The 57,671-nt window shown below is 38.0% G+C and carries 33 protein-coding genes and 1 tRNA gene; 11 read left to right on the top strand and 23 right to left on the bottom strand.

What is annotated here, in order from left to right:
* Nucleotides 1–98 precede the first annotated feature (98 nt).
* Nucleotides 99–710, bottom strand: a complete 612-nt coding sequence (locus AC1RJ8_RS10265; RefSeq protein ID WP_492953725.1) for a GIN domain-containing protein — start codon at nt 708–710, stop codon at nt 99–101.
* A gap of 372 nt (nt 711–1,082) precedes the next feature.
* Here AC1RJ8_RS10265 and AC1RJ8_RS10270 point away from each other — a divergent pair, with 372 nt between their 5' ends.
* The 6 genes from AC1RJ8_RS10270 to AC1RJ8_RS10295 all read left to right on the top strand — a co-directional run bounded on the left by AC1RJ8_RS10270 (nt 1,083) and on the right by AC1RJ8_RS10295 (nt 14,510).
* Entirely contained in the window at nt 1,083–1,940 is an 858-nt protein-coding gene (locus tag AC1RJ8_RS10270) for a COG1470 family protein (RefSeq protein ID WP_492953726.1), read from the top strand.
* Nucleotides 1,941–1,967: 27 nt separating this feature from the next.
* Entirely contained in the window at nt 1,968–2,981 is a 1,014-nt protein-coding gene (locus AC1RJ8_RS10275) for an ABC transporter ATP-binding protein (protein WP_492953727.1), read from the top strand.
* A complete protein-coding gene (locus tag AC1RJ8_RS10280; RefSeq protein WP_492953728.1) occupies nt 2,926–3,954 on the top strand; it encodes an ABC transporter permease in 1,029 nt (342 codons plus the stop codon). The genes AC1RJ8_RS10275 and AC1RJ8_RS10280 overlap by 56 nt, the downstream gene beginning before the upstream one ends.
* A gap of 544 nt (nt 3,955–4,498) precedes the next feature.
* On the top strand, nt 4,499–9,355 hold the full coding sequence (locus AC1RJ8_RS10285; protein ID WP_492953729.1) for a hypothetical protein: 4,857 nt from the start codon (nt 4,499–4,501) through the stop codon (nt 9,353–9,355).
* A gap of 4 nt (nt 9,356–9,359) precedes the next feature.
* Nucleotides 9,360–13,964, top strand: coding sequence for a hypothetical protein (locus AC1RJ8_RS10290; RefSeq protein ID WP_492953730.1), 4,605 nt, complete (start codon nt 9,360–9,362; stop codon nt 13,962–13,964).
* A 75-nt stretch (nt 13,965–14,039) separates the two neighbouring features.
* The gene (locus AC1RJ8_RS10295; RefSeq protein WP_492953731.1) at nt 14,040–14,510 is read left to right on the top strand and encodes a M23 family metallopeptidase; all 471 of its coding nucleotides are present in this window, start codon (nt 14,040–14,042) and stop codon (nt 14,508–14,510) included.
* A 328-nt stretch (nt 14,511–14,838) separates the two neighbouring features.
* On the opposite strand, the gene AC1RJ8_RS10300 is transcribed toward AC1RJ8_RS10295, so the two are convergent.
* From AC1RJ8_RS10300 to AC1RJ8_RS10320, 5 genes are all read right to left on the bottom strand, one after another.
* On the bottom strand, nt 14,839–15,450 hold the full coding sequence (locus AC1RJ8_RS10300) for a GIN domain-containing protein (protein ID WP_492953732.1): 612 nt from the start codon (nt 15,448–15,450) through the stop codon (nt 14,839–14,841).
* A gap of 814 nt (nt 15,451–16,264) precedes the next feature.
* Nucleotides 16,265–17,128, bottom strand: a complete 864-nt coding sequence (locus AC1RJ8_RS10305) for a thiopeptide-type bacteriocin biosynthesis protein (protein ID WP_492953733.1) — start codon at nt 17,126–17,128, stop codon at nt 16,265–16,267.
* On the bottom strand, nt 17,112–19,280 hold the full coding sequence (locus AC1RJ8_RS10310) for a lantibiotic dehydratase family protein (RefSeq protein ID WP_492953734.1): 2,169 nt from the start codon (nt 19,278–19,280) through the stop codon (nt 17,112–17,114). Before AC1RJ8_RS10310 ends, AC1RJ8_RS10305 begins: the two co-directional genes overlap by 17 nt.
* 9 nt (nt 19,281–19,289) lie before the next feature.
* Nucleotides 19,290–20,477 carry a lanthionine synthetase LanC family protein gene (locus AC1RJ8_RS10315; protein WP_492953735.1) on the bottom strand — a complete coding sequence of 396 codons (1,188 nt, stop codon included), beginning with the start codon at nt 20,475–20,477 and terminating at the stop codon, nt 19,290–19,292.
* 122 nt (nt 20,478–20,599) lie between these two features.
* The gene (locus tag AC1RJ8_RS10320) at nt 20,600–20,926 is read right to left on the bottom strand and encodes a hypothetical protein (RefSeq protein WP_492953736.1); all 327 of its coding nucleotides are present in this window, start codon (nt 20,924–20,926) and stop codon (nt 20,600–20,602) included.
* A 173-nt stretch (nt 20,927–21,099) separates the two neighbouring features.
* On the opposite strand from AC1RJ8_RS10320, the gene AC1RJ8_RS10325 reads away from it, so the two are divergent.
* Together AC1RJ8_RS10325 and AC1RJ8_RS10330 are read left to right on the top strand one after the other, a co-directional pair.
* A complete protein-coding gene (locus tag AC1RJ8_RS10325) occupies nt 21,100–23,304 on the top strand; it encodes a peptidase domain-containing ABC transporter (protein ID WP_492953737.1) in 2,205 nt (734 codons plus the stop codon).
* Nucleotides 23,305–23,352: 48 nt separating this feature from the next.
* Nucleotides 23,353–24,693, top strand: a complete 1,341-nt coding sequence (locus AC1RJ8_RS10330) for an HlyD family secretion protein (protein ID WP_492953738.1) — start codon at nt 23,353–23,355, stop codon at nt 24,691–24,693.
* Nucleotides 24,694–24,863: 170 nt separating this feature from the next.
* Here the strand turns inward: AC1RJ8_RS10330 and AC1RJ8_RS10335 are convergent.
* Nucleotides 24,864–24,935: transfer RNA gene (locus AC1RJ8_RS10335), tRNA-Arg, on the bottom strand.
* Nucleotides 24,936–25,127: 192 nt separating this feature from the next.
* On the bottom strand, nt 25,128–27,236 hold the full coding sequence (gene metG / locus AC1RJ8_RS10340; protein WP_492953739.1) for a methionine--tRNA ligase: 2,109 nt from the start codon (nt 27,234–27,236) through the stop codon (nt 25,128–25,130).
* Nucleotides 27,237–27,276: 40 nt separating this feature from the next.
* Here metG and AC1RJ8_RS10345 point away from each other — a divergent pair, with 40 nt between their 5' ends.
* Complete coding sequence (locus tag AC1RJ8_RS10345) at nt 27,277–28,176, top strand: S66 peptidase family protein (protein WP_492953937.1); 900 nt, start codon at nt 27,277–27,279, stop codon at nt 28,174–28,176.
* A 1-nt stretch (nt 28,177) separates the two neighbouring features.
* Entirely contained in the window at nt 28,178–28,585 is a 408-nt protein-coding gene (locus AC1RJ8_RS10350; RefSeq protein WP_492953740.1) for a DoxX family protein, read from the top strand.
* Between the two features lie 63 nt (nt 28,586–28,648).
* Here AC1RJ8_RS10350 and AC1RJ8_RS10355 read toward each other — a convergent pair whose 3' ends face one another.
* The 11 genes from AC1RJ8_RS10355 to AC1RJ8_RS10405 form a co-directional block, all read right to left on the bottom strand.
* Nucleotides 28,649–29,098 (bottom strand): hypothetical protein, encoded by a 450-nt coding sequence (locus AC1RJ8_RS10355; RefSeq protein WP_492953741.1) that lies wholly within the window; start codon nt 29,096–29,098, stop codon nt 28,649–28,651.
* Between the two features lie 8 nt (nt 29,099–29,106).
* Nucleotides 29,107–30,582, bottom strand: a complete 1,476-nt coding sequence (locus tag AC1RJ8_RS10360) for a SusD/RagB family nutrient-binding outer membrane lipoprotein (RefSeq protein ID WP_492953742.1) — start codon at nt 30,580–30,582, stop codon at nt 29,107–29,109.
* A 17-nt stretch (nt 30,583–30,599) separates the two neighbouring features.
* Entirely contained in the window at nt 30,600–33,728 is a 3,129-nt protein-coding gene (locus AC1RJ8_RS10365; protein ID WP_492953743.1) for a SusC/RagA family TonB-linked outer membrane protein, read from the bottom strand.
* A gap of 490 nt (nt 33,729–34,218) precedes the next feature.
* A complete protein-coding gene (locus AC1RJ8_RS10370) occupies nt 34,219–34,752 on the bottom strand; it encodes a hypothetical protein (protein WP_492953744.1) in 534 nt (177 codons plus the stop codon).
* Between the two features lie 8 nt (nt 34,753–34,760).
* Nucleotides 34,761–36,248 (bottom strand): RagB/SusD family nutrient uptake outer membrane protein, encoded by a 1,488-nt coding sequence (locus tag AC1RJ8_RS10375; protein ID WP_492953745.1) that lies wholly within the window; start codon nt 36,246–36,248, stop codon nt 34,761–34,763.
* Nucleotides 36,249–36,258: 10 nt separating this feature from the next.
* On the bottom strand, nt 36,259–39,255 hold the full coding sequence (locus AC1RJ8_RS10380) for a SusC/RagA family TonB-linked outer membrane protein (protein ID WP_492953746.1): 2,997 nt from the start codon (nt 39,253–39,255) through the stop codon (nt 36,259–36,261).
* 764 nt (nt 39,256–40,019) lie between these two features.
* Entirely contained in the window at nt 40,020–40,679 is a 660-nt protein-coding gene (locus tag AC1RJ8_RS10385) for a hypothetical protein (RefSeq protein WP_492953747.1), read from the bottom strand.
* Nucleotides 40,680–41,001: 322 nt separating this feature from the next.
* Nucleotides 41,002–41,961: a DUF1735 domain-containing protein gene (locus AC1RJ8_RS10390; RefSeq protein WP_492953748.1), complete on the bottom strand. Its 960-nt coding sequence runs from the start codon at nt 41,959–41,961 to the stop codon at nt 41,002–41,004.
* Between the two features lie 24 nt (nt 41,962–41,985).
* Nucleotides 41,986–43,422 (bottom strand): SusD/RagB family nutrient-binding outer membrane lipoprotein, encoded by a 1,437-nt coding sequence (locus tag AC1RJ8_RS10395; protein ID WP_492953749.1) that lies wholly within the window; start codon nt 43,420–43,422, stop codon nt 41,986–41,988.
* Nucleotides 43,423–43,446: 24 nt separating this feature from the next.
* Nucleotides 43,447–46,716, bottom strand: a complete 3,270-nt coding sequence (locus AC1RJ8_RS10400) for a SusC/RagA family TonB-linked outer membrane protein (RefSeq protein ID WP_492953750.1) — start codon at nt 46,714–46,716, stop codon at nt 43,447–43,449.
* A 412-nt stretch (nt 46,717–47,128) separates the two neighbouring features.
* The gene (locus tag AC1RJ8_RS10405) at nt 47,129–49,624 is read right to left on the bottom strand and encodes a M14 family metallopeptidase (protein WP_492953751.1); all 2,496 of its coding nucleotides are present in this window, start codon (nt 49,622–49,624) and stop codon (nt 47,129–47,131) included.
* An 84-nt stretch (nt 49,625–49,708) separates the two neighbouring features.
* Between AC1RJ8_RS10405 and AC1RJ8_RS10410 the strand changes: the two genes are divergently transcribed.
* Nucleotides 49,709–51,010 carry a UDP-N-acetylmuramoyl-tripeptide--D-alanyl-D-alanine ligase gene (locus tag AC1RJ8_RS10410; RefSeq protein WP_492953752.1) on the top strand — a complete coding sequence of 434 codons (1,302 nt, stop codon included), beginning with the start codon at nt 49,709–49,711 and terminating at the stop codon, nt 51,008–51,010.
* Between the two features lie 101 nt (nt 51,011–51,111).
* On the opposite strand, the gene AC1RJ8_RS10415 is transcribed toward AC1RJ8_RS10410, so the two are convergent.
* From AC1RJ8_RS10415 to AC1RJ8_RS10430, 4 genes are all read right to left on the bottom strand, one after another.
* Nucleotides 51,112–53,970 carry a TonB-dependent receptor gene (locus AC1RJ8_RS10415; RefSeq protein ID WP_492953753.1) on the bottom strand — a complete coding sequence of 953 codons (2,859 nt, stop codon included), beginning with the start codon at nt 53,968–53,970 and terminating at the stop codon, nt 51,112–51,114.
* A gap of 155 nt (nt 53,971–54,125) precedes the next feature.
* Nucleotides 54,126–54,617: a gliding motility lipoprotein GldH gene (locus AC1RJ8_RS10420; protein ID WP_492953754.1), complete on the bottom strand. Its 492-nt coding sequence runs from the start codon at nt 54,615–54,617 to the stop codon at nt 54,126–54,128.
* Entirely contained in the window at nt 54,586–56,106 is a 1,521-nt protein-coding gene (ricT, locus tag AC1RJ8_RS10425) for a regulatory iron-sulfur-containing complex subunit RicT (RefSeq protein WP_492953755.1), read from the bottom strand. The genes AC1RJ8_RS10420 and ricT overlap by 32 nt, the downstream gene beginning before the upstream one ends.
* Before the next feature lies 1 nt (nt 56,107).
* Nucleotides 56,108–57,256 carry a DNA polymerase III subunit gene (locus AC1RJ8_RS10430; protein WP_492953756.1) on the bottom strand — a complete coding sequence of 383 codons (1,149 nt, stop codon included), beginning with the start codon at nt 57,254–57,256 and terminating at the stop codon, nt 56,108–56,110.
* Nucleotides 57,257–57,671 lie beyond the last annotated feature (415 nt).

Here is a 57,671-nt window from a genome sequence, read left to right on the forward strand (position 1 = left end):
TTTTTGTAATCCTCCACAGCCAGTTATTACTTTTAGTGTGTTTTGGCTGTGGATTTATGAGGAATATGCTCCCCTTTTACTACTATTAATCTAAGTTGTTATTTCGCTAAATTCATTGCATTTTGTTCTGCTTCCATGATGGCCTGAGAAGCATACGATAAAGATTTAAGACTGGCAAAATCAGCCAGTTTTACATTTTTCATGTTGCTTGCAATCATTGTACTTTCACCGGCAGTACCGTTTAATTTCAATACCGCATCTTCCTTAACGATGGTATATAAACTGCCTGCTGTAGTTTTAATTTTTGCTGTAGCGCTCTGGTTCAGAAATAACTGAAGGTATTTTGCATCAATATTATTGCTGGTTACCACAACCGACTGTCCATAAGCTTCAATTCTTTCCAAATCTTTTACGGTAATGTTTAACGTTACCTGGCTGGTTTCCTCTGAATTGATGAATAAGGTTTTTCCATCGGTTGATACAGAAGTTTTTGTAGCATCGTAATTGCTGGTACCTTCTACATTTTGTTTATCACCTTGTGTTAAGATCAGCTTCACGTTACCACTTACCCAGATCCTGCTGAATTTTGATAATGAAACAGTTTTGGTTTCTGCTTTAACTGGCTCAGCAGCAAAAGTTGCCATGGCTGATGAAGTAAATACTACTGCTGTTAATGCTACTGCGAATAAGGTTTTTGCTAAAGTTTTCATATCGTTTATATTTTAGGTTTTTGTTATTGTTTTGTTATTAAGACGCAGCTGCCCATCAAACGTTTCAGGCAAAAACCCGGTATTATACCAGTGTTGGTAACCGCTATACCAACGCCTGTAATTTCTAGACGAACGGTTGTTCATCATCAACGGTTTGAGCTAATCGTTTTCGGGAAAACCGTATAAACTCAAAGCGCAGCCTTTGTAACCCGCGTAATGCCGAAAATCGCTGGCCTGCCTTAACCCGCCAATTGTTAAAAAATGTTAAAGGAATTTGAAAATATTATTTTGTTGTTTTTTTTTGAACCTCCATCAGATAAACAAACAGGAAAGCATTTTTTAGAGCAATTATTTATTTTTTGATTTTAGATCATGTTATCAGCATTACCATTTAACCGTTTTCGCTTATCGGGAAGATTTGCGCTTTTTTTCATCATCTTTTTTGCGCCATCACTGGCCACTATTGCCCAACCCTTAAACGAAGCCAAGGCTGGCCCATCAGCCTTTACGGCAAAGCTGATCAATATTGAGGCGGCCACGAATGAAGTTTTTAGGTACAGTACCACCCTGCATAATGGAACCAAAAAGCAGGCTATTTACGAGCTGAAGGCAGCACTGCCGGAGGGGTGGGTAGTGAGTTACAAAGTAGAGGGCAGCCAGGTTACCTCGCTCAATATGGATGCGGGCAAAAGCCAGGAAATTGCAGTGGAGATTAATGCCAGTGCAAATGCATCACCTAAAAAATACAATATCCCTCTTAAAGCCGTTTCGGCCGATGATACCCTTTTACTTAAGCTCGAAGCAGTAGTAAAAGGCTCGTATGGCGTAACCATGAGTACACCGAGCGGAAGGCTTAGTGAAGAGGTGAGCTCGGGCGGGCATAAAGATATCCAGCTGGAGGTTAAAAACTCCGGCACACTGGCCCTGAACGAGCTGGAGCTGAGCAGCCAGCTGCCGAGCGGCTGGGAAGTGCGTTTCGAGCCAGCCAAGATCAGTAAACTTGAGGCCGGAAAAAGCGTAGCCGTTACCGCCTTTCTAAAAGTGCCCGATAAAACCATAGCCGGAGATTATGCGGCAACTTTTAGCCTTTCGGGTGCCAATGCGAACACGCAGCTGGCGTTCCGCATGTTTGTTAAAACGTCATTGCTTTCTGGCTGGATCGGTATCCTGGTGATTGTGCTCGCCATTGGCAGTGTATACTACCTTATACGCAGGTACGGCAGAAGATAATCCATTCTTTAACAGCACAAAAATAAGATGGAACCTATTATACAACTCAGGAACCTAAGCAAACGCTATGGTACCTTTAAGGCGGTTGACGAACTGAACCTGGACGTGTACCGGGGTGAGATTTTTGGATTGCTCGGGCCAAACGGCGCGGGCAAAACCACCTCCATATTAATGATGCTTGGGCTAACCGACCCTTATAGCGGTACTGCCCGTGTTTGCGGATATGATGCCACCAAAAACCCTATTGCAGTAAAGCAGAAGGTGGGCTATATGCCCGATAGTGTGGGCTTTTATAACCACATGACGGCCCTCGAAAATTTAATTTATTTAGGCAGGCTGAACAACCTGGACGAAAGTACATTAAAAGACCGGGCCAAAGCTGTACTTAATGTAGTGGGGCTTGCCGGCAGCATGGATAAAAAAGCCGGCATTTTTTCGCGTGGCATGAAACAGCGGCTGGGCCTGGCCGATGTATTGATCAAAAACCCCGAGGTAATTATTCTCGATGAGCCAACACTCGGCATAGACCCTGCAGGGGTAAAAGAATTTTTAAGCCTGATTAAAACCCTGAGCGAGCAGCAGGGGCTAACCGTTTTGCTCTCTTCGCACCACCTGCACCATGTACAACAGGTATGCGACCGTGTGGGCATATTTGTTGGCGGGAAACTGTTGGCCCAGGGCGATATTGCCTCGCTTTCTGCGAACCTTTTTGGCAAAGAAGGTGCGGTTACCACCATTAAAACAGCGCAGTTAATTGAGCAGCCATGGCCATTGGAAGCTGAAATGGGGCAATGGGAGGCGGTTACAGCTATCGGCATTTCTGGCGATACGCTGGAGTTTATCACCCAGCATGATATTACCCCTAGCATTGTTAAGCATTTAGTGGAAAAGGGTTACGGCATTTTACAGGTAAGCCGTAAGGAGTATGGCCTGGATGAGATCTATCAGAAATATTTTGAAAGTAGTTTTAATGAAAATCTAAATCATGGAAAATCAAGCGGTATCTTCAAGCGCGCTTTCTTCGGGCAGAACAAAAAATAAGAAATATACAGGCTCATTTCAGCCAAACAGCGCCTTTGGCGTAATCATCCGAAAAGAGATTGCCGATCACATCAGGAGCTGGCGCTTTTTGGTACTGCTTGGTTTGGTGCTTTTAACCTTTGTGGCTTCTTTATATGTGTCGGTAAGCAATATCAGAACGGCCTTTACCAATACAAACGATCCAGACCATGCCTTTATGTACCTAAAGCTGCTTACATCAACAGATAATGCCATGCCGCCTTTCCATGTGCTGCTCAGTTTTCTTGCACCGCTGCTTGGCATTAGCATGGGCTTTGATGCCATTAATTCGGAGCAGAACAACGGCACTTTAACCCGGCTTTTGGCACAGCCGATTTACAGGGATAACCTGTTGCTGGCTAAATTTAGCAGTGCGATAATGATAGTAGGCATGCTTTTTCTTTCGCTCACCCTACTGATGATCGGCGGCGGGCTGGTGTTAACAGGCGTTAGGTTGGAAGCACAGGAACTGATCAGAATATTGGGTTTTGTTTTTGTAACCCTTCTTTACGTGGCTTTCTATTTAAGTTTATCGATCCTGCTTTCTATTGTTTTTAGGCAGCCGGCAACTGCTGCACTGAGCGCCCTGGGGCTGTGGCTGTTCTTTACTGTTTTTTATCCGATTATCGTTAACCTGGTTATAAGGGCCTTTTTACCCGACCCGGCCTACCTTACGCAGGCGCAGGTAATGGGCTACAATGAATTTATCTTGGATATTATGCGGATTGCACCCAACCAGCTTTATACCGATGCAGCCACCACATTATTGATGCCATCGATACGGAGCCTGGGGCCCATGAGTATGGAGCAAATGGCAGGTGCCATTCCCAGTCCGCTGCCGGTAAAAGAAAGCCTGATGATTGTATGGCCCCAGTTAAGCGGGATGATTGCCGCCAGTACAGGTTGTTTTGCCATTGCTTATTACCTTTTTATGCGCAGGGAAATTAGAAGTTAAAGCTACTTTACTGTGAATGACGTATGCTGTAAATAGGATTTTGCCCCCTGCATTAAGATGGCAGTGCAGTTGCCTCGCAAAGCGTTTCGACTACTTGTCCCGATTCATCGAGAAGCTCAACTTGACAAGTCAGAATGGAATCACAACAATGAGGTTAAATTTTTCTGCTTACGGGTACGAAAAACGCAAAAGGGATAAGTCTTTTTCAAAAATTGGAGCGCAGGCTAAGCGAATCAAAAAACGTTGATGCCAGTTATTTCATGCAGGTGCTCACCTTAATGGCAGAGCGTCTGCTGTTATCCTCAAAAAATTCATTCTTCTGTGATATGATAAGTTGGCAGGGCAAATAAATACCTAGTTTTAGGTATTTGCTTGCCCTGCTTTAATAATTAACTTGAAAGCAAATAAACAAATGACATGGACCGAGACAAAAAACATGCAACTGAAAGCAAAGAAGTACATGTTTACTTCCGGGCCATGAATTACTGCTAAGTACCAAACAACAAACTTTCATTAATGCGTATTTATATTAATACTCTCAGTTATGAAGCAAATTTCAAGGCGCACGTTTCTTGTACAAACAGGTACAGTGGCCGCACTTTATCCTATGGTGGGCATGCTCGAAGGCTGCGCACAAACTGAAAGAAATAGTAGGCTTCTTACCAGGGGTATCCACATCAACCAAGAGAACGGACTTAATTTAAGTATGTATCTCTTTAACCTTGAGTTTGATGGCAATCATTTAGTGCCAACAGCAGAAAATGCTTTTATTGTTATACAGATTCCGCCCCAAAGTCTCCACGAAAAGTATTTTAGCCAGCCAACTCCAAATACTGCACCCAATAAGCAACAAGAAGCTAAATTATCCGGACACTCATTTTTAGCTTTTGAGCTTTGGCCAGATTGGAAAGGAAAACCGAAGAAAAGAAAAATCAAGTACCGTACTGCTGAGCTAATGGATTGGGAAAATCAGCGTACTTTTAAACTTTTAAGCACATTTGATCAAAGTGGTAATTTTCAGTCATTTGCTTCACCAGCTGCTGTAGATCAAGCTTTCATTAAACCTAGTCTTGAAAAGACGCTCATTCAAATAGATCATTACAAGGGCATAATTACCAAATTATTAGGTGATGATACCAGACATTTGAGTTTTTTTGAACTTCCTGCAGGTTTATTGCTTGCTCCGCACAAGAACAATAAAGATATCGCCATCACGATAACGCAAAATGATTATCAGCTATCCGATCAGACTTTTTTGGTTTATCCCAAGAATCAATCTCCAATCAAACGCCGGGTTTTGGAGAGGGGAAATCTAGAAATGCGGTTTATTCAAAAAATTGATGGTATCACCCCAATTACAGTACCTCCAGCACTCAGAGCGATTGGTCTTTTTAGTGATGCGAAATTTAAAATTCCCAATCCAGATGATCCCTGTGCTTGCGTAACCGCAGGAATACCAGACGATAAATATTTGCCATCGCTACTGGATGAGGTTGAGTTGTTGTTTTTAAATCAACAGCGCAACGCAGAAGAGCGCTTCGATATCAAAGCAAAAGGTCCGTTCCTACTAGGTGCTTCGGGTGCAACCTTAAAATTTTCTTATAAAAATCATAACCTTGATGGAATTGATCCAAGTATTTCATTAGCAGAATACGAGCATCATTTTCAAGAAGGTAGAGATAATTTTATAAAAGTGTCAAGGATAGGGGTTATTGCACCCACCGCTCAAAAAGCATTACATGTTAAAATTGCCGAACGAAAGGAAATTGGAGGGGTTTGTTTCATTGATTACAAGGAATTTGTTGAAATTATTGAAACCGATAAGTCATTTCCTTCGCCCTCAAATAAACCACGAGCAAATTTCAAGTATACTGCCCCAAAAGAGATTCCTGGAATGCCAAAGCTTGAACATTATGATAACCAGGTCTATTTCAGTAGGATTACAACCAGGTTTAAGCGAACTCCTCCGATCAAAGTGGTACAGGATTGCACCAACAATTTTTGGGTGTACACTGAACGTTCTTCCGGCACAAATGCTGATTTAATGCAGCTCGAATTTGACTATTACGATCAGAATGGGAAAAAAACCGACAAAGCGGTAAAACATCCGATTTTCTTTATGAGAAGAGATTTTTTCTGTAGTAAAGATCTGTCATCGCTATTGACATCAGATATGGTAAAATTTGATGATGGTGTAAAGTTGAGGATGAATTTGCAGGACCAGTTGATAGCCTTTACGCCAGATGATCCTACGCTAGATGCCCAAAATAGTGGGGTGGATAACAAGATCAACCAACTAAAAGCCGAGTACAGCGATTACTATTTTACCGTAGCCAACCCAATACCAGGCGTAAAAAATGTGTTTGACCGGGCCGATTTTGTGATTTATCCACAAATATCACGCGCGAAGGTTTACATAGACCATTACCAACAGTATAGTCAAACCCCATTGCCATCGCTGGTTAAATTTAATAAAGCATACCTTTCTAATTTTTTTGAGGTTAATGGAAACCCAGCAAAAGTTATTTTAGAACAATGTCCAGATTTCATGGCTGGTAAGATCAAAAATTTTGCGGGTGGTGCTGACACCGGTCTTGAAACTATTACTTCCTTAAATAGTGGTTACCAAGGAATTAAAGAAGTTTTTAATGAAGCTGGTGATCGTACAGGAGGAATGATCAATCCTGGGATCAAGAATAAATTGATTGCATTTGGGGAAGAGGGACTTACCTATCCAGAAGATATCAATGAACAGTGGAAGCCAAAAAACCCAATAGCTAAAGATGCTTCCGTTGACAAAGTTTTAAAAGCTATAGATATTTTTAGTACGGATGCAGAAATTGTTGGCGTCAGCCTCATCAGTATTTTAGGTGAAATTTCTGATGCCGGGGGGACACCTGCTTTTGCCGCTGATAAGCTTTTGGCGCAGATTGAAAATTTTGAAGCTTATATTAAACAACTTACCAATATTCCAATCATATTGGAAGCCATTGCAAAAGTTGAAGCGGTTAGCAAAGAAATTATCAGGCTAAAAAATATTTACGATACAAGTAAAACTAAGCTGGTTGAGCTAAACACAAGACTAAATGCAGCCAAAAATGATTTTTTAGCACTAATTCCTGATGTAAATAAAATTAAAACTGCGGGCAAACTAGCTTTTGAAAAAGAGCGGTTAAATGCATTCGACTATCTTAATGCAGAACTGGCTAAGGCCAAACAAACTGTTATAGATGAAGTTGTTCGGGAGATTTACAATCTCCGGCCTAATTTTGACGGTTTTAAAACATATATTACCACGCATGGGGTTGCCTTTGAAGGCAAATTAAAAGCGCTAATTGCTAAATTACCCGATTCGGAAGAGGAGCTTAAAGCCCGTTTAGCACTCATAGATTCGAAAGTTTTTACAGATATTGATACTGCGGTTGCACAGTTTAAAAAACCGCTTGCTGATATTAAAAGCGGCGGGGTTGATTTACTGATCGGTGTAAGTTTTGAAACCTATTTTTCAAAAACAGATCTATCTGAAGGTGTTTTGTTGCTACAGGAAAAATACAATAAGCTATTGGCCAGGTATACTGCAGGAGAAGTAGCGTTGAAAGCAGAGGTAAATGCACGGCGGGCCCAATTAACTAAACTTCAGGATTCAATTCGAAATTCATTGTATGAAAAGGTCAAAACCATCCTTCTTTGTTACAATGAGCTGATTAAGGGTATCACAGATGAGGCAGAAAAGGCTGCCGCGGAGCAATTTTTTAGCATACTCAGGTTGTTAAATAAAGCCTCTTTTTCTTACTACGTAGACAGGTATGAAGAGATGAAGCGCGACTTTGCCGATCTGGAAAATACCACGCTATCGGAATTAAAGAAAGTATTGAAACAAGCGGAGTATTTGGCGATCAAAAAGGCAAAGGAAAGAGAAGCCAAATTACAGCAGTACATAGGACTTATAGTTGATCCAAAAGCGGGGCTCCAAACCTTAAATGCAGCCTGGGACAGTGTTGGCAATATTGAGAAAAGTGTTACTGAAGAAATTGAAAAGGCGATAACAGACGAAATCAAAGCAATAAATTTATTTGGTGCCGCTCAAAAAGCACAGTTGATACAATCCCTTAAAACCGAATTTGATAGCGCAGTTTTAGCCCTAACCACCAATCTCAAAGCTTATGAGGCTTTATTGGTAAACAGGGCTAAAAACGTAGTTGAACAGATCGAAAAGGAAATGTATGCAAGGCTTGAAGGAATAACTGATATCAGTAGAATAAGAGCACTTAAAGCGGAGTTCGAGCGGATCAAAAAAATCTTAACTACACCTAAAACTGAAGAATTTAAATATCTGTGGGAGACTGGCAATTTTAAAACTGCCAACATGGGCATTCTTCAATTTAATCCGCAGTCTAACCCGCCAACTAAGCTCAAAGCTGATGTAAAAACAGTTGTACATATCAATCCATTAAATTTTCCCAATGTTATCGACAGGATTGAAACATATGCGGAGAATTCTTTAACGAACTTCAGTCTTACCTTTTTAAGTGCGTTGACTGTAGATTTTGCCCATCTCAAGTTTGTAACAGGCTCATCGGTCAAGACTAAAATGAATGTGAGCATAAGGGATGTGAAGTTTGATGGAGCATTATCTTTTGTACAAAAATTAGAAGAGCTGATGGGAGGGCTTGGAGATGGTTTTAGTATCATGATCCGCCCAACCAACGTAGCTATTGGCTACACCTCTCCAGTGTTTAGCATTTCTACACCTGGTTTTATGTTCTCCAATATTTCCATTAGTGTTATCCTGCAGATATTTTTCGATCGCAAACCAATGGAGCTAACTTTTATGTTGGCAAAACCTGAAGCTAAAGCAACAATCGCAGCGGGAATTTATGGAGGTGGATTTTATTGCGCACTAACCGCCCAGCCAAAAAATGGGTTAAAATCTATAGAAATGGCGATTGAGATGGGAGCCCTTGTTGGAATTCAAATGGGGCCAATTAAAGGAGAAGTTAGGTTTATGATTGGGCTGTTTTTTAGAAAGGATGATACAGGCGTAATTCTGGAAGGCTACTTTGTTGCCGAAGGGGTATTGAGTGTTTGGATTATCAGTGCTTCTGCTAAGCTATATATGTACGTAAGAAGCCACAATAGCTATGTAACAGGGGGCTGCAAGGTGACCTATTCTGCCAAACTTGGCTTTGTAAGAAAATCTTTTACAGGTTCCTATTCGAAAAAATTGGCTGGCGCTGAAAGTAAACGCAGTAGCAATGAACGCAGTGCATTGTCTAGCCTGGTTAAAACGCTGAGAGAAACTGAAAACGATCTTTTCGATTATAGTTTCCTGGAAGATGAGTATCAAGCTTTGACATCAAGTGAATGGGCAAAATTTAATCACACATTTTACAGACATTAAAAACATGGGTACAACGATATTTAACACTTTCATTATTCCAGGGGAAGTTAAAGATGGGAAATTTCAACTCTCACTATGTTTTGAACTGAATACGGATCATGATGTATTAACTGGCAAACAAACTAACGAAAAAGAGATTACAAGGTGGAAAGAAACTGTTCTTCAATTCCCTGAATTGGCCAGATTTATGCATAAAAATGGCCAGCTGATCTTTAAACAGGCAAAAGGCAAGGATATTCCGCTAATTGCAAGAAAACAGCTTGATGTTAACACGGCAAAGGATGCAGCAAAACTCTGGGCCGAATTTTTAGGTTACAATGAAGTAGCAAAGGATAGTTTCGTTCCTAGAAAGAAGGAAGTTGACCCGTTAAGGGTAGGTACAGCTAGTACGGATACACTTAGGGTTTTGCCGAGCCAACCATTGCCGTTGGTCATTGCTGCTTACCCTACAATTGCCCCAATAACCGAGGCGATGAAGAAGAACTTTTTAGCTTCGAAGGCAAATTTTCCAGAAAATGTAGATCGGGTAATGAACGGCATCGAATCGCACCCGCTTTTGGCGAGTTCAAAAATATTACCTAAATCGGTAATGGAGGGTATTGGAGCTGCATATCAGGCAGATATTGGCGCGAACGAGCTAAGGTTTATAGAACTGGGCAAAGCGGCAGATCTTTATAAGCATAATCAGATTACTAACTTGGCTCCCGAAGCACTGGCCAAGCTATCACCTGAAAATCAAAAAGCAATGCGGCTAATGATTGGTTTCCAGCGCATTGCAGCCACTATAATAAACGAACCTATTTATATTAAAGAAGCGGTACATAAACTTGGTGGGAATTTGGGGGTTCGTAGGTTTCTAACTACCCTTGTTGATTTTGAAATTCCAATATCAGAGTTTAACTCTAATGAACTAAGTGTAGAATTATCTTCAGCTAACAATACAAGCCCGTTCCATAAGTTAATTAACGATAATATAGACTTTCAATATAGAACAAAAATTGTAAAAGAACCTGGCCTTAATGCAATTCTACCAGCACCGATAGATGCCAAATACCAAAAATTTTATGCTGGTGCACTTGTAAAACTAGCAGATAAAGCTAGGATTGTTACACACGAATCAGAGAGTGTGGTACGTAATTATGCCCAGGCAAAGGACAGCATAAGGCAAAATCCTACGCTCGCAAACCTGAAGTTAGATTCGGCAACGTTTTTAAAATCGAAGGCAGCAATTGATCCTGATCTAAAATCTACTGAAAAAGTGGCTATCCAATCCAGTCAGATCATATTGAATACGCTTAATAAAGCAGCTGCAAAATTGAATAACCGCGTGGTTAACATACAGACCAAAGGACATCAGCTGGTTGTAACAGATGAAGAGTGGTTAAAATATGATCCAAATCAAACAACCAGACCAGCTACTGACATTTATGAGCACGATATATTAAATGGATTTGTTATTTATCAGCGTATTAAAGAGGATGGTAAGATTGTTTCAAACTGGCATTCTTTAAGCAGGGTTAAAGAATATTTTGGAGAAGCCTCAAAACTAAATAAGGTTTTTGAAAAAACCGATCTTGCAATCAATACCGACTCTTTTATAAATAGTTTAGTAGTAGACCCGGCTACAAATGATCCTCAACTGCAAGGTATTAATACCGGATTTCTATTTCATTTCGATGGTACAACCGTTAGCAGCCGAAATCCTTTAAAACATTATGAAAAGGAGCATGATGATGAACAAACCCAAAAAGATGAAGAAGTATTAGCCTTTGCAGAAAAAGTAAATGTCGCGCCACCAGAAAGAACCGCTTTGGTTATGGCAAATAAGAAGCTGATAGCTGAAGATTATTTTCCTTTTAAAAAGAAGGTAAATGCAAAGTATGTGTTAGCAAGAGACTTCATTTTCAAGTCGCAAAGCGAGGAGAAAACAGTGCCAAACCTAAAGTTTAGTGAAACAAGGACTTATGAATATGTAATGGCCATGCAGTACATAAATGGCTATTCACCCGTGGATGAGAATTGGCTTATTGAGCATACTACATCGCTAAATGGATATATTTCTGAACCCGCAAAATTCTTGCGCCACGAGCATATCAAAGATGTCATTGTTTCAATGAATGAAGATATTTTCCATCTTGGCACAAAAAAAACTAAACTACAGTATACCGGAGAAACGGTAAACGATCTGGTAATCCGTAAAGGAACGCTGCTTAACAATGACGAATGTATCCGTTTATTATCTCCACCACCCGTGCCTACCTTTCAAACCTATTTATGGTATGACTTTGAAAATAATGATCCCTTCGCCAAAAGTAGAAATCTTTCCTCTTTAGCACTATTCCCTTTTTATAACAAATATCAATGCGAATTAAAACCGGGCGATGAATTAAAAGGCAAAACCTGTAAACAGAACTGTGGCGCCTATTGTGGTGGAACTGCTCAACCTCCGGTTTACTCGGGTAAATTAAATTATCTGCCTGATCCTATCGTAAACGGCTTTAATTTTAAATTCTATTATGATAAAGATTGTACTCAGCGCGCCGATAACACGATTTATCCTGACACATTTTGCGAACTTAAAAAAGGTTTTTATCCTCAATTACAGCCTTGGACGGTTAAGCTGGTACGATCGAAACCTAAAGCAGCCTTTGTTGCCAAGGATTTAAAAACACAGGTGTTAACGATCTATGTACCTGAAGGAAAACAAATTTTCGCAGAATGCAGACCAACCTATAATAAAGATTTTGCTTGTTTTGAGCAAGCGCCAGTTCTGCTCAAAACTTTACAAGAGGAAATGGAAGGTGATATGACTGTAAATCCACTTCATTGCGGTGTAATCGTATTAAGTTTCACATCAGCTCTTCAGAAGCCACTTTTCGACCCAGAAATTTTGGATATAAGTTTTACCAAGTTCAAGAAAGGCACACCCAACCGCGCTGTAAATTCGGTAATAGCAAAAGTAGAGTTGAATTTTGAACACCTGAACCATTGGGGAGAGTTACAGGTTCAAGGTACACAACCAACAGGAGAGTTGGAATTATATGGCCTTTGGGATGATTATAGCTTAAATAAGCGTCAGGCTCAAAAAAGCATAGCGGAAAAGAAAAGCGAGGCGGCTACCGGAGGCTTTGTGTTTTTGGGTAAATATGAGTTCAAAAATCCTGAAGATGCTTCTTCGCCCCATCCGAGTAAAATAGGAGCTGATGAGATTGCTTCAAGCAACCTTAAAAACACCATAGTTTTCGAGTTTGAGCCCTCATTTCCGATACATTATTTCACGCCATCAGTTTTCAAGGTTCGCAATACTTCGAAATACATTTCGTATTTCGAAGATATTAATGCCATTGAGACGAACCAGATTGATAAAGCGTATTTTGGCCGGTGGTCAAAGGAAACAATTAAACCTGCAGCGGTTTTTAACCCTATCAGCTATTCGAAACCAGGTTTAGAAAACAAAGCGTGGGCTGGATATCTGTTCAATAATCTAAAACCAGAGATTCCTGTGGTAGAAAAGATTATACCCTTAATCGTTAGGGATGACCAAAAACTTACAGTAAGTTATTATGAGCGCTATCGGATTTACTATCATAACTCATTGATGGGGAAAGATGGCCGTTTGGGAATATTAATCAATGACGGCAAGTCTATTTATCAAGAACAATTGAAGGGCTATGTAAGCCATGCTGGAATAGATTCCGTAATGGACAATTTTGACGATCGTTTAGCCCTTTCTAACCATCAACTCGGCAGAGCGAATTTTAATGTTGACGCTAATATTTTAGAAGAACGTTATATTGAAAAATTTGATCCGAAGTTCGATGACTTTTATGCTTCTAAGGCAGAAATAATAGGACTGATCAGTTATACTCCTGATTATGATGCTAGTCAGGGGCTTTGGTATATCGATATTGAATTAAAGATCAATAATAAAGCGAAATTAGACCTTCACAGCCCTTTTGTACAATTTGGATTAGTTAATTATCAGCCGCGATCGGCGAACTATGCAATGCAAAGTGGGAGTGTGAATGATAACGCATCAGCTTATGCCGAAGATTTACGGGTATCCGATCCGGTAAAGGCTGATTTCTTCGCTATCAGGCCAAGAAGGAATTTCAAAAATCCATTTGTACTCTTCAAGCATAAGTCTGTTGATAGATTCTCTCTTTCCGGAGCCATTAGCAGCCTATATTTTAAAGATAATACTGCCAAAAAAGAGCTTAAATCTGAATTTGTGCTTTGTGTTCAAGAAGAAGGGAATAGCGACTTTTGGGAAGTTATTCCTTCTAAACTGTTTAAAAAGCAATATAAATTAGATGGAACAGATGTGGGAAGCGTAGCACAAGAAACCGAACTTCGTTACCATCCATTGTTAACTGGCCTGGATAAATTTCCGTTATCTTATACCGATCAGCGCTTTGAGGTGCAATTTGGTATCTGGTTTGAAAAAGTGCTGTTTGGGAAGCATAGAATTGTGATTTATGAAATTGAATGCCATAATAATTTAAAGTTAGCAGATCTGCCTCCACTACTGGTAAGTGGAGAAATTCAACATGTTTATGGCGTTAATGTTATCAATAACTATATTTTTTGGAGAGACGCTTCGGTTTAGCAGCGGTGCCAGGCACCAGAGTTGCTTTTATTTAATTGAGAGAAGAAACAGCAATAACCTTAAAAAACCATATATATGAAAAAAAGAAAAAAAGATGCTGTCCATAAAACTGGAGGAGGTTTTACAGCAGCCAAGGTTGGTTTAACCAAAATTACAGCCAAATTTGGAGAAGATAGGGATGGCTGCCCGCACAAGGGAACCGACTTTGGGAGTGGTGGTGTAGAAAAAGATTTTAAGGCCGGGGTAAGCGGTAAAGTAGTAGCTCCTATCGGTGGTGATTGGGGCACCATTACCATTAAGCCAGATCATGATTCAACAGTTACACTTCAGTACCTTCACTGTTCAAGTATTGCAGTAAAGGAAAAAGATAAGGTAACCAAAGATACCATATTGGGCAAAACCGGCAAAAAGGCGCCGGCAGGAACAAATATTACAGGTATCCATTTGCATCTTCAGGTATATAAAAATGAAGATCCTGCCGAAGCATGTTGGAACACTCCTGGCCGAAATTTTATTGATCCTGAAACTTGGGATACTGGCAGCTAAGCAACTATAAAGAGGCTGCGTATTTACACCGCCCTCAAAAAGTTAGACACTTATTTGGGGGCATTTTTATGAAAAAAGTTTTGAATTACTTAGTTAATGATCAAAAGCATATGCCGCGATGTTAATGCTCTTTTTATTCCAGTAAGCCAAAAGGTATATTCTAATTGAAGGAAAAACATTGTTTCTCATTACCTTAAGAATTTGACAGAAAGCGGTCAAATAATTGGTCTGTGCACTATGGAACCGATCCGAGAGAACCACATCAGTTTCGATAAATAACAAAAAAGCTGCCCGTTTGGGCAGCTTTAACTTATCTGATTTATATTCTCTATTTTGATAAAACCATTGCATTTTGTTCCGCTTCCATGATTGCTTGAGAAGCATGCGATGCTGATTTAAGACTGGCAAAGTCAGCTAATTTTACATTTTTCATGTTGCTTGCAATCATTGTACTTTCACCAGCAGTACCATTTAATTTTAATACCGCATCTTCCTTAACGATAGTATATAAACTGCCTGCTGTTGTTTTGATTTTCGCTGTAGCACTTTGGCTCAAAAATAACTGAAGGTATTTAACCTCGAAATTATTGCTGGTAACCACAACCGATTGTCCATAAGCTTCAATTCTTTCTAAATCTTTTACGGTAATGTTAAGTGTTACCTGACTTGTTTCCTCTGAATTGATGAATAAGGTTTTTCCATCAGTTGATACTGAGGTTTTTGTAGCGTCATAATTGCTGGTACCCTCTACGTTTTGTTTATCACCTTGTGTTAAGATCAGCTTCACGTTACCACTTACCCAGATCCTGTTGAACTTTGATAAAAAAGAAGTTTTTATTTCTGATTTAACTGGTTCAGCGGCAAAATTTGCCATGGCTGATGAAGTAAATACTACTGCTATTAATGCTGCTGCGAATATTGTTTTTGCTAGAGTTTTCATATCTTTTAGGTTTTGCTATTGTTTGTTATTAAGACGCAGCGATACATCAAACGTTGCAGGCAAAAACCCTGTATTATACCAGCACTAATAACCACTAGACCAACACCTGTAATTTCTAGACGAACTCTTTTCAACTATCTATACTAACCGGTATTAAATTCAGAGTTTGTGGTCATACTCGTCCTTCGCTGTCTGCTTTATTTTAAAAATATCGCGATGTTCATTTTAATAGTTTGTTCATGAAACATAAACAAAGTAATTTTTTGAATGCTCATAATTATACCCCATAGAGTATAATTATGAGCATTCCATTATCAACATTTGTAAAAACGCAGCGTAAGCTCGTTAAGCTCTCACAAAAAGAATTAGCATTTAAAGCGGGCGTTGGACATCGTTTTCTTCGGGAATTAGAACTGAGAAAAGGACCCTTAGACTAAATAAGGTAAATCAATTGCTTGAATTATTTGGCAAACAGGTTGGTTTAACAAATTTGGAGGATGAACATGTGGATTAGGTCTAAAGTATTGTTTCGGTACACACTTGCGGGACATTTGAAGAGATATGATATTGGTTATAGGTTTACTTATAACTCTAACTTAAAAGTATTTGTCGACCATTCATTCGGAATTGATTGCAATAATACGTTCGTCATAGTAATTGATAATATACCTGAAGTAAATGCAATTGAAAGTAGAGACATTTAATCCTTTCTCAATTTAGTGTTATTCTGATTCTTTTCGTGAAGAGTTTTAGGATTTATAATAAATTCTCTTGATACAAAAACTACAATATAAAATGTGAAGTTCCAAAATAATTATCTTCTTTTTTGTACGCTCTTATAAAGCGAAGACTTATAAAATATTTTAAGTAGTTCATAAATTACGAATTCATTCTTATTTGGATTACTAGGTAAAAACCTATTTAAAGACATGTGGATTATGTCTTTATAAACATCTTTTAAATCAGGCTCGTTCTTTATTTTTGTTAACTGTTTAATTTCTTGTAAATGATTTGTTAAGGTTGTTACAAATTGGATGGGTAGATTTAAGTTAGCTTCTGGTTCTTCACAGTATTTATAAATTTGTTTTTTATTTTTGGCATAAAATTCATTGATTTTACTGAACTCTTTTTTATCTGGACTAAATACTGCTAAGTAAGAATCTGCACATTTTTCCATTAGACCAAAACTATCCTGAATACTCAGATTAGCTAACTTAATATATAAGCTAACTAATGCTACTGATTTTAACCATCGGATATTAATATCTTTTTCAACTTCTAATAGGTGAAGGCAAGTCATTGAATCAATACAAAAAACTTGTTCAATTTTTGCTATAGTTTTTTTTCCGTAGCGAATTATCTCTTTTTCATATGTGTCAATTTGTATTGAAATAATGAGATTATTTATTCTTTTGTTTTTATCTACATTAACTAATAGAAGATCGATTATTTGATGATATAAGATATCCTTATAACAATGAAATCTAACTCTGATATGAAATCCATTTTCATCACGATATCTTATAAAAAAATATTTTTCAATTAATTTTTTAAGATTTAAAGTATTAATAAAATGGCGAAGAAATTTATTTAAAATTATCTCACAATTAATCTCATCACAATATATTTTGAAATAGACCCATCCATCCTGAAGAAAGAACTTAGTTTTTGGCGTCATTTTTAATTAAGGTTAAGACAACTTCTTGAAAATATGATTCTCTATTTAGATTTTTCATATTATCTTCTATAAATGCTTCTACAAGCATTATTTTTTTATGTTTTCTTAGTTCTGTCAACAATATGGAGATGTTCACTGGATTTTTCAGATTCAGTAATAACTTCTTATCACCTTCATTAAAATAAACAAACTGGGGTATGCCTTGAGATGCTAAGAAACTTTCGAGAGCGGATTCAACATTCGGAGTAAGTATTTCTTCTTCGGTAATTATCCAACGTGCTGGAGAAATTGTTATTTTATTAAACATCACTCGCGGCAGATAATTTACAGAGGAGAAAATTTCTGGCCAGTTAAAGCTATGCGCTGTCTGTAAATTGAGGTAGTTCTCATAATCGCATAAAAAACGGTATACTGGAACATTGGTATTATCATAAATATGGGCATTGCATAATCTAGGATGTATATTTTTATTCAATTTTTTTGAAAATAAAATAAGCTTATCATCTTTAATGCAGATATGTAGATCTTTAAGTTGAATAGTTTTTTCTGAAGATACACTTGTACTTGAAAATATTGGAATCTCATAATCTAGTATTGGTGCATGTTGAGTTACATTTCCCAGCCTGTCTTCAGGGAAAATTAAAATTTCCGCCTGAATACTGTGCTTTTCGTTAGCCTCATTAGCAATCTCAACTAAAAAATTATTTATTTTTTCATCAAGATGCCCATATCTTCCCATTAATTGAAGTGGAGTTTTACCACCTAGACCTTTCAAATAAACCAGTGGATCTTTCGAACCTGAATTGATTATTTCTGCCATAATGGTTAATTGTTTCGTTTTACAGTTTAATTTGCGCAAATGTTCTGGTAAGTCATTCACTGATAGTTGTATTGGAGTTTTATTTTCTTGGCCGCAAAATTCGATATACTTCTTAAATATTACTTCGTCGAACCAATCCCACTTAATAGCAGGCGTACGTACTTGTTTGTTTCGAAAGGTTATATTTTCGAACATATTATAGGGAACATTCTTTATTGAATCTTGTATTGGATAGCCTATTCCCGAACTTGCATCCAGCACTTCACACAATGGAATACCTGTATTACCGTAGATCTCTTTAAAATTAGTGATGAAACCACTCATCTGGTTTTGCAATAATCTATTTGGGAGCATGCAAAGGAAATTAACAGCTTTTTCAATATCTGCCTTAGTATCGCAAGAAATAGTATAGTCATCGTAATCCGTTACATAATCTAGCTGAAAATAATTTTTAACATTAATCTTCAGATTATCTTTTAGGTTGTTTTGAAGGTCTTCTAAAATTTCAACTTCGTCATTTTTCCTGCTGTTATAAGCTGTTAATATTTTATTGATTTTCGTTAGGAAGTCGATATCATTGTTAATAAGTTCATCTTCTAAATGCAATAATGTATTTGGTTTAGTAATACATGGATGGATGTTAGTAAAAAGTATCTTATTTTGAATCAAGGATCGAACATAGCCAATCACATCTTCTCGTTTTGCACCAATCTCCGAATAGAAATTTTCGATCTGATTATAGTCGGCCATTTTCTCGCACAACTTTATCAACTGATAGACGCCGGCATTGTCTTGTAATTGATTCAAAACGTATCGCCTTCGTTTATCTTTATTTTCATAATCAATATATTTATATCTTTTAGCAGTTTTATAAAATGTTGGATTACTATAGAATTTTAATTTATTTAAGATATTGTCATCATTTATTAGTAATTCGACTATTTGAAAAATAACTTCATTATCTAATTTTAATAAGGTTGATTTAATGGGATCACTTTTTTGATTAAAATTGTTTACGCAATCGCTACTAAAACGCCCCATATTTACACCACAAAAGTATCCGAATGGTATAGCTCTCGATGAAAATCTTGATGCATATTTAGCTAAGGTGTGCAAAGATTTTTTATTTATATCTTCCCCGTCAATCTTTTTAAGAACTTCATAGAACTCAGGAGAAGCAATAAATAATGCCTTTTTTGCGGTTTGATTGTTTGAAAAAAGGTTATGTATATTTTTATTATAATTGCCATTAAATAAATCATACCATGTAAATAAGGAGAAATATGGCCTTCTTACTAAAAAGGAATTTTTTAACGAATAATAATTCAACATAAATAATAACTAAAGTAATAACCACTTACTCCAAGAGTATTTTTTTTCTTCTGCTATTTCCAAGAGAACAAGAGCTATGCCTGCTACCCCCATCAACATGCCCGATTCGAATACATATCTTTGTTCATCACCTTTCCATGCCCTTATAGATGTAATATCATCTACAGCACCAATTTCCTTTAATGTAAAAGACATCCAGTATTCAGCAGCTACTTTAAATTCTTGCATGGCCGTGAATTCATAAAGTCTTTTGAAGAACAAAATTAATCCACTGGAACCATGGCATAAGCTAAGATCGACAATCTTAGTCGATTTAACGTCTGTTCTCGCAGCACAGGTTAAAAGCACTTCTAAACCTACAGCAACCATTTTTTCGTCAAAAAATGTGGTGCCAGCTTTCCAGAGACAGTAACCTACACCTAAGTCACCATAGCACCAAGCTAATCTGCTTTCTTGGCTCTCCGCAGCATCATTTTTTTGATTGTTGGGGTAATAGCTACCCACAGTTTTATAGTCTTGTTTTTTGTCTAAAAGGTAATTACAACAGCCGATGGCTAATTCCTTAAATGTTTCACCACTTTTAGGGTTTAATTCATATAACTTAACTAAGTATAGAACTATACTCGGCATTCCATGGGCAAGTCCAAAATTGTACGTTCCAGATTTATCAAGAAACAAAGATGGCCATTTAGAAAAAGTGCCCTCTTTTTCAACTGTTTTTAAAAAAAAAGATTTATTTAATTTAATAAATTCATCCGAATCACAGAAAAAAGAAAGGGATTGGCTAAGGCCTATAAATCCATAAAATAGGTCGTAATTTCCCTCTTCCAGGTATTTGTCATAGTAATTAAGAAACAAAGGTTTTAATGCTAAATAATCTGAAGAGTCAAGATCAATAAAGCCTTCTGTTTTAAGATGTGAAATAGTCCAGATAAGCCATTTTAGATTAGTAAAGGCATAATTTTCTGGCGCTTGATCATTTAAAGCATTAGATTCAAAGTCTAAAAGATCTATGCCTTTGTCATATATATATTCATCAGAACGATCGAACTGCTGATAATAAAAACAGAACAGACTTATGCCGCTCGCTCCATTAAAAATGCCTGTTTCTCTAAAGGTTTGTTGTAGAATAAAATTTCTGACGTTTGTGGTAAAATGAAGTATTTCCTGTTTTTGCTGCGGGGTGCACGAGATCATAAATTGGCGGGGTGGTGAAATAATGACTAAACCAATTCCCTAAAAAAGTAATTGATATAATTTCTGCCTATTGAAACGAAGCTTTGCCCCACTGGACAAGCTTCGTTCTATAAACTAATAAATTATCCACATCCGACACTTGTCGAAATGCAATTTGATTCTGAGGTATTGCACCCTGCAACAGTTGTTGTATTAGAGCCTGTGCAACCAGCAGCATAACTGGTTCCTGGGACACAAGATTGTGTTGGACAGTTACTACTAATAGTATACGGACCACCACCACCACAGTCGTCAGGACCAGTTACAACCGGATTTTCATCTACACAATTTGATGGGCAAGAAGTATTATATTCACTTGTTTCCCCTCCCCCGGCTATTGATTTTAATTGCCCATCTGTTAGGTATACAATAGCTTCCTTACTGATTTTAAAATTGAACTTTTTTTTCATATTATGGTTTAAGTTTAAGCGTTATTCATTTCATTCTTAAATACTAATATATTAAATCTGTAATCTTTCAATTAAGTAAAATTAAAAGTAGTAATTTTTTATTAATTTGATTGTAAGTTATAACTTATTTTATAGTTACTTTAGAAATGCATTTATTTTATTAAAATTAACAATTGAAAAAATTTCCGTTTTATAAACAACCTGATCAAATGGATTGTGGACCAACATGTCTACGTATGATTGCAAAGTACTTCGGGCGAAATTACAGTATCCAGAGATTAAGAGAACTTTCAGGCATTAATCGAGAAGGGGTTTCATTATTGGGTATAAGCAAAGCTGCTGAAAAAATAGGCTTTAGAACTCAGGGGGCAAAACTTATTTTGGAACAATTGATAAGTATCGAACTGCCAGTTATTTTGCATTGGAACCAAAATCACTTTGTAGTCTTATATAAAATTACAGAAAAAAGTTCGGAAAATAAGATTCATTTTCATATAGCAGATCCAGCAAAAGGATTAATCAAATTCACAAAGATTGAGTTTTTAAGGCATTGGCTAGGCATTAGTACAAATAGCACAGTTCATGGCATATGTTTGACAATAGAACCTAGTCCCGATTTTTACAATCAAGGTGGTGACCCTAATAAAAGTTTGGATTTAACCTACATATTAAGCTATTTAAAAAAATATAAACGGCTAATCCTACAGTTATTTCTAGGCTTAGGTGTAGGGAGTTTGTTGCAATTGATATTTCCTTTTCTTACGCAAGCGATAGTTGATATAGGTATTAATACAAGGAACTTAAATTTTATTTACATCATCTTGCTTGCCCAATCTGCGCTTTTTTTCGGTAGATTGAGTGTTGATTTTATCCGGTCTTGGATTTTATTGCATATTAGTGTACGCATTAATATATCCATCCTAACTGATTTTTTGATCAAGCTAATGAAATTGCCTATAAGTTTTTTCGAAACTAAAATGACTGGTGATATTATGCAACGCATGAGCGATCAAGGTAGAATACAAAATTTTTTAACCGGATCATCACTCAGTACGGTATTTTCATTGTTTAATCTGGTTGTTTTTGCATTTGTGCTCGCCTACTATAGTTTAAGTGTTTTTTTGATTTTTCTTATCAGTAGTATTTTATATAGCATTTTAGTAGTGTTTTTTCTTAGAAAGAGAAGAGAACTAGACTTTAAGCGATTTGATATCTCTTCTGAGAATCAGAGTAATGTGGTAGAGTTAATTGCAGGTATGCAAGAAATTAAACTAAATAACTGTGAGCAACAAAAACGCTGGGAATGGGAGCGAATACAGGCTAATTTGTTTAGATTTAGTGTTAAAAGCTTGGCATTGGGCCAGTATCAGCAGTTTTTTGCTTTTTTTATTAATGAGGGTAAAAATATACTCATTACTTTCTTGGTTGCGAAGTCTGTTGTAGATGGCCAACTTACCTTAGGCGGAATGATGGCCATACAGTATATTGTAGGACAGTTGAATAGTCCTATTGAACAGTTATTAACATTTTTTCAGGCTTTTCAGGATGCTAAGATTAGCTTAGAACGCTTAAATGAGATACATGAACTGGAAGATGAAGAATCTTTAAAAAAGCAATTTTTATTCGATTTACCCACTCACAAGAGTATTAAATTTAAGGCGGTAAGTTTTGCCTATCCTGGTGCTGGAAATGAACCTGTGTTGTCTAATCTGAATTTGGATATCCCAGAAGGGAAAATTACTGCTATTGTGGGCATGAGCGGAAGCGGTAAAACGACCATTTTAAAACTCCTACTTAGATTTTACGAAGCTCAAAAAGGAGAGATTAGAGTAGGGAATTCAAATTTAACTCAAATTGGCTATCGATTTTGGCGTGGACTATGTGGTGTGGTAATGCAGGATGGTTTTATATTTTCCGATACTATAGCTAAAAATATAGCAGTAGGAGATGAATACCCAGATATTGATAAGCTCATACACGCTATTAAAGTTGCAAATATCAGTGAATACATAGATGAATTGCCTTTGGGATTGCATACTAAAATAGGCACTGCAGGAAATGGAATTAGCCAAGGACAAAAACAACGTATACTGATTGCAAGAGCTGTTTATAAAAATCCAAAATACATTTTCTTCGACGAAGCCACTAACGCTTTAGATGCAAACAACGAAAAAGTAATTATGGGAAATTTGGAAGAATTTTTTAAGGGAAGGACCGTTGTGGTTGTAGCACACCGTTTGAGTACAGTAAAAAATGCAGATAATATTCTGGTCTTGGATAAAGGTGTAATTATTGAGCAAGGTACACATACAGAGCTTACCAAGAACTGTGGGAAATATTATCAGCTGGTAAAAAATCAACTGGAATTAGGAAATTAAAATATACACTAGCTATTTAAAAAGGAAGGGAAGTTTAAAATAAAAATTATGCTGATAGGACAGAAAATAATACAACCAATAGCCGAAAATTTAATAGTACACGAAAATAAAGCAGATGAAGATATCTTCGAACAGAACCATTCAGAAGAAGTTCAAGAAATTATAAATGCTGTCCCATCCTGGATTTTGAGTTGGGGAATAACATTAATATTTTTTGTTATTAGTGGGATTATTTTGCTCTCGGCAATTATTGAATATCCAGATGTCATAAAAACACCCTTGAAAATTAATTCTTTAAATTCCCCGAAACAGATAATTGCCAAACAGAGTTTAAAGTTAACGGCTTTATTGGTTAAAGATGGAGAAATTGTTAAGGTAAATCAGCCATTGGCTTATCTTGAAAGTACAGGAAAGCCAGAGGATATCCTCAAGCTCCGTACAATATTAAAGACCTTACAATCTGATTTAATCAGTAAAAAAAAAATAGAAATAAGTTTGCCGATCAATTTAAATCTCGGTGAAAATCAAAGTTTTTATCAAAGTTTTTATCAACAATATCTTCAATATCAATCCACTCAAAAGAACGGTTATTATTTAAATAAAATAGTCTTTTTACAAGAAGACTTGAAAGATATAAAATTACTTAAAAATCAGATTTTAAATCAAAAAAGAATTCAAGAATTAGAGTACGTTAATAACGAAAAAGAATATCAAGCCTATAAAAAATTATATGAAAAGAAGGTTATATCTAGAAGTGAATTTACACAGCAAGAAAATAGATACTTAGCCGCGAAATACCCGCTGCAACAAACAGAAACTTCAATTTTAAACAATGCTAATATCTTCAGCGCAAAAGAAAAAGAACTTTTAGATTTAAATCATACCATTTCAGAAGAACGAGCCAAATTTACGCAAGCATTAAATCAGTGTATAAATGAAACTGACGAATGGATTTTAAAACATATTTTAGTTTCACCCATTTCTGGTAGATTGAGCTATGCGGGGATTATTCAACAGAACCAGAATGTTCTTGCCAATCAAGAAGTTTTTATTGTAAATCCTGGTAATACAAATTTTTTCGGAGAAGTGCAGATTCCTCAATATAACATGGGGAAAATAAAAATTGGTGCAAGGACATTGGTGAAACTTAAAAGTTATCCTTTCGAACAATATGGCATGATCAGAGGGAATTTAACTTATATATCAGATGTTGCTTACCGAGACAGTGTTTTCATCGCTAAAGTAAGTCTTACTGAATTTGAAAATAAAGACTCTAAGCATAAAATTATGTTAAAGAATGGAATGTTAGCTGATGCTGAAATTATTACAGAAGAAAGTTCATTGTTGAAAAGATTTTTTAGAAGTTTTACGAAGCTTTTGAACGAATAGTTGTAAGCCTGTCATCCTTACCTAGCCAACATATTTTCATCATTCAATTCCTATAAGAAATTAACTATTCAGAATATTCAAAAATAAGTCTTAATGCGTTATAAAAACCAAAACAAAGTCTTGAAAATCAACGACTTGCACGACAATGTTCTGGTTTGAATCTAAGGAAGTGGTCCCGACGAGAATCGAACTCATATCTAAAGTTTAGGAAACTTCTATTCTATCCGTTGAACTACGGGACCATTTGTTGCGCAAATATAACAAAAGTTTTGTCGCAAGAGAATTCATTTTAACAAGCATTTATCTAAGGGAATTGTCTTTAAAAAATAAATTACAATAGCCACCCTTTAGGATTATTGCATAGGGCTATGCAATAAAAAAAGCCATTTGATTAATTTCAAATGGCTTATATTTTAATTACGGGCAGGCAAACGTTATCTAATTACACTACCCTCCGGAAACTTTTCTACAGGTGCAACAAAAGTGAGTTTGCCTTCGGCATTTTCGGCCATCAGAATCATTCCCTGTGATAAAATCCCTTTGATTTCGCGTGGGGCAAGATTTACGATTATACTTACCTGTTTACCAACAATATCTTCAGGTTTATAATATTCGGCGATGCCCGAAACCACTGTTCTTTCGTCAATACCTGTATTTACCGTTAATTTTAGCAGTTTTTTTGTTTTCTCTACCTTTTCGGCAGCAACAATGGTGGCTACACGGATATCCATTGCCGAGAAATCGTCAAACTGGATATTTTCTTTTGCCGGAACAGCAACTACATTGCTGGCTGCATTGCTGGCTTTGCTTTGGTTTAGTTTCTCAATCTGGAAATCGATCGCTGCATCTTCAATTTTATCAAACAAGAGTACAGCTTCGCCAATTTCGTGGCCACGTTTTAACAGGCTTACTGTACCCGCATCATCCCAGTCATGACCGCCATTTTGAAGCATCTTCATTAACTTTTCTGCTGTAAATGGCAAGAAAGGTTCAATCAGGATCTGAATATTGGCAGCTATTTGAAGCGCAATATTCAATATCGTTCTTACCCGGTCCTCATCCGTTTTAATAAGTTTCCACGGCTCAGTTTCGGCCAGGTATTTATTCCCTAAACGGGCAACATTCATCACTTCAGATAAGGCCTCTCTAAAGCGATAATTTTCGATAGACGCAGAGATTTTGGCAGGGTAGCCAGCCAGCTCATCAATAACAGCCTGATCTACAGCTGTAATTTCCATGCAGGTAGGCACTGAGCCACCGAAGTACTTGTGCGTAAGTACCACAACCCTATTCACGAAGTTACCCAGAATGGCCACCAATTCATTATTGTTTCTCGCCTGAAAATCTTTCCAGGTAAAATCGTTATCCTTGGTCTCGGGAGCTGTTGCGGTTAATACATAACGCAATACATCTTGTTTTCCTTCAAACTCTCTTAAATATTCGTTCAGCCAAACCGCCCAATTTTTAGAAGTTGATATTTTTTGGCCTTCTAAGTTTAAAAATTCGTTTGCCGGCACATTATCAGCCAGGGTATATTCGCCATGGGCCATTAACATTGCAGGAAAAATAATGCAGTGGAAAACGATATTATCTTTACCGATAAAGTGGACCAATTTGGTTTCGTCGCTTTTCCAGTATTCTTCCCAGCCACATTTATCATTTTCGTAGCTACTGATGTAATATTCTTCGGCTTTAGGGTTCCAAACATCAAGCTTGGCGTAGTTACAAAGCTCTTTGGTGGCAGAAATATAGCCAATAGGCGCATCGAACCACACATAAAGCACTTTACCTTCGGCATCGCGAAGCGGAACACGAACACCCCAATCTAAATCTCTGGTCATGGCCCTTGGCTGTAAGCCTGCATTTAACCAGCTTTGGCACTGGCCGTACACATTGGGCCGCCACTCTTTATGGCTTTCGATATAGGTACGTAAACGGTCTTCATATTTATCAAGCGGCAGAAACCAGTTTTTAGTTTCTTTTAAAATTGGTTTATCACCAGATAGGGTCGATTTCGGATTGATTAAATCGGTCGCATTAAGCGTAGAGCCACAGTTTTCGCACTGATCGCCATAAGCATTTTCATTACCACATTTTGGGCAGGTACCGGTAATGTAACGATCGGCTAAAAATTGTTTTGCAGTGGCATCGTAATATTGCTCGGTAACCTCTTCGGTAAAAACACCTTTATCGTAAAGGGTTTCGAAGAAATCGGCAGCGGTTTGGTGATGGGTAAGCGATGAGGTACGGTGATAGATATCGAAAGATACGCCGAATTCTTTAAAAGAATCGCCAATAATCTTATGGTACTTATCTACCACTTCCTGAGGCGTTATGCCTTCTCTTTTGGCTTTTAAAGTAATGGGCACACCATTTTCGTCAGATCCACAGATGAATTTTACATCGCGTTTATTCGACCTTAAATAACGGGCATAAATATCTGCAGGGATGTAAACACCAGCCAGGTGCCCAATATGAACTGGCCCATTGGTATATGGAAGCGCTGCAGTTACGGTATATCTTTTAATTTTACTATTATCCAAAACAATTTTTATTAATTTGGCAAAGATAAGTGTTTTGAAGATGATTAAGCAGCCCCCGTATTTAAAAAAAGGAGATAAGATTGCCCTGGTATGTCCGGCAAAGAAATTACCCAAACCTATAGACCATGCCATAGCACGATTAGAAAGCTGGGGCTTGGAGGTTATTGTGGGTGAAAGTGTATACGCCAGTCACCACCAGTTTGCAGGGACTGATGCTTTAAGAGCCAAAGACATTCAGCGTTTTTTAGATGATCCCGCTATAAAAGCCATTATTTCGGGCCGTGGCGGTTATGGTACCATCAGAATTATTGATGACCTGGACTTTACAGAATTTAACAGGAACCCTAAATGGTTTGTAGGTTTCAGCGATATTACCGTATTATTATCACACCTGATTGCGCAATGCAATACCCAATGTATGCACGCGCAAATGCCCTATACTTTTGATGAATCTACCACAGAAGCTTTAATTTCATTACAGCAGGCTTTGTTTGGCGAAAAACAGACCTATTCTTACCAAAGCGCCTTTAAAAATAGGGCAGGAGAGGCGACCGGGGTTTTGATTGGTGGCAATTTAACTTTGCTTACCATGGTACAGGGCTCGGTTTCGGAAATGGATTTTACCGATAAAATTCTCTTTTTGGAAGATGTTGGCGAACAAGAATACGGTATAGACCGCATGTTGCGTATGCTGAAAAGGGCGGGTAAGCTAAAAGCCTTAAAGGGTTTGATTATTGGCGCCTTTACTGAAATTGAAGAAGAAAAGATTTCTTTTGGGCAAACAGCTGATGAGGTAATTTGGGATATTGTTAAGGACTACGATTTTCCAGTCTGCTTTAATTTTCCAACAGGACATATCGATAACAACCTCAGTATGGTTTTAGGTGCTGAGGTGAACTTAAAAATAGAAACAAATAACGTTCAATTTAAATATTTATAGGATGGCAATTTTAGATAATTTAGGAAAATACCGCAATACAGGCTTGTTATTGCTGCGCATTGGTTTAGGCATAATGTTTATTATCCATGGTTTCCCGAAACTTGCAGGCGGCCCAAACGGCTGGACTGGTTTAGGAGGAAGTATGAAAGTAATCGGCATAGACTTTTTACCTATATTTTGGGGTTTTATGGCGGCCGCTACCGAAACTTTTGGTGGTTTCCTTTTAATTGTAGGATTGTTTTTCCGTCCGGCGTTAATTTTATTAATCTTTACGATGATTATAGCAGCGCTGGTTCATTTTGGTAAAGGAGATGGATTAGGCGGTGCCAGTCATGCAATAGAATTGGGCATTGTATTTTTCGGACTGATTTTTATTGGGCCGGGCAAATATAGTGTGGATAAGAAATAAGCTTAAATTCCTTCAATTTAAAAAGAAAAGCCTGGAAATTTCCAAGCCTTTCTTTTTAACAAATTATCCGGTAATGTTAATGGTAAAAAAGCGTTTTACCGTCTGCCCATTTCCGAGGGTGGCTGTAACGGTTAAAACAACTGCACCACTTGTACCCGAGGTTGGGAGCGGGGCATCAGCCGCACCACGTAAATCTTTTACGAGTTTAGTAAAAGTGTAAGAACCGCCACTTACTGTAGCTGTACCCAGGTTGTTAATAACTGTTCCTGTTGGTGTAGTAAATGAAAGTGTTTTGATATCTCCACTATAGGTAATCGCAATACTTACGGTGCCTGTTCCCTTCGTGGTAGGAGTAGCACTGGCATAACTTGAGTAGGTACCCGATACCGTATTTAAGTTACCATCAAAAGTAATGGTAGCAGTTGTATCAAGTGTTTCAGGTTGCTTTGGATCTTTTTTGCATGAGGCCAAGCCTAAAATTGATGCAAATAATATGATTAAAATTCTTTTCATAGTTATAATTATTTATCCCAAAATACAGATTTTACAAATACTGAAGGTCGGGCCGGTGTGTTAGGATTGTAGCTTCTTTCGTTGAATGAGTATGGCAATATACGCGGAATGGCTGTTGCAGGAGACACTGGTGATAGTGCAGGAAATCCCGTTCTTCTCCAGTCTGTCCAAGGCTCTATGGCAACCCCAAAGTTGGCCACAAATTTTTCTTCAATAATTTTTTGCAGGGCATTGCCTGTTGCCAATGTTCCATTTGTTGAAGCCAGATAAGTAGCTAAACCAGCGGTTACAGCCGCAGCTTCTGTTCCATCTGAAAACTCAATTGCACTTGCAAATGAAGCGGTTATACCTGCTTTATAATAGGTATCTGCTGTGATTAAATCATTTCCCCCATTTGTTCTGGCAAAATATTCCGCTAAAATCTGATTTTGCTCAGCATAAGTTAACATTCTTATTGGTGCCTCACCTGAATATGCCCCTGCTGAAAGTTTCCCTCTAAGATAGGTGCTCATGCGCGAAAAAGCAGTACTTACCACTACATCACCATTGCCATTCGTGGCGCCAACATATGCAGTTCCCAGTAAGGTAAAAAATGAATTTCTTCTACTATCGCTCTTGGCATTCATGATATCAACCAATGTTTTACTCGGAAAAAACTGGTTTGGTCTTGATCCTTCAAATTGATGAATAGGGTTGGTTTGATTGGCAGAAGTTAAAAAGCGCATCTGAAAATTGTCGGTATTTGCCCTTAACAGTTTATTCGCAGCCAATATAGCGGTAATACCTGTTTTAGCTTTTGTTGCGTCTGCAGCTGTTCCATTGGCAGAAAAGTAGTGGATATACATTCTTAATTTTAAAGCATTTCCAAAACGTTCCCATTTATCCATGTCGCCGCCATAAAATAGATCATCGGTTGTAGGCGCCAGTAAAGATGCCTTTTTAATATCTGCAATGCCCTCATCAATTAAACTAAACAGATTATCATATATGGTTGAAGATCCATCAAACTTGGGTTTTAAATTCGCTTCATAACCAATGGCTTCTGAATATGGAAGATCTCCAAAAGCATCAACATGGGTTTGATAAATATAGGCCTTTACCAACTCTGCAACACCGGCATATTTTGGGCTTGTTGCTTTGGTTTTTTCGATCACTTTCTGCAAATCAGCTAAAGTACCTGCAAAAGTAGCTTCCCAGGTATTATTGATATCACCCTCGCCAACAGCATATTTATCATATTGCGTTGGTTGTGCCGAACCACCGCCCTGCGCAGCAAACTGCTGTACCCATAAGGCAGTAAAACGATGTATATCGGAGCCCATTGTAAACCCCAGCCTACCCTCCGCCGCTGGCAAAACCAAACTGGCATCAGGATCTTTTAATCGTGTAGGATCATCATTAATGTCTACAAATTTCTTGCACGAGCTCAGCCCTGTCATGGCTAATGCCAATCCAAAAACTATTTTCTTTATATTAATTTTCATATTTAAACTCTCCTAAACTAAAATGATAATTTTAAAAATCCACCATAGGTTCTTGTTTGAGGCTGGCCGTTATATTCTATACCTTGCCCGTTACCAACACCTAAAAGGTTATTCTCTGGATCTAAGTGAGGGAAATTAGGCGCATACATCAAAAGATTTCTTCCCGTTAACCCAACATTAATTCCTTTTATAAAGCTCAGTTTATTTAATAGCTTGCTCGGAATACGGTACGATAGTGTAGCTTCGCGTAGCCTGATCCAGGAACCATCAAAAACTGCATATTGTTGCGCTGCTGAAGAGTATAAGTCGCTATAATATTGTTCGGCGGTAATTAATGTGTTATTTGGCGTACCATCAGCATATACTGCATTGTGCGTATATAAACGATCTCTGTTGCCGGTTTCGGCTGCAACACCGTATCTTCTCAAGTCGGTAATTGTTCTCGAATAAATATCACCACCATAACGGATATCTGCAAATAAACTTAACGATAGGCCTTTATAAGAGAATGTAGTATTTACACCACCTGTCCATTTGGGATTTGGATCACCAATTGGCTGCAATTCTGCGGTATTGATCTGGCCAGAGCTCAACCTACCGTTCGCATCCACAACATCCTTCCCATTAAGTTTTTTAAATACCTGGCCAAACAGGGTGCCATATTGATAACCAGTAACAATACGGCCCTGTGGATTGGTAAAACCACCGTTACCGATAAAAGGTACACCAGGCGCTAACTCTACTACTTCGTTTCTTCCTTTAGTAAAGTTTACAGATAAATCCCATATAAAATCAGTAGATTTTACCGGCGTTCCACTGATCAATAACTCAATACCATGAGCTTTTAAGGTTCCGGCATTAAGCAAAGTACTGCTAAAACCAGAAGAAGGTGCACTGGGAACAGAAAATATAATGTCGGTGCTTTTTGTGCTATAATAAGCAACATCGATACTCAACCTGTCTTTTAAAAACTTTGCTTCTAAACCAATTTCTTTAGAAGCCGTAAATTCTGGTTTAATATTAATGTTACCGGCTGCATTTGAAAAAGTTTGACCATTTACCCCATTAAATGGAAAGATTAAATTTGGCCCAAAACCATCAGAAGGGCCTGCAGTACCAAAATAGGTACCAGTACTGTAAACTGGAGCTTCTCTACCTACTTTTGCATAGTTAGCCCTGATTTTTAAATAAGTTATTATATCATTCTGTTTTAACTCAGGAAAAGCCTCTGTTGCAATGAAACTGGCATCAACCTTAGGATAAAAATAACTTCTTTTATCTGGAGCAAATGTTGAAGAAACATCTCTACGTCCTGTAAACGACAGATACGCAAAAGATTTATAATCTAAACTAATATCGGCATATACCCCAACAAGGCTTTGTTCTGTTACAGCTTGAAACGGAACATAAGTTAAGGTATTAGAGATATTGTAATTATGTGCTGCCTGTATACCGTTACCAGTTACCTGCAATTGATCTGTTCTTCTGTAGTTAATCTCATTACCCAATAAAAATCTGGCGCCGAAGTCTTTTAAAAACCTTTTGTTGGCGACTAAATTGAAATAAGAACTTACCTCGCGCCTGTTGGTGGTGTTGTCAATAATAGACCCGGCCCTGCTAGCTGATTGGTTATTGTTAGATGATTTCTCATTAATTGTCTTCGATACATTTGTATACTGATCAATACCGATTTTGTAATTGGCACTTAACCAATCAGCTATTTTATAATCTAAACCCACATTACCAATGGCGCGGTCTATTTTTTGTTTAAACAGAATATATTTGATAGACCATAAAGGATTATCTGTTCCTAAAATATTGTAGTAAGTATAACCTGCATTGGGAACACGACTTGTTGGTATATTATTTAAACCTGCAGCAGTTTCATATGGATAATTTGCAAGGTTATATGTTCTGGGCAACGTCATACCATCAAATAAAGGATTAGACCTTGCATTACCGGTAGGAGTACCCACAGAGTTATTATGGATGTACTGAATTGAAGAACTAATGGTTAAATTTTTACTCAATTGTGTACTTGCATTAACGGTAAAGTTATTTTTAGCCAGAGTGTTGTTATCGATATATCCACTTTCTTTAAAATTTCCATAATTAAAGTAGTAAGCTGTTTTTTCGGTACCACCAGAAAAAGTTACATTGTTCTGTAAGTTAAAACCTCCTTTAAATATATCCTTAACATTATCTGGATAAGCGGTAAGGGTTTCCGGATTACCGAGATAATTGGTAACTGTTTGTCCGGTTATCTTTGTTCCCCACGACATTTGGGAAAAAGAATCGTACAATCCATTGGTTCCCTGTGAGTATTCGTTCTGATAATCTGGCAAACGGTTAACCTCTATGTAATTGTAGTTACTGCTTAATTCAACTCTTCCGGCCTGCCCTTTGCTTCCTTTTTTAGTAGTTACAATTACTGCCCCTGCAACAGCTCTTGAACCATACAGCACTGCAGCAGCAGGTCCTTTTAAAATGGTTACTGATTCGATATCATCCTGATTTAGATCAATACCCCTGTTTGAGTTGGTACTTCCTGTATTAACACTCTGGCCTCCTCCGCCATTATCAATCGGAATACCATCCAGTACCCATAACGGTTGGTTCGATCCGGTAAAGGTTGTGGCTTGCCTGATATTGATATTTGATGATGCACCTGTTGCACCACCTGTTGATAAGATTTTTACACCAGCTACTTTACCAGCCAATGCATTAACCACGTTGGTTGAGCGGCCAGCGGTTAATTTTGAGGCATCAATGGTGGTAGCAGCATAACCTAACGATTTAGCTTCTCTTTTTTGGCCTAATGCCGTTACCACAACTTCTGATAGAGACTTTGAATCTGTTTCTAAAGATGCATTTACAACGCTACCTCTAATAGCGATTTCTTGTGTGGAATAGCCTACTGAAGAAAAAATTAGCACTTTGGCTTCGGCACTTACCTTGATGGAAAATTTACCTGCAGCATTTGTAGAGACGCCAGAGTTTGATGCGTCTTTAATTCTTACACTTACGCCCGGAAGAGGTAGTCCATCTTCCTGGGCCGTAACTGTTCCAGTGATTGTTCGATCTTGCGCTATTGCTGAGGTGGCAATAAATAGCAATATGAACAAACTTTGTAGAAGTTTTTTCATAAAAATAATTTAGTTTAGTTAATAATAATCCAATATATGATTTAGTATTTTGTAATGCAAATTTTACACTTTTAATATTTACATTATTCACTCAAAAATCAAAGTACCCTTAAAAACAGATTAGCTTCATTAGTCAGTTAACCTTTTTTTTTGTGAAAAATTAAAGAAATAATATTTGTTAGTTGAATGATAAAATGTGCTATCGTAATTTACAACTGTGGTGCTTATATCAATTGTAATTTGATTTGACAATTGAACCGGAAAGGGTTTTGTAATCTAAGCATAAGACTGGTCCGCAATGCAAATTTACAGAAACAAAATATTATTATCCTTTTCCCTCTGATAGTATCAAATATGAAAAGCCATTTTACAAAATATTCAATTATTGTTCTGCATTTTTTACACTAAAAACGACCTATAACAGAAGAAGCCGTCTCATAAATTAATTATGAGGCGGCTTCTTTTCACTTAGTAAATTAATTAGCGAACTCTACCTTCTTAACGTAATGAAGAACTTACTAAAATTAGGGTTTGGGTTAACCGTACCATTGCTTAACAAATCAATCATCACAGTTCTCTGATCTCCAACAGTTGTTAGGCTATTGGGTATCATATTTAGCCTAATATAAGTCGAGGACGTGTTAGGCTCAAAAGTTACCTTTCTTGTTCCGGCAGGAATAAAAGCATAATGCGTTCCTTCAACTGCGGTACTCGTGCTCCTTACAGCAAAGTTAAACTCGATTGGTGATGCGCTTTGGGGGCCTACAAGCTGAACCAACACACTATCAGTACCACGTGTATTTAACATTACGGTTCTTGTAGAGTCTGTTTGTGTTCCAGCTGCAGTTGAAACTCCCTTTGCTATTAGTACGCCGGAATTTTGACCAAGTGTAAAATTCTTTACCTCCACAACTGTAGGTCCTTTATACATTAAAGCCGTTTCCGATTTCTCAGGAAGGCACCCTACTAATGTTGTTCCTAGAACAAACGCGCAAACAGGGTAAATGATATATTTTTTTAGCATAACTTTTTTTAATAATTTGGGTTTTGCGGCAATGCCGGATTTAAAGAAATTTCGCCAGTTGGTATAGGTGCAAGCAATCTATAATCGGTATATAATACCGGTAAAGCAGAACTTGCCTGAGCCGGTTTGGTAATTGTTTTGCCCAGACGCTTCAGGTCGAACCATCTATGACCTTCGAAGAATAATTCTCTTCTTCTCTCATCTTGGATATAATCTAAAATTGCAGAGGTTACTGGAACCCCAACAATAGTTGCATTACGGCTTGAACGTAACTGAACAACAAGGGCCGCTGCCTCAGGATAAAGTGACTGATTGGCTAATGCTTCTGCTTTCATCAATAAAACATCTGCATATCTCATCACTTTAACATTATCCGTGTAAGCACCATTTGAACCTGGATATTTATTGGCCCAACGAAAAATAGTTGCATTAGTTGATGTTCTAGAGTTAAAGAGCAATGCTTTTCTATCGTCTGCTGTTTCAATCAATGCATTCAGTTCATTTGATACTGTTTGACCAGCAAAGGTAGCTAAGTTACTTGCATTTGTACCAGTTGGTTGAGTATAAGTGAACAAGCCATCATTACTTCCCGTAACTCCAACAACCTCAACAGATTGTACGTAATTAATCTCAAATAATGATTCTGGATGAGGAACTTTTTTAAAATCGTTAGCTGCATTTCCAGCTCCAGAAAGTTTAGCAAAAGCAATAGTTGTTGAAAGGGCCTTATCAAACTCTTGAACTGCCGCAGCATCTTTCCCTCCCCAGTACAGGTAAACCTTACCAAGAAGTGCGTGAGCGAAACTTTCTGTAATCCTATAAGGGTTTGTCGGAACAGAGGCACCTAGGCTAGCGAATGTAGTAATCGCAGTCTGCAAATCCTTTTCAATATTGGTATACACTTCCAAAACTGTAGCCCGAGGTTTCAAATCGGCTTCTCCTACCAGCTTTGTAGGTAATAACCTTAATACAGCGCTTTTATTAAAGTTGGCATTTGTTCCGGTAGTGGGTATCCGATTCGGTTCATAACCATAAATTCTTGCGATATCAAAATATATCATTCCTCTTAGGGCATAAGCTTCAGCTTTTACCCTGGTCCTCAAAGCTGCTTTGCTGGTCGGTACATCAGTTAAACCATCAATACCTGCAATAATGTTGTTCAGCTCATTAATAGCAGAATACGCATTTCCCCAAATATTATAATGTGCATTTCTGTTATTCAGGTTTTGTCCGTCATATCTACTCCCCGAAACGGCTGTTGCTGTAAATATATTATCAGCCAAAGCATCACCCATCAGTGCCATATCTCTACCATAATAGCCGTATGCCTGTAATCTATCATAAACAGAAATCAAAACAGTCTGATATCCGTCTACATCCTTTAACGCAACCTCGGGCGTAACCGAGTTTTGAGGTTCTATCTCTACAATTTTCTTGCATGCTGTTATAGCAATTAACATTACTCCAACAGCATATATATATAGTTTATTTTTCATTTCTATTTTTTTAAAATTGAACACTTATACCACCAGAAATAGTTCTTGGATTAGGATAGAAATTCAAGTTCTGACCTGTATTTTCCGGATCATCTCCTCTATAATTCGTGAAGGTCAATAGATTTAAACCTTGAAGACTAAGCGTAATGTTAGGGATCTTAACTTTTTGGGTAATTTTCTCAGGTATCCTATAACTTAAATTAGCTTGTTTCAAACGTATATAAGAAGCTTTTTCAACAAATCTGCTAGAAAAATTCAACGTATTTGCAGATCCTGGCTCAACACGTCCTTCATACGGTCTTGGAACAGCAGTTATCTGGCCAGGGGTAGTCCATCGGTCTAATTGCGATACCAATTGGTTGTTTGCTATACCACCTGCCTGCTCAATATATTGACCAGCCTGGATAAATGCAGATTTACCGTATTCATATTGAAATAGAAAATCTAGTGAAAAGCCTTTATAACTTAGTGTGTTTGTGAATCCACCGTAGAAATCAGGATTTTGATCTCCGATAAAAAATCTGTCAGCGTTGGTTGGATTATAGGTGATATTGTTTTTAATATCATAAAACATTGCCCTACCATCAGCAGGATTTACACCGGCATATTTGAAAGTATAGATCTGAGATAATGGCATACCTACAGTATATACGAAATCTTGAATATTTGTTAAGCCATTGTTCAACTTCAACAGTTTATTCCTGTTAAAAGCAATGTTAAAATTAGTCGTCCATCTAAAACTTCCGTCAAAGTTAACCGTATTAAGATCTAACTCTATACCTTCTGTTCTTGCTTCACCAGCATTCTCGTTAATAGATCCAAAGCCAGAGTCACCAGGCAATGTTCTTGCCAGGATCAGATCAGAATTTGTTTTACGGTAGATATCAAATGAAAGGGTGATCCTGTTTTTCAAAAAGCCTAAATCCAAACCCAAGTTTACTTGTTTTGAAACCTCCCAGGTAAGCTCTGGATTAGGCAATTGCGTAGGTCTTAACCCCCCGGATAAACCTGGATTACCATACTGACCCCCATTTCCATATAAAGCTAACGAACCAAAGTTATCAGTTGGCTGTACACCAGTTTCACCATAACTTGCCCTAACCTTTAAGTCGCTAACAAAAGTTAGGCTTTTCATAAAGTCTTCGTCTATTACTCTCCAACCTCCAGATACACCATAAAACAGACCAAACTTATTGTTATCTCCAAATCTTGATGATCCATCATACCTCAAGTTAGTCGAGAACAGATATTTTCCTTTATAATCATATTTCAAATTACCCAAAACACCCGCAGATCTGTAACCTGTAAAAGTTGAGGCTGTACCGGTAGGAGTAGAAGCGCTACTCAACAGACTAAGTACCGGACTAGCAAATCCTTGGGCAGTAGCCGTTAAGATTGTACCTGTAACCTCTCTAAACTCAAAACCGCCAAGGGCACTGAAGTTGTGATCACCTAAACGTTTCGCATAATTTATTGTTCCAGTTGTAGTATAGTTGATATTTCTTCTAAAAACCTCACTGCCAGAACCCACTGTTGCTGCCGCTGTAGACAAAGTTGCTGGCCTGTAGTTTAAATCGTTAACATCTGAAAAATCGACACCAGCGAATGCTTTGGCTGTTAAACCCGGTATTATCTTATAAGTAAGCGCTATATTACTCACCGTCTGAAATGTACCTGCTTTTCTAATCTCTTGCGTTAAATTTTGTACCGAATTCTGATTGTTGGTTCCAATAAACACCGTATTAAAAGTACCATCGGCATTATATACCTTATTTATAGGCGCTGTTAATAACACACCCGTAAAAGGTGTATTGGTAAAGAAGCCAGCATTTGTACTAGGACCGATAGATTTATTAGCTGCTAAACTTAAAGATGCAGAAATAGAAAATTTATCTGAAACTGCATGATCCAAATTTGCCCTTATAGTTCCCCTTTTAAAGTTAGATGATAAAATTGTACCATCATTATTGTTAAATGATCCGGAAATAAAGAATTTTGTTTTTTCATCTCCACCAGCCACAGATAGGTCGTACTGACTATTTTTACCTGTTTGAGATACAGCATCAATCCAATTGTAATTATCGATTACTGCTGGCACACCGCCCGGAAAGGTAGCGGCAGCAGCTTCAGCAACTCCTGCCGTAGCAGACAAGCCCTGTCTTAAAGATCTGTTAACAAAAGCCTCAACACGTAGTTGATACCAGGTAGCTGCATCCAACAACTCATAAGGGTTGTACTGCTTTGCATTCCCTATTTGGGCAGATGCCCTAATTACCGATTTACCAGCCTTACCCTTTTTGGTTGTAATTAATACAACTCCGTTGGCCGCTAACGAACCATAGATCGCCGCTGAAGCCCCATCTTTTAATATCTCTATTGATTCTATATCGTTCGGGTTAATTGAAGCCAATGAGTTGACCGAAGTTTGGCCAGATACGCCGCCGGAATTCATCTGAACACCATCAACTATATATAATGGCTGTGTAGTACCGTTAATTGTTGCAACCCCTCTAATATTTACCGAGATGCCACCACCTGGTTGCCCACTTGTCGAGTTTACCTGCACACCAGCTGCTCTTCCCTGCAGCGCCTTATCAAATGACTGGATAGGCTGATCTCTAAAGGCATCACCCTTAATTTGAGAAATAGAACCAGTTACTTCCCTTTTCTTCTGTACGCCATAACCAGTAATAACCACATCTCCTAACACTTTAGGATCAGGCGCTAATACACTATTTACTACCGCTCCCCTAATGGAAACTGATTGGGTAATGTAGCCGATAGAGCTAAACTCTAAAGCTGTTGCGGATGTTGGAATAGATAAGGAATACTTTCCATCAGCGCCTGTAGAGGCACCTAAGTTAGTACCTTTTACTTTAACGCTTGCCCCAGAAAGCGGTAAGCCATCATCACTTGATACAACCGTACCTGTTATTGTTCGATTTTGAGCGATTGCACTTGTGGCAATAAACATAAATACAAACAAACTTTGTAGAAGTTTTTTCATGAAATTTAAGTTAGTAAATGAAATAGTTATTTTGATTTCTTAAATATAATAGAGATAACTAACAATTTAACAAAATTTAACAAAAAAAGGACGCATAATGACTTTATATTGACAATAAAGCTGTCTGTTTAAAAAGGCATATTGGGGGATTTTTCCCCAAATAAAGGATGTCTAGAACTACAAGTTATCATATTTTAACTTATAATAAGCTATTTATATCAATTACCGTCATTAAAAGCGTGAGTTATTTTCAGAAAAAATCATGCCATTTTTCCTCCAGATTTTCTATCTTATCCTCCGAACGCACTAAAAAATCAACTATCAAATTATTCGTAAAGTAATATACCCATTTCATTATCGGTTTTTTTTTGCGCACCTGGCATACAGCCACATTATCCATCCGAAACAGTTTAAAGCGCATTAGCAAAAGAAACCACTGGCCAGCTCGGGTATGGAAGTGAGTAGCGCTATAGGCGGGCAGAGGATAATAATATTGAGGCTTTGTAAGTACAAATACTTCTATAAAGAAAACGCTACTCTAAAATAATGCATCAAATCTATCATACAATACTGAAGGTAAATTACGCTATTTGTAACGAGGTCAAATATACAGTCAAAAGGTGAGCCTTAGCGCGCCTCCGATTTAGCTATAAATTCAATACAAGAATTGAAAGTCATATACCGGATTCTGAAAGGCTTAAAATTTGCATAAAAAAGGGCGCTCTTATAAACGCCCTTCATTGAAATCTACATAACGAAAATTTCTAAAGCGTATCATAATAGCTTAACAGCTTAATTATACCATCGCTAGATTTTATATCTAATTTGTTCTCTTTAGCGTACTTTGTTAGTTCTTCGCTTTTACCTAGGGCAGCAACAATTGACTTTTCATTATACTTTACTTTAATTGGTTTATTTTCTGCCTTAACAATATAGTATTGAGTATCATCAGCTATTTTTCTTGTTACCGTTGCTGTATTGTAACCTTTGCTTTCAATTACAGTTTTTGTTGTTTTTTTAAGAAACTTAACTTTACCATCATAAATGACTTGGTAAAAAGTCTTATCTGTAAATTTATCAACAGGGGCAAAGCCATTTTTATACAGCTCTTTTGTTGAGGTTAGCAAAAATTCTTTCGGTTGATCCTTGAACTCATATTCTTCGCCATCTTTTCCTTTCAGCACTAATAAGTCGGCAAGCAAATCATATTTCACTTCGCTTGAGGAGGGTTCAATACCTGATCCGAATTGCACCACTGCTTTTTGCCAATCACTAAACAAGTATGGGGAGCCTTCAAAATCAGCATCTGTTCTTTTTGCACGTATGGTTTGACGATCGCTTCCCATATTCACACTTCTGTACACTTGAGCTTCAGCGGTAAGAAATCCTATTGTACCAATCAATAAAAAGAATATTTTTTTCATAATAAGTATTTGATGAGGTTGTATCAAATTTAATCTTTAAAATAAAAAAAACCTATAGTTTGGTTTTTTATTTTAATTTCTCCCATGAAAGACCAAAGCTCATCCCAGCTTATACTCACATCAGGAGGTATTGTTACCAAGCTAGATTAAAACCTGTAGTAAGCTTTATCGTTAAGGTTTTACCCATAACACCGTATATATTACAGTACCCTAAGGGCTTAACCTGCTTGAAAGTGTATTGTTGCATCTTAAAAATTTAGAATGCACTGCAAACAAAAAAGCTCCCTTCCTTAGAAGAGAGCTTTTTAATGATTTCTGGAAATTATCTTGATCCTTTGTATGTAATAACTAAGCCCAATATTTCCCGCTTGTTTGCGGTTTGGTTCCAGTCAAAGTTCAAGGTGAAAGTTTTCGTAGCAGGATCATATTTATTAACAGCTCCCGGAACAATTTTCATACTTGTCGCCACCGTAGAACTAATAGAGGTAACCTGGTTAGTAGTTGGGTTAATGGTCAATGTAATTGGATCTACACCTCCAACACCACCGCCAGCAGCTGCCCAATTTAGGCCCTCGATTCTTAATGAAGTAGCCCCGGTAGTTGCCAACCTCACGTCAGGGTTGCCTGCCATATTTCCACTAAGCGCATCGCCAGCTGGAACGCCAGGCGCAGTATATCTGGTAACTGTACCCGCAGCTACAGAATACACTCCATCATAGGCATTTTTAACACCTACTATGGCAAGGAGTTGGTTTTGAACAGTAACCTCTCCATCAATACCTGTTGCGGCAATTCTAAAAGCTAACATATATTTTTTAGAAAAATCGAATGCAGCAAAGTTTAGATTAATATCGAAAGATTTCGCAAATTCTCCTGGAGCAAGATTAATGGTGTATCCTGTACTCGTCCTTGTAACTCCTGGAAAGGTGGTATAAAGTGCTTCTGGAAGCATTTCATAGGTATCAGGAACCGCAGGAGTACCAGTAGCATGATCAGTATTATATTTTGCAATTAAATCAGGTGCATAAGTTAAGGTAATAGTTGCAGCTGCATTGTTAACGGCCTGGCTAGCAGCAGCTTTAGTTACCGTAAAGAGCTTACGTTTTTGTATCCCAGAACCAGCTTCGAGAAAGAAAGATGGATTTGTTCCTTCTGATATCTTTACTCTTGTAGCTCCATTCTCCAGGGTCTCTTCGCCCTCAAATGCGTCCTTTCTGCACCCAGTTACTGTTAGCGCCAATAATAACGCAATACCAGCATATTTTAATAAATGATTTTTCATTTTAGTTAATTTAAACGTTAATGATTATTGATCCCACCACATTCTAGCATCCTGAGTGTTACCACCAGTTAAACGAGCAATAGCCGCATCGTTGTTTGCTTTGTTAGTAGTTTGTTCAGTTGGAGAATAAGCTATTCTTCTTGGAATTTGTTTTGATGAATTTGCAGCAGCAGAAGCTGGTGTAAGCGCAGGAAATCCTGTTTTTCTCCAAATGTTCCATCCTTGTTGTCCATCAGGATAACTTGCCAAATAACGTTGAGTTGAAATATTTCTCACATTATTAGCAGCACCAACAGCTCCGACAGCAACGCTGGCATTGGCCAAATAAGCAGCCGAAGGTGTTCCAACTCCCCATTGCTCGTATGATAATGTAATACCTTGAGTATATAAATCAGATAAACTTTCGGTAGTCCAACCCAGATTAGCCGCTTCAGCTCTGATTAATGCAATTTGTGAAGCAGTTATAATGAAAACAGGGCTAGCCTGATCGCGTTTATCACCACGCAGCACACGTGCCCAGGTAGGGTTATTATTTGTAAAACCTTCAGTTGATGCTTTATCTCCGCCGTAAGGAATACCTACGCTTGAGGTTGTTACATTGCCTGCTTGTTCACTGGCGCCACCAAATACAGCTTGTCTTGCATCGCTCAAACTAGCTGTTAAATCAGTCATCGTTTTGCTTTCGCCATAATCTTTACGACCGTTATAACCATCCCAAATCACGTTTCTGAAATTTGGAGCAGCCGGCGTAACTTGCATGTTCTGTGCATTTGTAGTAATTACACCACCTGCATCAGCTAAAGCCGCTTTAAACTGCGTTGCTGCATAATCATTTGCACCAGGGTATTTTTTCGATAACTGAATGCTTATTACCAACCTTAATGAGTTTGCTACTCTTTTCCAGGCCGCAACATCACCATTGAACATAATATCGCCTGTTATTGCAGATGAATTAAAGGAAGTTGCTGCTGTAGTTAATGCAGCCAACATGCCTTTATAAATCGCTTCCTGTGTATCATAGGCTGGTGCATTTACGGTGATTCCCTTTAATGCCTGACTGTAAGGTATGTCTCCCCAACGATTAGTCAATTGAAAATACACGTACTGTTGAAGTATCTTGGCAACCTGATTTTGATTGGTGCTTGTGTTTACCAACTGAATATTTTCCAAGTCATAAAGTATGCCGCTATAAGCTCCGGTAAATGCACTTTGATCTAACGAATACAACATCGCATCAGGATATTGACTTTGTGAAAAGTACTGTGAATAATAGCCGCCTGTTACATAAAAGGCATAACCTGGTAAACTTGCGATCGAATTAGTTAACAAGGCATCAACCCTCGGAGTAGTAGTTGCTGCTGGATTATCATTAGCAACACCAAAATCCTCTATTTTTTTACATCCCACTGAGCTGGCAAGCACCAAGCCAATTAAGGATGCATATATAAATCTCTTTTTCATAATAATTTCTTTTGTTTTTCTAGATTAGAAACCTACTCTTAAGTTAAAACCAAATCCTCTTGTACCTGGTAATTGAGCAGTTTCACCGCTTGTTGCAGATACCTCTGATGGATCGAAATCTTTTGTTTTAGCATAAATTAAAACCGGATTACGCGCAATTACAGAGAAAGTTGCATTCTGGATATATTTACCAATGCCCAACTTTTTAACTGGTATGTTATACCCAATTGATACCTCACGCAATTTAATGAAGGTTAAATCATAGATGTAGTCATCAAATGTTCTAGAGTTGTAAAGACCTTGGTAGTAATCAATAGCGCTCAAATAATAAGTTTTCGGCTGCCCAGTTGTAGCGTCAACACCATCAACTCTTACACCACCACCATCAGCAGGGTTATCACGTACAGAAACACCTTTATCATTCAAGGCAGCAGTACGAGCAGTTAAACCACTATATGAACCCCACATATTTGATAAGGAAACGAATTTTCCTCCAAATTGGTAATCAATATTAGCACTTACATTGAAATCTTTGAATATGGTAAATGAGTTTTGCAAACCACCAGTGTGTTTTGGAAGAACGCTACCAAAAAATACGTTTGGATCATTTACAAAATGGCCACTAGCATCCAACAATGGAACGCCATCTGCATTTCTTTTCTTTCCATTTCCGAAAATCTGTCCCCACTGTTTACCTTCTTCGTGCACCATATATGGCATAGTTGTACCCCAAACAGCATCTACCCCTGAAATTCGAGTAATGGCATATTTTTTACTTACCTCGACTACTTTATTATCCAATAAGTTTGCGTATGTTCCTGAAATCGTCCATGAAAAGTTTGGTGATGCCACTGGGCGACCAGTTAATTGAAACTCTAAACCTCTTTTATTGATCTGACCAATATTGGTAATAATTGAACTAAAGCCAGATGCCGGATTGATTGATACAGATCTTGGGAAATTCTTCTCTGTTGCGTCCCAATATGTAGCTGCCAAAGTGATTCTGTTGTTCAAGAAGCCTAAATCAATACCCAATTCATAATTTGATGATACTGCACCAGTGATATCTGGATCAACAAGTACATCAGGAGTAGACATTAGTAAGTTACCATTCCATTTTAATGCATTTACACCATACGCAAAACCAGGGTAAACATATGCGCCAAAACGGCCTGATTGATCAGATAATGCCTGAGGGATCTCACCATAAGACGCTCTTAATTTACCATTTGATAACCAGCCAAAGCTTTCTTTTGGTAATAAATCGCTGAATACGAATGATCCACCAATTGATTTAGATAGTACATTATTATTCACCTTAGGTAATGTTGAGAACCAGTCATTACGTAAAGTTCCTTCTAAAAATAAGAAGTTTTTATAACCTAAAGTAACTTTACCAAATACAGCTCTATATTTTTCGATATATCTAGTGTTTCCTATTATAGGTTGATTAACAGAGTTTTGAACTGTAAAAAGATCAGGAATTACTAAACCATTATCGGTTTGTGCAGTATTGTCTTTATAATCAGCCCTGAAAATATCAGTACCAACTGTTGCATCAATTGTGAAATCTTGAATCTTTTTAGTGTACTGCCCTAATAATTCGTAGTTTTCTCTATTTGAATAAGTATTAGCAGTATAATAGTAACCTCTAGCCTGTGGATCGTTACCAGTGGTTTGCGTACCACTATCATTTAAACGTGAGCTATATTTATCTTCAGTAAACGTTGTGTTTTGTTGTTTACGGTAAGTTCCTGTAAACTTCAAGTCATCATTAACTTTATAAGTTAAATATACGTTACCGTACAATCTATCTCTTTGATTTAATTTGTTTAACAAATCATAATAAGTATAGAAGTTATACCAATAGTTACCTGCATAAAATGATTTTGGATCTGCTGCGCTATATGAAGTAGGATCATTGTGGTTCCAGCTAGCATAAATGTTGGTTCCATTTAATCCTGGCACTGTCAATCCCCTCAATTCTTTCATAATACCCATATCCAAATCCCTGTGGAACCATTGGTTAAATGATCCTGTACTTTGACTTGAGTATGCATCATCAATATCACCACCTAGTGCAGTTTTAACGTAGTTAATATTTGCACCTACAGTGAAGTGTTTATTAAGATCGTAGTTTAAAACTAAGTTCAAAGTATTTTTCTTCAAATTTGTTCCAGGTACCAAACCTTGCGTGTATTGGTTACCGTAAGTCATTTTGAAATTGTACTTATCACCGGCATTAGCGAAAGTAACAGAGTTATTTAAGTTTACACCTGTGTTGAAATAATCACGGGCATTATCAGGCTGAGGGGTTAAAGAGGCTGTTTTATAAGAATATTGAGTTCCCGGATACCATGCGTACCAAGGAATGTACTCCTGACCAACCATTTTCGGACCCCAGCTTGCATCATCACTATAGTTATGATAATATTTGCCACTAAGCGCTTGCCACTCTACAGGGTCTCCGGTTTTCCAATTGTATTGGATAAGATCTGCAGAGTTACCACCGGCATAAGTGTTTTGATAGTTTGGTAAAATATAGGCATTTTCAAATGTTGCACCTAAATTAAGTGTGATACCAGCTCCCTCGGTTTTTTTACCTTTTTTAGTGGTAATCAAAATTGCACCGGAAGCTGCTTGTGAACCCAATAAAGCTGCCGCAGCAGGACCTTGTAAAACAGAAATATCTTCGATATCATCTAAGTTCACATCATCTGCATTTGGAAGAATTGTTCCGTCAACAACATAAAGTGCGCCACTACCTGTACCAAAGCCACCTGCACCACGTAACCTCACTTGAGTATTTCTACCTAAGGCTGCTGCCGACTGACTTCTTACCTGAACACCTGCAACTTTACCCGCCAAAGCGTTGTTGATATTTGTTCCACGCACCGTATTAAGCTTTTCGCCGCTAATGGTTTGAATGTTTGCAGTAGTAGCTCTTGCAGTAGTTTTTGTACCATAAGCCCCAGTTACTACAACTTCTGTCAATTGGTTAGCATCACCCTCCAATATGGCGTTAATAACATTAGAAGCACCAATAGTTACTTCTTTTTGTTTATAACCAACATAGGTAAAAACTAAAATTGAGCCATTTTTTACAACCAGGCTATATTTACCATTGGCTGCGGTTACCGTACCCGATTGAGTACCTTTGATTTTTACACTTACCCCAGGAATTGGAAGGTTATCCTCCTGTGCAGTAACTGTACCAGTAATTGTTCGATCTTGTGCATATCCAGCCGTAGCTAAGCACAAGAATATGAACAAACTTTGTAGAAGTTTTTTCATAATTATGAAATAGGTTAGTTAATGATTAATGATCGCCTAATTTAGGTGTTGAAAATCATGTTAGAAAATTTTTTTTAACAAATTTTAACAAACCAACAAAACAAACAACTAATTAGCTGATTTTAAGCACATTGCAAAATGTTAAATTTTGCTTCCTACCTGAATTTGAATGACTTAAGCAACACATTATGAGTGGAATCTTATAGAAAAAATGTTTTTTTAATGAAAAAAAATGCATCTTTTGAACAGAAAGTATGTTTAGTTTGACGAAATAAGCTTGAGATTTTCTTTCTTAAGCCCCAAAAATGATTGTTTATAGTTAATGTAAAGTATTTTACATACATGTGCAATAAAATCTATTCAGAAACGATAAAATCAGCGCGTATTTTAACCAAAAAAGTAGAAATCGCGCCTAATATCCACAAAAAATTATATTCCCAAATAAGGTTTTTCCACCTTCCCAGAAGTTTCTAAACAACGGGTCGTTAGCTAAATAAACTACCTTGCCGCGGCCGAAATCTTGTACACCGATTAAAAGCCCTGTTTTAAGCTCTTCCCTTGCTTTTTTACCCACTACACCGGCCATTAAACTTTTTTCGTTAATTAAACCCACATTCCAACCTTTAACAAAAGGCTCATAAATTTTCCGGTCTGTTTTTAAACTGTAGTAGGTTTTACCCAGGCCGTAAGAAAAGGGGTGACTAGCATCGAGATTGATCCGGTAAATTGCACCGGGTATGGTAGTTTCGAAATCATCTCTGTCCTTATCCTTGAAAAGAAGTTTGTTTGCCTCTGGTTTTTCGTCTTTTTTTACAACGGCTTCCTTCTTTTTAATATCAAATCCCTTTTTCTCGAATACACTTTCTATAGCATCTTCCATCAAAATTAATCTTCCTCCTTTATTTATCCATGCGGTTAAACCATCCCCTATAAAAGCACTGTAACTTCCATCCGGCAAAATCAAGGTGTTTACCTTATTAATATCCAGGTTATTCAGATCCTTAGCATTAATAATACTTGGTGAAAGATTTAGATCATGCTCAAGAAAAAACCAAGCTTCGCCAAACGCGAGAGAAGAAACCTCCATGCCAGATACAATGGCAATCTTAGGCTGTTTTAACAATGGGTAAACGTTAGAGCCAAAATCCTTTCCCTTCTCTACAAAACCACTACTAATTGCCTGAATTGGCCTATTTAAGGTTTTGGCGATCGATGCAACCTTATCTTTCATCCCTTTGATCAGTCTTTCGTTTTCTGCCCTCAACACAATTAGGGTTCCGGCAGGATAGTCTTTACCATTTACCGCAAATGGCTGATCGGCCTGTCTAACTTTTATATTTTCTTTTTGCAGCGCAGTTAAAACCTGAACATCTTCGCCTGTTCCCCAGCTAAACAACCAGGCTAGGGGCTTCTCAAGCTCATTACTGATTATCTTTGGCTCTTCAATGGCTGAATATTTCCCTTTAATACTTTCTTTACTGGCATAACCCTTTAATCCGTACACATAAGGTAGGGCCCATGCTGTAATATCATAAGTATTAGAGTCTGTTACAAGAGTTTGGGGCTCCAATAAAACATTAGCCAAAACGGCCCTTGGCTGCTGGATATTAACAATTAAATCATTACGGGCGATGCTAAAACTTTCTTCCTTCTGGGTATCATAGTCATAACCTCTTCCCGTTTTATCACCACCAAAAGCAAATTCGATTTTATTTTTGGTTAGCAGTTCAGCCAGTTTTTTTAAGCGTGACAAATTAGTCGCTTTTATGATATAACTTTTATAAACACCCGGACTATTGGCTAATTCCTGCTGGAAATATTTTTTATATTCCTCTAATAACTTCTGATGATTTAAGGAAGTTACTTCAAGGGTCGACATTCCTGTTGTAAAGTGATGCGCGATACGGTCTTTTAAGGTTAATGTATCACCGTCGTTGGTTACCACAGATAACCCGGCCCTGATTCCGCCCTGCTCATAGGTCATACCGATTGATCCGTTATACAAAGGATAAGTATCTCCATAAGAGGGATATAGTAAATCAAAACGCTCTTTGGTGAAATACTGCCAACCTTCTGCATCAAAATACCTGGCATTGTTTTTACCTACCACTACCTGGAAACTCTTTTGCCAGGGCGTAATGTCCTGGTGAACCGGTTCTGCTGCAGGTGCAAAATAGTAAGGCTCATTATAGCTTTGTTCATGAAAATCGACATGTACCTGTGGCATCCATTGGTTATACAGCGCTAACCTTTGCTGGCTTTCAACCTGTGTTTGCCATGCCCAATCGCGGTTTAAATCGAAATAATAATGGTTTGGTCTGCCGCCTGGCCATGGCTCTATGTGTTCTCTTGATAACGGATCGGAATTGGGTGTTTTCCCTACTACGCTATTAAAATAATTCACATAACGGTCTCTTCCATCGGGGTTTAAACAAGGGTCAATCACCACAACTGTATTTTTTAGCCATTCTGTTGCAGGTTTATTATTACCCGAAACCAAGGTATAAAGCATCTTCATTGAGGTTTCTGTTGAGTTTGCCTCATTACCATGTACATTATAACTTAACCAAAGTATGGCAGGCTGATTTGTTAAATCTACACTATTATTGGTACCCGTTGCTAAAACCAAATTATTGTTCCTGATCTGTTCAAGTTTGGTTATGTTTTCTGGTGAAGAAACAACTGCCACCATTAAGGGCCTGCCTTCATTGGTTTTACCATACTCTATCAATTTCATGTTTTTAGCAGAAGCCGCAGCGGTTTGTCTAAAATAATCGGCTACTTTATGGTGCGGGGTAAAGTGTGAACCCAGCTCGTAACCTAAAAAATCGTCGGGCGATTTTAGCTGTGCCTGTGCAAAAAAAACGGAACTAAGGAAGATTAGGCAGAACGTTAAGCGTCTTTTCATAGGGAAATAATTTTACCTAATGTACTAATTTTGTTTTTTGTTAATGCGAAAGCTTAATTTTACATCATATTTTTTACCATAGGCATGATTACAACCGAAAGATTATACGATTACTACCGAGAAAACCCTGTTATCTCTACCGATACAAGAAACATTAGCCCTGGTTGTATCTTTTTTGCACTTAAAGGAGATCTTTTTAATGCCAACGAATTTGCCGCTCAAGCTATTAAAAAAGGGGCAGCATATGCCATTATAGATGAAGAAAAGTATGCTACTAACAGTCAATGCCTATTAGTAGAAGATGTATTAAGTACTTTGCAAGACCTGGCGCGCCATCACCGCAAACAATTAAATATCCCTGTAATCGGTTTAACGGGCAGTAATGGCAAAACAACCAGCAAAGAATTGGTAAATGCTGTTTTAGCAGAGCGATATAAAACCTTTGCTACCTTTGGTAACTTAAACAACCATATAGGTGTTCCGTTATCTATCTTATCCATCACCGGTGAGGTGCAAATTGCGGTAATCGAGATGGGCGCAAACCACCAAAAGGAAATAGAACTACTTTGCACCATTGCTCAGCCTACCCATGGCATTATTACCAATGTTGGCATGGCACATTTAGATGGATTCGGCGGATTTGAAGGGGTAAAAAAAGGCAAAGCAGAACTTTATGCCTATTTAAAAGAAACCCATGGTTATACTTTTATTAATAGAGATAACCCATACTTGCTTGAAATGAGCACAGCTGCAGGCTTAAACAAACTTATTTATTACGGAACAGAAAATGGCAATACCATTAAAGGCGAATTAAAAAGCAGTGATCCATTTATCGAAGTGGATTGGACCAACCATGACGTTTCTTCTTCTGTTAAAACCAATTTAACAGGTAGTTATAATTTCGAAAACATTCTTGCTGCAATCTGTATTGGCGACTTCTTTGATATGAGCCCAGACGAAATTAACACTGGCCTTGCTAACTATCAGCCAAAAAATAACCGTTCTCAATTAACCAAAACAGAAAAGAATACCGTAATCTGCGATTTTTATAATGCAAACCCAAGCAGCATGACTGCGGCACTGAAAAATATCGCAGCATTATCGGCAGATAAAAAGACTGCCATTTTGGGTGATATGTTTGAGCTTGGACCAGAATCGCTTGGACAGCATGAACTCATTGCGAAACAGGCTAATGAAAGTGATTTAGATCAGCTAATTTTTATTGGGAAGGATTTCTATTCATTTAAAGACAATTTTAAGGGCACATTTTTCGAAAGTCCGGCCGAAGCAGCTGCATATTTACAGGCAAATCCGGTTCAGGATCATTTGGTATTGTTAAAAGGATCAAGAGGAATGAAACTGGAGAGTTTGTTACAGTATCTGTAACTTCAATCTTTTAATGAATTAAGCTCAAGTTATTGATAAACACAGATATAAAAATCTGTGTTTATCTGTATGCATCTGTGGCTAAAAAACGCTTAATAACATTAAAATGTACAGGCAATTTTGCCATATACATACCTACCACTAAAACCAAACTGGCTAACCGCTCTTGGGTACAAAAACCTGCCATTCGAAGTATTGTCTAATCCTCCTGAATAATTACTGGCAACGTCTCCACTCAAATTATTTTCATTATTACGTGGATTGATATATAACTTATCAGGGTAAACATCAAAAATGTTATTCGCTCCCACAGTTACCGACCAGGTTTTGCTCGCAGCGTAGCTTACAGAGAAATCAGTTATCCATTTCGGTGCAAAAGTCTGATCCAATTGGATTGGTAAGCCATTGGCAGGAATATTTGGATCAATAGCATTTAAATAGGTAACCTCGCCAAAACGAACTGTTCTTGCCACAAACGATAGTTTATTTACATTATAGGTTGCGGTAATATTCAGTTTGTTTTTAGGCACTGAACTTTCGAAACGGGAGCGTTCCAAACGATCGAAAAGTTTAGCTTTTAATGTAGGATCACTTTCAATTTTATCAGAACCCTGTATACTTCTTACTACGGTTTTGTTTACATTGCCAGCAACACTTAAAATTAAGCTGCTTTTTGCACCCAAATTAAACCTGTTGGTTAATACCACATCGATACCTGCGGTATTGGTGGTAATGGCGTTGGTAAAAAACTGTACACTGTTAATCTGCGCTGTTGGATCTACCGTATTTAAAATCTGGTTCACCACGCCAGTTGGCACTAAAACACCGCCAGAACGTTCGCGGGCATATTGACTGGAGAAAACAATACGGTCGCTGATATCAATATTATAAGCATCGATGGTAAAAGTAAAGGTTTTGGCGATTTTGCCTGCTAAACCCAAACTTCCCGATTTAGAAATTTCAGGTTTTAATGCGCCAACACCAAACTGGGCAACAATAGGGTTTGCATTATTTACCGTTAAAACCTGTGTTGCATTGGTACCTACAAACTGCGTGCTTTCATTATTAAAATATTGTTGGTGTAGAGATGGTGCCCTAAACCCTGTGGCATACGCGCCACGTAACGAAACATCACCAAAAAGCTTAACCTTGCCTGTAAATTTATAAGAAAAGTTCGAACCAAAATCACTGTAATTTTCGTAACGCCCAGCGGCTCCTAAAGTTACCCGGGGGCCAAATTCAGCTTCAATATCGGCATAGGCACCAACATTGTGCCTCGATTTGTCCAATGCGTTGCTCGGCTTAAAGCCCGGGAACACCTGCGCACCTGATGCCGTAGGGGATGTTCCGATCAATCTTCCGCCATTTGAATAAGATAAAAGCTCGCCTTCTTTGATCTGGTAATTATCTATCCTGAATTCTCCGCCAAAGGCAGTATTTAATGAGGTTAAAAACCCACCATCAAAAGTGTGTTTTTTGTTTAAATCAAGGTTACTGGTATTTTGTCTGAATAGCAATTCCCCAGCGTAAAACGATGTAGGACTTGTTCCAGTAGGCAGAGAAGCATTTACTGTATTATTGATATTGAATGCGATGGTATTTTCACCACTGGTATTACTGATGTCATAATCCCATGTGCCTATCTTACCTCTTAAACCAGCAGAAAATGAATAATCATTAATCTTGGTATCGATGAAAGGCAAAAATCCATTAGGATAGATGGATAAATCAATCTGTGTGGTTTGTGTCGGCAGGCGATAAAAACCCGCGGCACTTCCGGTTTTATGGGTAAAGCCAGCTGCATAGTACAATTGAGTGGTTTCACCAAAATTAAACTGTCCGTTTAAGAAACCTCCTCCATTTTTTGAATCGGAGTTACCCACCCGCATGTTGTTTCTATCCAAACCGTTTGCTTTTGCCCTTGCATCATCAGCGGCCTTTAAACTTGCAAAACGGGCCTGAAAAGCGGCTTCTGTTTCTGTTGAACCTTTAGTGGGACTCGCAGAATATAATAACGGACGGGTATCTAAACCACCCCTGTTTGTATAGCCTCTTTGGAGGTATTGTGCCGCAAAATTGATGAAACCTTTATCATTTTTAAATGCCCATCCCTTGCTAAAATCAACCTGAAAGGTTCTGCCATCGCTAAAATCGCGACCCAGGGCACTTGAAGAAGATTGACCAAAAGAGGTAGAAAAACTATACGGTGTTACCTTTTTTAACACAATGTTGATTACCCCTGCAATGGCATCCGAACCGTACTGCGCCGCAGCACCATCACGGAGCACCTCAATGCGCTCAATTGCCGAAACCGGGATGGAATTTAAATCGGTTCCGACAGAACCCCGACCGAAAGTACCATTAATGTTTACTAATGCTGTAGTATGCCTACGTTTTCCATTTACCAGCACCAAAACCTGATCTGGCCCTAAACCGCGTAAAGATGCAGGATCGATGTGGTCGGTTCCATCAGAAACGGTTTGCCGGTTAGAGCTAAAAGATGGCGCTACAAAGTTTAAAATCTGCGTTAAATCTGTCTGCGCAAATACCTTAACGTCTTTTGCAGAAATCAGATCAACCGGTACCACACTTTCGATGTTCGTTCTGGGCGTTGATCTTGATCCAACCACAACTACATCACTTAACAGTTCTTTCGCATCCTGCAATGCAAAATCCACTGTTTTTACGGTATTGTCGATCTGAACAGCTACTTCGGCCGTTTGATAGCCTGTAAAAGAAACCCTGACTTTATAAGCCCCCGGTGAAGGAAATTTTAAGGCGTAAAGCCCATTTTCATCAGATGATGTTCCAACTTTTGAGCCAACTACCTGAACTGTAGCACCTGGAATAGCTAAGCCTGCAGAGTCTGTTACCTTACCCTTTAAGCCTTGGGCAAATAATTGAGTAGAAATTAAAATGAGGAGAAGGGGTAGAGTGTTTTTGAGTAAAATTCGTATCATAGTTCATAGGTTTATAAACAATAATAACAATTTTATTACAAATATGTAGCGAGAAAGCTAATTTTTCCAAATAAAATTCCGAAAAACACACTCAAATACAAACAAATAATGACAATGAATTAAATAATCAATAAAATGCTAAATGAAAACAAAACTTATTTTGCCTCTTCAACCAATAAACCAACATCACTCACCTCTAAAAGTGGATTATCGCGCATATTCTGCTCGATTTCGATCTCAAACTTACCATTTCGGGAAAAATGATAGTTGGTTAACATCGGCAGGGTATAACTAAACACATTTCCCGAACCACTGCCCAGCCATTCGCCATCATTTTTGGCGAGCTTGTATTGATAACGCCGGGTTATCATCTTCTTACCATCTTTAAAATGGGCAAGGACAAAAATATTGGCATATTTATAATCGGCGGTATGTCTAAGCTTAAAATAAATGTTGTAAGCCTTCGTATTATCCTTAATCTCAAACGGCATCGAAATATGGTTACGGTAGGTCCACCTGCGGTTGGCAATTTCGACATTACTATCAATTACGCTGACCATACAGCCCATAAATAGGGTAACCATTAATAAAAAGCCAAGCAAAATTATTTGCTTTTTATTCAGCAGCAGGTTTATTTTCTGAGCCATTATTATTGTTTCGGCGGTTATTATTTTTCCTACGGTTATTTCTATTCTTGTTTTTACTCTGTTCTGGCTTAACACCCTCGGCCGTTACATTTCCTTCAGCTTTTACTACAGGCTTTTGTGTTTGTGGCTGCTGTTGTTTTGGCTTATTGTTTTGAGGTTTTGGTCCGTTAACATGCTGTGGTTTAGGAACTGCCTGTTGCGGCTTTGGTCCGTTAGGCTGTTGCTTTCCACCTTGTTGAGCTTTCAGTGCGCCGTGTTGAGGTTGCTGAGTCCTATTATTAGCCCCTGCATTTTTCTCTCCGGGAGGCGTTCTTTCTCTTTTATTTTGGTTGTTGTTGCGGTTATTTTTCTGATTATTGTTTTTGTGCTGGTTGTTTTTACCCCGCGAGCGTTCATCTAAACGGGTTAAACTATCCTGACCAACTACATTTTCGTAATCGAAAGATTTTTCCACCACAACCGGCGCAGCAATCTGAACGGCCTCTTCTTTTAAGTTAGGCGCTTTTTTGCCCGCCTTGTTCATTGCCATGATCTCTTTTACACGCGCAGCTTTAACAGGAATCCAGTTTTCATCACCCATGTAACTGAACCACATGATTTTTTTGAAAATGTCTGTTTTTTGGTGACGGGCATAACCAGCCTCAGTATCAAGGTTTTCAATTCTATCGGGAATATCTTTCAAAGCATCCAAATAGGTATCCAGCTCATAGTTCAAACAGCATTTTAATTTGCCACACTGCCCAGCAAGCTTTAAAGTATTTAGTGATAAGTTTTGATAACGCGCCGCAGCCGTAGACACAGTTTTGAAGTTGGTTAACCAGGTTGAACAACATAATTCTCTACCGCAGGAGCCAATTCCGCCTAAACGGCCAGCTTCCTGGCGCATCCCGATCTGGCGCATTTCAATCCTGATACGGAAACTCTCTGCCATTTTTTTAATGAGCTCACGGAAATCCACACGTCCATCTGCTGTATAAAAGAAAGTGGCTTTGGTTTTATCGGCCTGATAATCTACATCACTGATTTTCATCTGTAAACGAAGATCCAGGGCTAATTTACGGGCTTTGTGCATGGTTTCCCACTCCATCCCTTTAGCGGCATTCCATTTTTCTACATCAGCTTCTGTAGCCTTACGGTAGATTTTTTTGGTTACCTGATCGAGTGCCGTTTTACGGCGTTTCATCTGGATCCTTACCAGTTCGCCCGTAAGCGAAACATGCCCCACATCAAAACCACCAGTTGGTCCTTCAACGGCAACAAGTTCCCCAATTTCGAGGTAAATGTTATCGTTATTGAGGAAAAACTCTTTGCGTGAGCCTTTAAATTTGATTTCTGTAACCTGAAAAGGTTTATAATTAGAAGGCATATCCAAATTAGATAGCCAATCGTGAACTTCCATTGTTTGGCAACCACCGGTGCCGCATGAGCCATTACTTTTGCATCCATTAGGGGTGCAACCACCACCTGTTGAACAACTTCCACATCCCATATTAATTGTATATATATTGAGTCCCCGTAGGGAGCGTTTTAAACTTGATAATTTTTACCAATTGTAAAGATACATCTAAAAACAGAATTTTCGGGTTCGCGTTTCTTTCAATGTGGTAATGTGCCTTTTCCAGTTCGCCGATTATAGCCTCTGCCATAGGCAAGGTAAGTACGTGTGTGCTGAGTTTTTTCGCCGTTTCGAAGGTTAGGGGAGGTAATTTCACCAATTCTTCAGCACCACTTAAAATTAAACAGCATTCGCGTAAATAATTTACGCCATATTTTAAAAAATTCTTCTGGTTTTCTCTTCCCCACTTGGCTGCCTCGTCGGTAAACTCAATCAGATCGGGAACTTTATTCCCAAAACCCATCCTCAACCAGGCCGTAAATGTACCCGAACTATCACTTTGCGTATCGGCAGCCAGTGCTTTTGCCTCAATTAGATTTCCATCGGCCAAAAATGCATAATCGATGGCCTGATGCTCAGTTAATCCGCGCGCATTTAATAAATATCCGGTTACTTCTTCCGACGAAAGTTTTGGGATTTTCACAATTTGCGTTCTGGATAAAATGGTGGTTAAAATCTGATCCTGGCTTTGTGCAATTAAAATAAATAAAGTATTTGCGGGTGGTTCTTCAATTAATTTAAGCAGCGCATTTCCGGCTTTATCCAAATATTCGGGCAGCCACATAATTAAAACCTTGGTTTCGGCCTCGAAGGCTTTATAACTTAGTTTTTTAATAATATCGTGGCATTCGGCAATATTAATATTAGCCTGTTTATTAGCTGCATCGAGTTTAGAACGCCAGATATCCATATCGAAATAAGGGTCTTGCATTAACATGCCACGCCATTCTTCCAACACATCTACAGCTGTTTTTACACTCGCAGAAGCAAAAAAAGGATACGAGAAATGGAGATCGGGATGAATTAAACGTTCGTATTTTCTACAGCTCGAACATTCGCCACAACTATCGTTTTCGCCTTTGTTAAGGCAATTAATGTATTGTGCGTAGGCAATAGCCAGCGGTACAGCGCCAGAACCAGCAGGCGACAAAAACAGTTGCGCATGGCTAATGCGGTTTTCTTTAACCGTTTGCACCAATTGTTGCTTCACTCTTTCCTGTCCTATGATTTCTTTAAACTGCATTTGGTGCAAAATAAGAAATAGATATGAGATTCACACATTCGTCATTACGATCTTACTTTTGAAACACATTTTTTAGTGTTAAATAAAGCTCATCACTTACGTTAGCTTATTTGGTCAATATTATTTTGAAAAGCAAGGTCTTGTGCGTTTCGGTTCCGAAAGTCCTGCTATCGCTTCAAGTCCTCGCTACGCTGTGGGCTTTATGCGCTATCAGGTTTATTTAACTCAATTAGTAATTCTTCGGAAATAAACCTTTAAAACCAGAACATCTAGATATAATACGCCCCCCAACTTCGCCCAAACCGTACAGGCCTGAATCAACTAAACCTGATGGAAGCGGCAGCCCCGAAGTATGAGGGCTAAAGCATACAGCAGGGCCCGACATTACCAAGTACTACAGGTTTTGCTTTCCAAA

The organism is Pedobacter sp. GW822-FHT03F06, from assembly GCF_058801365.1.

Coding starts and splice junctions, on each gene's coding strand:
- AC1RJ8_RS10315 (WP_492953735.1), bottom strand. CDS start 20,477: ATGATCTCGTGCACCCCGCAGCAAAAACAGGAAATACTTCATTTTACC.
- AC1RJ8_RS10385 (WP_492953747.1), bottom strand. CDS start 40,679: ATGAAAAAAATATTCTTTTTATTGATTGGTACAATAGGATTTCTTACC.
- AC1RJ8_RS10265 (WP_492953725.1), bottom strand. CDS start 710: ATGAAAACTTTAGCAAAAACCTTATTCGCAGTAGCATTAACAGCAGTA.
- ricT (WP_492953755.1), bottom strand. CDS start 56,106: ATGGGATGTGGAAGTTGTTCAACAGGTGGTGGTTGCACCCCTAATGGA.
- AC1RJ8_RS10280 (WP_492953728.1), top strand. CDS start 2,926: ATGGAAAATCAAGCGGTATCTTCAAGCGCGCTTTCTTCGGGCAGAACA.
- AC1RJ8_RS10330 (WP_492953738.1), top strand. CDS start 23,353: ATGCTGATAGGACAGAAAATAATACAACCAATAGCCGAAAATTTAATA.
- AC1RJ8_RS10300 (WP_492953732.1), bottom strand. CDS start 15,450: ATGAAAACTCTAGCAAAAACAATATTCGCAGCAGCATTAATAGCAGTA.
- AC1RJ8_RS10370 (WP_492953744.1), bottom strand. CDS start 34,752: ATGCTAAAAAAATATATCATTTACCCTGTTTGCGCGTTTGTTCTAGGA.
- AC1RJ8_RS10410 (WP_492953752.1), top strand. CDS start 49,709: ATGATTACAACCGAAAGATTATACGATTACTACCGAGAAAACCCTGTT.
- AC1RJ8_RS10415 (WP_492953753.1), bottom strand. CDS start 53,970: ATGATACGAATTTTACTCAAAAACACTCTACCCCTTCTCCTCATTTTA.
- AC1RJ8_RS10400 (WP_492953750.1), bottom strand. CDS start 46,716: ATGAAAAAACTTCTACAAAGTTTGTTCATATTCTTGTGCTTAGCTACG.
- AC1RJ8_RS10320 (WP_492953736.1), bottom strand. CDS start 20,926: ATGAAAAAAAAGTTCAATTTTAAAATCAGTAAGGAAGCTATTGTATAC.
- AC1RJ8_RS10290 (WP_492953730.1), top strand. CDS start 9,360: ATGGGTACAACGATATTTAACACTTTCATTATTCCAGGGGAAGTTAAA.
- AC1RJ8_RS10355 (WP_492953741.1), bottom strand. CDS start 29,098: ATGAAAAGAATTTTAATCATATTATTTGCATCAATTTTAGGCTTGGCC.
- AC1RJ8_RS10285 (WP_492953729.1), top strand. CDS start 4,499: ATGAAGCAAATTTCAAGGCGCACGTTTCTTGTACAAACAGGTACAGTG.
- AC1RJ8_RS10295 (WP_492953731.1), top strand. CDS start 14,040: ATGAAAAAAAGAAAAAAAGATGCTGTCCATAAAACTGGAGGAGGTTTT.
- AC1RJ8_RS10365 (WP_492953743.1), bottom strand. CDS start 33,728: ATGAAAAAACTTCTACAAAGTTTGTTCATATTGCTATTTATTGCCACC.
- AC1RJ8_RS10270 (WP_492953726.1), top strand. CDS start 1,083: ATGTTATCAGCATTACCATTTAACCGTTTTCGCTTATCGGGAAGATTT.
- AC1RJ8_RS10395 (WP_492953749.1), bottom strand. CDS start 43,422: ATGAAAAAGAGATTTATATATGCATCCTTAATTGGCTTGGTGCTTGCC.
- AC1RJ8_RS10345 (WP_492953937.1), top strand. CDS start 27,277: ATGATTAAGCAGCCCCCGTATTTAAAAAAAGGAGATAAGATTGCCCTG.
- AC1RJ8_RS10305 (WP_492953733.1), bottom strand. CDS start 17,128: ATGACGCCAAAAACTAAGTTCTTTCTTCAGGATGGATGGGTCTATTTC.
- AC1RJ8_RS10380 (WP_492953746.1), bottom strand. CDS start 39,255: ATGAAAAAACTTCTACAAAGTTTGTTTGTATTTATGTTTATTGCCACA.
- AC1RJ8_RS10420 (WP_492953754.1), bottom strand. CDS start 54,617: ATGGCTCAGAAAATAAACCTGCTGCTGAATAAAAAGCAAATAATTTTG.
- AC1RJ8_RS10310 (WP_492953734.1), bottom strand. CDS start 19,280: ATGTTGAATTATTATTCGTTAAAAAATTCCTTTTTAGTAAGAAGGCCA.
- AC1RJ8_RS10350 (WP_492953740.1), top strand. CDS start 28,178: ATGGCAATTTTAGATAATTTAGGAAAATACCGCAATACAGGCTTGTTA.
- AC1RJ8_RS10275 (WP_492953727.1), top strand. CDS start 1,968: ATGGAACCTATTATACAACTCAGGAACCTAAGCAAACGCTATGGTACC.
- AC1RJ8_RS10360 (WP_492953742.1), bottom strand. CDS start 30,582: ATGAAAATTAATATAAAGAAAATAGTTTTTGGATTGGCATTAGCCATG.
- AC1RJ8_RS10375 (WP_492953745.1), bottom strand. CDS start 36,248: ATGAAAAATAAACTATATATATATGCTGTTGGAGTAATGTTAATTGCT.
- AC1RJ8_RS10390 (WP_492953748.1), bottom strand. CDS start 41,961: ATGAAAAATCATTTATTAAAATATGCTGGTATTGCGTTATTATTGGCG.
- AC1RJ8_RS10405 (WP_492953751.1), bottom strand. CDS start 49,624: ATGAAAAGACGCTTAACGTTCTGCCTAATCTTCCTTAGTTCCGTTTTT.
- AC1RJ8_RS10430 (WP_492953756.1), bottom strand. CDS start 57,256: ATGCAGTTTAAAGAAATCATAGGACAGGAAAGAGTGAAGCAACAATTG.